The sequence below is a fragment of the Cyanobium gracile UHCC 0139 genome (assembly GCF_034931325.1).
Lineage (GTDB): Bacteria > Cyanobacteriota > Cyanobacteriia > PCC-6307 > Cyanobiaceae > Cyanobium > Cyanobium gracile_B.
The window spans coordinates 1-54847 of sequence record NZ_JAYGHX010000011.1; the positions used below are offsets into that span (position 1 = coordinate 1).

The following is a 54847-nucleotide window of genomic DNA, read 5'->3' on the forward strand; positions in this document are numbered from 1 at the left end:
AGGAAAGTTGTGCCGTCGGGCGGGAGCGCGGCTGCGCCGGCCGTGGGCGTAAGGAAGGGCGACGGATCGCCTCATAGCAATGTAACAGACCATTGCGGCTTGTGAGGCGGCGTTCATGAAGAAAAGATGAGGGTCCCGCCTGGCCTGCCCCCCTTGCCGCTGCTAGGAGGTGAGGTGCTCCGGTCATCCCGCCCTGCCGCCGATGGTCTCGCGTTCGTCGCTTCCTCCCCAGCCACCGCGCAGCGCCGGTCGGCGCCTGAGCGGACCCTTGCCCGCCCTGTTGCTGCTCCCCCTGCTGGCGGCCGGTTGCCAGGGCCTGCCGAACGCAGAGAGCCGCCGCATCGACCAGCTCGAACTCAAGATCCAGCAGCTTGAGCAGCGGCTCAACAAGGCCAACCTTCGCCCTGACACCGCCGATCCGGCCGGCAAGCCCCCCGCCGGTGTGGTCAAGTCGCTGACCCTGCGCACCGACACCGAGGACGACCGGCTGCGCATCTACTGGGCCGACGGCAGCAAGACCGACCTCCCCTGCACCAAGGAACAGACCACCCTCGTCTGCGGATGACCATGACCTCCCCATCCCTGCGGCCCCTGCTGGGCTGCCTGGCCCTGCTGCTGGCCGTCCCCTTGGCAGGCGCCGATCCAGCCCGCGCCCAGATGACCCAGGAGCAGGCCTTCCAGCGGGGCCGCGCCGCGAACCTGGCCCGGATGCGGGCTGAGGTGATCAACGGCGGCCTCGGGGTCTACCGGCCGGCCCTCTGCATGTATGAACGCAGCGGCGGCAACTGCCTGGTGCGCGCCGATGCCGAGGGCTTCCTGTTCCGCTTCTACGGCGGCGTGCCCGGCTGGGCCCAGCTCGGCCTGCCGCCGACCGTGGAGAGCGAGATCCTCGTCGCCCCGGATGGTCGCAGCGTGGTGAGCGTCGTCTACAACGGCGCGCCCCGCTCCCAGCCCGCCCCCGCCGGCCAGAGCGAGGCTCAGCCCGGGCTCTGAAGCTCCCGGGCCAGGTCGGCCAGGGCCTGGCCCCAGCTCGGCTCCACCGGCCAGGACTCCCGGCGGGTGAGGCTCAGGGCGATGCCCTTCTCGCCGTAGGCCGCCTCGTTGATGAACACGGCCCAGACGGGGCCGATCTCCTGGTCTTCCCGCGGGTGGTACGGAATCGTGGCGCCCTCGGCCGTCAGGAACAGGGGATCACCGGCGGCGACCGGCTGCCAGTCGCGGTTCTGGCGCTGGGGGTGGACCACCGCCGCCGGGCTGCCGTCGCCATGGCGGGGCAGATCGAGGCTGCCCAGGTGCCGGTGCACCACCAGCCGCTGCGGCAGGCGCAGAGCGCCGGAGCGGGCCTGGGCCAGCACCTCCAGGGCCGCCTCCAGGGCCAGCTGGCTCTGCCGGCAGATCGGTTCCTGGATCACCCCCTGGGGCACCGGGCCCACCTCCACCACCAGCCCGCAGGGCCAGCGCTCCACCAGGTAGCCGGTCTGGGCCCGGTCCTGCTCGTGCAGGTAGATCGGCAGGCCCAGGCGCTGCTGCACCCCCGCCGCCAGGGCCAGGTCGGCGGACCGCCGGCCATAGACCACCAGGCTGTTGCCCATGGCGGCGGTGGTGCTGTGCAGGTCTAGGGCCACCAGGCAGGGGTGACTGCCGCCGGGCCCGTGGAGGGCCAGCAGCTCCCGGGCCCGCTCCAGCTCCCGATCCCCCGGCCCGGGGGCGTCCAGGAGCGCCGGGACGAAGCTGCGGTTGAGGTCGCGATCGAGGTAGCGCACCCCGGCGGCGTGGGCGGCGGAGTTGCCCAGCACCAGCTCCAGGGCGAGGTCGCTGCGGCGCAGCAGCGCCGGGTGCCGTCGCCAGGCCTCCAGCAGCCAGGGCGCATTGCGCTCGTTGCCGTGGGTGCCCCCCACCACCATCACCCGGCCCGCCACCATCGCCTGCTCGCTCACAGGGCCCCAGCCTGGCGCAGAGTCAGGGCAGGACACCGTGATTGCCCATGGCCCCGCCCGCCACCCTGGTGCGCTCCGCCCGGCAGCTCTGGCAGTGCCAGTGGCGCCTGCTGATGGGCGGCCTCGGCCCCGCCGACAGCCAGGGCCGCTACCGCCGGCCGGCCGGGGCCTTCACCGCCCTGCCGCCGCTGCCGGTGGACGCCGCCGCGGCCGGCGGCCACGTGCTGATCGTGGGCCGCAGCTGCCCCTGGGCCCACCGGGCCTGGCTCACCTGGAGCCTGCGGGGCCTGGCCCCGATGATCGACACGGTGGTGGTGGTTCCCGATCCGGACGCCGGCCGCTGGCGGTTCGGCGAGCCCTTCGAGGGCTGCGTCACCCTGCTCGACCTCTACCGCCGCAGCGGTGCCGATCCCCGCGCCCGGGCCACCGTGCCGGCCCTCTATTCCCGGCGGACCGGGACGATCCTGGTGAACGAGAGCGCCCGCCTGATCGAGCTGCTCAACGCCTGGCCCGCCGCGCCCGGGGCTCCGGACCTGGCCCCGCCGGCCGACCTCCCGGCGATCAGCGCCTGGCGGGAGCGCCTGCAGGGCGATGTCAACGACGGGGTGTACCGCTGTGGCTTCGCCCGCAACCAGGCGGCCTACGACGAAGCCGAAGCGGCCCTGTTCGCCGCACTGGCGGCGGTCGAGGCCGCCCTCGCCTCCCAGGGGGATAGCGGCGGCTGGCTCTGCGGCGGTGCCCACCCCAGCCTGGCGGACGTGGTGCTGTTCCCCACCCTGATCCGCATGGAGCTGGTCTACGCGCCCCTGTTCGGCTGCAGCCGCAAGCCCCTCTGGCAGCTGCCCCGTCTGTGGGACTGGCGGCGCCGCTTCCACGCCCTCGAGGGGGTCGCCGCCACCTGCTTCCCGGACGCCTGGCGCCGCGATTACTTCGGGGCCCTGTTCCCCCTGCACCCCTCCGGCATCGTCCCGGCGGGACCGGACCTGGCCACACTGGTAGGCAGCCCGCCCCCGGCCGCCCCCGGCGCCCCCACCCGATGAGCAGCACCCTGGCCACCCCGGACGGCGCCGACCCCGTCTTCGAGGGGGTGTACGGCCCCTTCACGATCACCGCCACCGACCGCCGCGAGGTGCTCGGCTACCGGCTGGCCCTCACCGCCGTCGCCCTGGGCCAGCTGGCCCTGCTGGCCCAGTGGCGCCAGCTGGGCCCCGAGCTGCTCTGGCCCTGGCTGCTGGTGATGGCGGCCGGACTGGGCCTGGCCCTGCGCTGGATCCACATCTATCTGCGTCCCCTGCACCGGGCCCTGCAACTGTTCTGGCTGGCGGGTTGCCTGGGCGGGGTGCTGCTGGCCCTGCGGGCCGGACCGGGTCAGATGCTCCCCGCCCTGGCGCAGCAACCCCTGTGGATCCTGGCGGTGGGCCCCTTCTTCGCCGCCCTGGCCGGCATCGGCTTCAAGGAGTTCTTCTGCTTCCAGCGCCCCGAGGCGATCGGCGTCACCCTGCTGCTGCCCCTGGCCCTGCTCGGCCGCCTGGCCGGCGTGCTCAGCCCGGCCACCACCGCCAGCCTGCTGGCCGCCGAAGCCCTGCTGCTGCTGGTGCTGTGTCTGCGCAAGTTCCCCATGCCGGCGGCGGCGGACGTGGGCGACAAGAGTGTCTTCGCCCACCTGGAGCAGCAGCGCCGGGGGCTGAGCCAGCCCGTCGAAGCCCCATGAGCCTGATCAGCCTGGTGGGGGCCGCCAAGGACTTCGGCCTGCGCAGCCTGTTCACCGACCTCGATCTGCACGTGGGGGAGCGGGACCGGCTGGGGCTGATCGGCCCCAACGGCGCCGGCAAGAGCACCCTGCTGCGGGTGCTGGCGGGCCTCGAACCGCTGGATCGCGGCGAGCGCCGCTGCCATGCCCGCACCCGGGTGGTGCTGCTCGACCAGGAGCCCCGCCTGGATCCGGCCCTGACCGTGCTGGAGCAGGTGTTCGCCGGGGACGGCGAGGCCATGGCCCTGCTGCGCGAGCACGCCGGGGTGAGCCACCAGCTGGCGAGCGGGGCGGAGGAGGGCCCGTTGCTGGCCCGCCTCAGCGCCCTGCAGCACCGCATGGACAGCTGCCAGGCCTGGGATCTGGAGCGCCGCTGCCGCGAGGTGCTGGAGCGCCTGGGCATCGACGCCGCCCACCAGGAGCGGACGATCGGCGAGCTCTCCGGCGGCAACCGGCGCCGGGTCGCCCTGGCGGCGGCCCTGGTGGCCGAACCGGAGGTGCTGCTGCTGGACGAACCCACCAACCACCTCGATGCCGAGGGGGTCGAGTGGCTGCAGAGCTACCTGGATCGCTTCGCCGGCGCCCTGGTGCTCGTCACCCACGACCGCTACCTGCTCGATCGGGTCACCAAGAGGATCGTGGCGGTGGAGCGGGGCGAGGCCCGCCCCTATGAGGGCAACTACGGCACCTACCTGGGCCTGAAGGCGGCCGAGGAGGAGGCGGAAGCCTCCACCGCCGCCAAGCTCAAGGGGACCCTGCGGCGGGAACTGGCCTGGATGCGCCAGGGCCCCAAGGCCCGCAGCACCAAGCAGAAGGCCCGGCTGCAGCGCATCGATGCCCTGCTGGAGGCCCCCAGCCGTCAGGGGCGAACCAGCCTGGCGATGGCCGCCACCGCCCGGCGCATCGGCAAGCGGGCGATCACCGCCGAGGGCCTGGCGGTGGCCGTGGGGGATCGGACCCTGCTGCGGGACTTCAGCTACGACTTCAGCCCCGAGGACCGGGTGGGGATCATCGGGCCCAACGGGGCCGGCAAGTCCAGCCTGCTGGAGGTGATCGCCGGCCGCCGCCCCCCCAGTGACGGCCTGCTGGAGCTGGGGGCCACGGTGAAGCTGGCCTACTTCGACCAGCACAGCGACGTGCTGCTGGCCAGGGACGGCAAGCGCAAGGTGATCGAGGTGGTGCAGGAGGCCGCCAGCCGGGTGCAGGTGGACGGGGTGGAGCTGACGGCCTCCCAGCTGCTGGAGCGGTTCCTGTTCCCCCCCGCCCAGCAGCACCAGCCGGTGGCCAAGCTCTCCGGGGGCGAGCGCCGGCGGCTGCACCTCTGCCGGCTGCTGATCGAGGCCCCCAACGTGCTGCTGCTGGACGAGCCCACCAACGACCTCGACGTGCACACCCTCAGCGTGCTGGAGGACTTCCTCGAGGATTTCCGCGGCTGTGTGGTGGTGGTCTCCCACGACCGCTGGTTCCTGGACCGCACCGTCGACCGCCTGTTCCACTTCGAGGCGGGCCGGCTGGAGCGCTTCGAGGGCAACTACAGCAGCTGGCTGGAGCGGAGAGCCCAGGCCCCCGCCCCAGCCGCCACCCCCCGGCCGGCTTCCGGTCCTGCCGCCTCCCCTGAGGCCGCCGCGGAGACCGCCAGGCGATCGACGCCTGCGGCCAGGGCGGCGGCGGCGGCCGGGCCCCGGCGGCGCAGCTTCAAGGAGGCCCGGGAGCTGGAGCGCCTCGAGAGCGAACTGCCGGAGCTCGAGCAGCGCCGCCGGGAGCTGGAGCAGCAGCTGGCGGCCCCCAGCGGCCCGGACTACGCCCGGCTGGAGGCCCTGACCCACGAGCTGGCGGCCGTGGTGGAGCGGATCGCTGCCGCCGAGGAGCGCTGGCTAACGCTCAGCGAGCTGGCAGCCTGAGCGCCGGCGGCGGTGGGGGTGGGGCACCTCCAGCAGCCCCGCCCCCTCGGCGATCCGGGGGGGCAGGCCGCAGACCGGCCCGGCGGGCTCCGGCAGCAGCCACGGCTGGCGTTGGACCCGGGCGCCCCGCGCTTCGGCCTGCTGCATCGCCGTGGGCTTGTAGTCGACGACGCTGCGATGGGCCGCCATCTGGTCACCCATGCGACGCAGGTAGAGATCCTGGTACCACTGCACCGCATCGGCCTGGAAGGCCTCCAGAGCCGCCTGGACGCTGGCGAAGCGCTGGCTGACCAGACCGCTGGGAGCGCACTGTTTCCAGATCAGCACCTCCTCGAAGCCGAGGCCCCGGCGCCACTGGCGCTGCTCCGAGAGGTAGCAGTGGGTTTCGGGACCGTTGATCCAGAAGAGCCGACCGTGCTCGTCGATGAAATGCCGTTCCCGACGCTTGCTGATGCGTGTCATGGGCCAACCGGGGCACTGTCCATTCCGCTGCTAGCCACGGAGGCGGCTCCACCGCAGCCGCCGGCGCCGGGTTTGCAACGGTGAGGCGGCGATCAGGCCGCCGCCGGGGGGTGTGCGGAGACCCACAGGAGACGGCGATCCCCCGGCCCCGACCGTATGGTGTCTGCGGTGAGTTCCGACCCGTGACGGCCGGTTTTTGCATGAAGACGATCGACGATCACATCGAGAAGGACAAAGTCGAGATCGAATCGGCCAAGGCCGACGGCAATCTCGGCAAGGTGCGCCACCTCGAGGAGGAGCTCAAGGCCCTCAACGAGTACAAGGAGCACCACCCCGAGGACAACCACGACCCCACCCCCCTGGAGGTCTATTGCGACCTCAACCCTGAAGCTCCCGAGTGCCGCGTCTACGACGACTGATCGCTCGCCGCTGACGGATCAGGCGATGCCCAGCTGCGCCCACACGGCGGCCAGCAGGGCATCGAGACCCTGGGAGGCCGCTGCTGAAATCACCAGGGGAGGCCCGCCGGTGTGGTCCCCGACGGCAGCCACCAGCTCCTTGAGCTCGGCGGCATCACGCAGCTCCATCTTGTTCAGCACCACCAGGCGGGGGCGCTCGCTGAGGCCGTGGCCGTAGGCGGCCAGCTCCTCCTCCACCACCCGCAGATCCGCCAGCACATCCTCCGCGCCCGCATCGACCAGATGCAGCAGCAGCCTGGTGCGCTCGATGTGGCGCAGGAAGTCATGGCCCAGGCCGGCGCCGCGCGCCGCCCCGGCGATCAGGCCGGGGATGTCGGCGAAGACGGTGCCGTCGCCGCTGGGGCGCCGCACCACCCCCAGATTGGGCACCAGGGTGGTGAAGGGGTAGTCGGCGATCTTGGGCCGGGCTGCTGAGAGCACGGCGATCAGGGTGCTCTTGCCGGCATTGGGCAGGCCGATGATTCCCACCTCGGCCAGCAGCTTGAGCTCCAGCTGCAGCAGCCATTCCTCCCCCTCCCTGCCCTCGGTGAACTTCTCCGGCGCCCGGTTGCGGTTGCTGAGGTAGTGGGCATTGCCCAGTCCCCCCCGGCCGCCGGCCGCCACCAGCAGCTCCTCGCCGGCGTTGGTGAGATCCCCCAGCAGGATGCCGGTGCGGCAGTCGCGCACCTCCGTGCCGCAGGGCACCCGGATCGTCAGGGTGGAGGCACTGGCCCCGGTGGAGCGATTCGGGCCGCCGCGGCGGCCATCATCGGCGGCGAACAGGCGCCGGTACTTGAAATCCAGCAGGGTCTGGAGGTTGGCATCGGCGACGAGGAGCACGTCACCGCCGCGGCCGCCGTCGCCACCGGAGGGCCCGCCGGCGGGGACGTACTTCTCACGACGGAAGGCCACGATGCCGTCGCCGCCGCGGCCGGCGCGCACGGCGATGCGGGCCTGATCGATGAACTGCAAGGAAGGGGTTCGGCCGGGGCTCGGATGAGGAACAACCCTAGGATCCCCCGGTTGCACCCCTGGTTTGGCCGAGGTCCGCTTCGAGAAGGTCGGCAAGACCTACCCGCCCCGTCGCGGCGGCAGCCCGGTGGAGGTGCTGCGCCAGCTCGACCTGCACATCCAGGACGGTGAATTCCTCGTGCTGGTGGGCCCCTCGGGCTGCGGCAAGAGCACCCTGCTGCGGCTGCTGGCGGGGCTGGAGGCCACCACCGAAGGCGAGATCTACGTGGGGGACCGCCCCGTCAGCCGGCTGCGGCCGGCCCAGCGCGACGTGGCGATGGTGTTTCAGAGCTACGCGCTCTATCCCCACCTGAGCGTGGCCGACAACATCGGCTTCGGCCTGCGGCGCAGCCGCCACCGCAGCCTGCCCCAGCAGTTGCAGGACAGCCTGCACCGGGCCACCCGCCGCCTGCCGGCCCCGCTGCGGATTGACTCCGAGCGGGAGCGCCGCATCGCGGCCCGCATCGACGAGGTGGCCACCACCCTGGAGCTGGAGCCGCTGCTGGAGCGCCGGCCCAAGGAGCTCTCCGGCGGCCAGAAGCAGCGGGTGGCGCTGGGCCGGGCCATCGCCCGCCAGCCGGCGGTGTTCCTGATGGATGAGCCCCTCAGCAACCTGGACGCCAAGCTGCGCACCGGCACCCGCACCCAGATCGTGGAGCTGCAGCGGCGCCTGGGCACCACCACCCTCTACGTCACCCACGACCAGGTGGAGGCGATGACCATGGGCCACCGCATCGCCGTGCTCAACGAGGGCCGGCTGCAGCAGCTGGGCACCCCGATGCAGCTCTACCAGTGGCCGTCCAACCTGTTCGTGGCCCAGTTCATCGGCAGCCCGGCGATGAACCTGCTGCCCGTCGAAGTGGCCGGCTCGGCCCAGCTGCTGCTGGGGGGGCGGCGCTTCCCGGTGGAAGGTCCGATGGCCGACCTGCTGGGCGACTGGATCGGTCACCGGATCACCGGCGGTCTGCGGCCGGAGCACCTGCGGCTGGCCCCCGCCACCAACCGCAACCTGGCGGCGGAGGTGAGCCACTGCGAGGCCCTGGGCAACGAGCAGCTGGTCACCTGCCGGTTGCTGGACGGCAGCCACCTGGTGCTGGTCCGGGCCACTCCGGATCAGAGCGTGACCGTGGGCCAGACCGTCCATCTTGATGTCGATCCCACGGGCTGGCGCCTGTTCGACGGGCTCGGGGCGGCGCTGCTGCCGGCCGAAGCCACCATGCCGCCACCGCGGCAGGAGCCCCAGCTGCCCGCCATCAGCCACTGATCCATCAACCCCTGAGCCGCCGGAGCGGTCTCACTTCACCCAGATGACGCTGCAGCCGGGGCCCCCATCCCCCTGCTCGGCATCGCTGACCCGCTCCACCCAGGGCAGGCCGGAGAGCCACTCCCGCAGGCCCCGCTTGAGCTTGCCGGTGCCGATGCCGTGGATCACCCACACCGGCCCGTTGGCACCGCGCAGGCGCTCCTCCACCGCCGCCTCGGCCTCGTGCACCCGCAGACCGCGCACGTCCACCGTGTTGCCCTCGGTGCGCACCTCGGGCCCGCGGCTGCCCGGGGAACGGCGGCTGCGGATGCGCACCTGGGGCGGCGGCTCGGGGGGTGCCGGCTTCTCGCCGTGCAGCCCTTCAATGCCGGCGAGTTCCACCGTCAGCCGCAGCACGCCACAGCGGACGGTGAGCTCGCTGCCGTCGTCGGAGATCGTCAGGACCTCGGCGGCCTTGCCCAGGGCCAGCAGCCGGATGCGGTCGCCGACCCGGGGCCGCCAGCCGCCGTGGTCGCGCCGCTCCGGCAGGGGCCGGTGCTGCTGCTCGAGGCGCCGCAGCCGCTGGCCCGCCTGACGGGCGGTCTCCCCGGCCACCCGCCCGCCGACGCGCACCTCCTGGCCCACGGAGCGCAGCCGCCGGATCAGCCGCCGCACCTCCCCCTGCCCCTCCCGGATCGACAGCTCCAGCCGCTGGCGGCGCTGCTCCTGCAGTTCCGCCGACTGCTCCTTCTGCTGCGACCAGCGCTGCAGCAGTTCCTCGTGCAGCAGCTCGGTGCGGGCCAGCAGCGCCGCCGCCGCCTCGGCCGCCTCCTGCTGGCGCTGGCGCTCCTGCTCCAGCCCCTCGATCACCCGGTTGACGTCCCCCTCGCCGCCGGGCTCCAGCTGGGCGGCGGCCACCGCCAGCACGGCGGGGTCGAGCCCCAGACGGGAGGCGATCGCCAGGGCGTTGCTGCGGCCGGGGATGCCCCACTGCAGCCGGTAGGTGGGCGAGAGGGTCTCCACGTCGAAGGCCACCGACGCATTCTCGAAGCGGGGATCGGCGTACTTGAGCGCCTTGAGTTCGCCGAAGTGGGTGGTGGCGACGGTGAGGCGGGCCCGATCGGCGAGGTGGCGCAGCAGGGCGGCGGCCAGGGCGCTGCCCTCGGTGGGATCCGTGCCGGCCCCCACCTCATCGAGCAGCACCAGGGCCGCCGGCCCCTGGGGCAGGGCCCCCAGGATGCGGGCGATGCGGCGGATGTGGCCGCTGAAGGTGGAGAGGTTCTGCTGCAGCGACTGCTCGTCGCCGATGTCGGCCAGGACCTGGCCGCACCAGGGCAGCCGGGGGGTGCCGGCGCAGGGCAGGAACAGGCCGGCCCGGGCCATCAGGGCCGCCAGCCCCAGGCTCTTGAGGGTCACGGTCTTGCCGCCGGTGTTGGGGCCGGTGATCGCCACCACCCGCAGCTCCGGGCCCACCCGGATGGTCACGGGCACCACGGGCCGGCCGCCCTCGCGCCGCTCCTGCCAGAGCAGCAGGGGGTGGCGCAGGTCGATGAGCTCGAAGGGGGCGTCGGCCGCCTCGGCCAGCTCGGGCCGCACCGCCCCCAGCCACTGGCCGTAGCGGGCCCGGGCCAGACCCGCATCGATCCGCACCAGCACCTGCTGGAGGTGGTCGAGGGGTTCGGCCTGCGCGCCCACCAGGCCACTGAGCTCGCTGCGCACCTGGCGCTCCAGCTCCCGTTCCTGGCCCTCCGCATCGCGGATGCGGTTGCCCAGGGGGATCACCGCCTGGGGTTCCACGTACACCGTGCTGCCGGAGGCGGAACTGTCGTGCACCAGGCCGCCCACCTGGGCGGCGGCCCCGGCCTTCACCGCCAGCACCGGCCGGCCACCCCGCTCGCTCACCACCGTGTCCTGGAGCAGGGAGCCGTAGCGGCGCACCAGCTCCTGCAGCCGCTCGCGCCGCTCACCGCGCAGGGCCAGCAACTGGCGGCGCACCGTCTCCAAGGGGGCGCTGGCCCGATCCGCCACCCGGCCGCCCTCCTCCAGGCAGAAGTGGAGCCGCTGCTCCAGCTCCGGCAGGGTGCGCAGTTCGGCCACCAGGGCCGTGGTGATCGGCCGCAGCTCCGGATCCTCGATCTGGCGCCGCAGCCGCCGCGCCGTGGCCAGGGTGGCGGCCAGCGCCAGCAGCTCCTCACCGCCGGCGCAGCCGCCCTTGGCGCAGAGGGCCACGGTCGTCGCAATGTCCCCGACCCCCTGCAGGCTCAGCCCCCCCTCGCAGAGGCCGTCGAGGGCCAGCAGCTCGGTGGTCTCCAGCAGCAGACGGCGGCTTTCGGCCGGATGGTCGGGCAGGCCCAGGGCGGCGCAGTGGCGGCGGCCGGCGGCGGTGCCGGCGAAACCGGCCAGGTGCTCGGCCAGCCGGTGCCACTCCAGCAGCTCCAGGGTCTCCTGGTGGATCTCGCTCACAGGGGCTGCGCTCACCCCGCCGGTGCCAGGGAGGTGGAGGTGGGGGCGGGGGCAGGGGCAGGGATGGCGGCGGCACCCACGTTGGAGGGGATGCCGGCGGCGGGCTCGTAGAGCATCTCCAGCCAGTTGCCCTCCGGATCCTGCAGGTAGAAGGAGGCGGTGCCGTCGCGGTGGTCGTGCACCGGACCCACCCGGTGGCCCGCCGCCGCCAGCCGGTCATGCACCGCGTCCACCTCGGCGCGGTCGCTGAAGTGGAAGGCGAAGTGGGGGCCGGCGGCGGTGTAGCTGGGGCTGAGCAGGGCGATGCCATCGCCGTTGGCGGGCGACTGCATGTAGGCCCAGTCCTGGGCATCCCAGGTGAGGCGCAGCCCGAGCTGTTCGTAGAAACGCTTGGCACGCTCCATGTCCTGGACCCGCACCGCCACGTGGCCGAGACGCGTCATGGAAGGGGGCGACGACGGTTCATCGCACCATTCAAGCGGTGCGGCTTAGCCGTCGCGCAGCCACTGGGCGGCGTCGCAGGCGTGGTACGTGAGGATCAGGTCGGCGCCGGCCCGCTTGAAGCAGAGCAGGGTCTCCAGCACCACGGCCCGCTCGTCGATCCAGCCCCGCTCGGCGGCGGCCTTGACCATGGCGTACTCACCGCTGACGTTGTATGCGGCGATCGGCAGCTCGCTCTCGCCCCGCAGGCGATGGATCACGTCCAGGTAGGCCAGGCCAGGCTTCACCATCAGGATGTCGGCCCCCTCCTGCTCATCGAGCAGGGCCTCGGTGAGGGCTTCGCGGCCGTTGGCCGGATCCATCTGGTAGGTGCTCTTGTCCTTGGGGATGGGCTTGCTGCTCACGGCCCGGGGGGCGGAATCGAGCGCCTCGCGGAAGGGGCCGTAGTAGGCGGAGGCGTACTTGGCGGTGTAGCTGATGATCCCGACGTGCTCGAAGCCCTCCTCATCGAGGGCCTCGCGGATCGCCCCCACGCGGCCGTCCATCATGTCGCTGGGGCCGATCAGATCGGCTCCGGCCCGGGCCTGGGCCACCGCCTGGCGGCAGAGCAGGGTGACGGTCTCGTCGTTGAGCACCACCCCCTCAGCACTCACGATGCCGTCGTGGCCGTCGCAGGAATAGGGGTCCAGGGCCACATCGGTCATGATCGCCATGGCCGGATGTTCCTGCTTGAGGCGCCGGATCGCCCGGGGAATCAGGCCGCCCTCGTTGAAGCACTCGCTGCCGTCCTCGGTCTTGAGGCCGTCAGCCACCTTGGGGAACAGCACCACGCAGCGGATGCCCAGATCCCAGGCCCGGCCCACCTCCGCCACCAGCCCCTCCAGGCTCCAGCGCTGGGCGCCGGGCATGGCGCCGATTGGCTCGTTGGATGCGCCCTCGTGCACGAACAGCGGGTAGATGAAATCGGCGGCACTGAGCTGGTATTCCCGCACCATGGCCCTCAGGGCCGGCGTGCGACGCAGCCGGCGGGGCCGATAGGTGAGCTCCATGGGGCAGATCTGACTGGCCGGATCCTACGGAAAGCCCTTCCGGCGCTTGGACGGCGAAGGGGAGCGGGCCTCAGAGCAGGGCGGCGCTGATCCAGTCCTTGCGGGGGTCGACGCTGCGGGCCTGACGCAGCTGCTCCAGCAGATCCCGCTCCCGGGGGCTGAGGCTGTCGGGGAGCCTGAGGGTGGGGGTGAACAGCAGATCGCCCCGGCCGTCCTTCACCGGCCAGCCCTTGCCCTTGAGCCGCAGGCTGCGGCCAAGGGTCATGCCGGGGGGCACCTGGATGGTGGCTTCACCATCGGGGGTGGCCACGCGCACCTCGCCCCCCAGGGCCAGTTCGTCGAGGCTCAAGGGGAGCTCGGCCCGCAGCTGGTCGCCATCGAGGCGCCAGACGGGGTGGGGTTGCAGCTTGAGGGTGAGATAGAGATCGCCGCGGCGCCCCGTGCCGGGCTGCAGGTTGCCCTTGCCCTTCAGCCGCAGGCGGCTGCCGTCCTTGACGCCGGCGGGAATGCGCACCTGCACCCGCTCCTCGTTGACGGCGAGGGTGCGCTCACAACCGCGGAAGGCATCGGCCACCGGCAGGCTGATGGTGGCTTCCGCATCGAGCTGAACCTGGGTGGAGCGCTCGGCGCCGGTGCCACCGAAACCGGAGGCGAAGCCACCGGGGAAGCCGCTGCCGAAGCCAAAGCCGCCGGGGGCGCCGGCCGGGGCGCCGCCCCCGAAGCGTCCCAGCAGATCGTTGATGAAGTCGTCGAAATTGCCGTAGCGGCCGAAGTCGACGTCGACGCCGGGGGCGCCACCGCCACCCCCGCCCATCTGGTTCCAGTACTGGCCGAACTGCTCGTAGCGGCGACGCTTCTCGGGATCGGAGAGCACTTCATAGGCCTCGCTGATCTCCTTGAAGCGGGCCTCGGCAGACGCATCACCGGGGTTCACATCCGGGTGGTACTGGCGGGCGAGCTTGCGGAAGGCCCGCTTGATGCCATCGGCATCGGTGCCCCTTTCCACACCCAGAACCTTGAAGTAGTCGCGGTAACCGTTCACGCTCATCTCGTCACGCTCATTTCGCCAGGGCGCCCGTCACCGTCGAACCTGGAAATTGTCCCAGTCCCGCCGCTGAATTCACAGGCCCGCTCAGGGCGGAAGCCCGTACGGCAGCGGGATTCGCCCTCTGGGTACGCCAGCGGGGGCGGCCTAGATTTCCGGCCCCGATGACCCGCCGATGCTCCCCCCTTTCCCACCCCGGTCGCCCCGGCGGTCTTCGACGCCGGCGCTGCTGCTGCTGGGCGGACTGTCCGCCCTGGCGGGGGGCCTGCTGAGCTTCAGCCCACCGGCCCACGGCGGCCAGGCCGGCGGTTCGACCACTCCCACCCTCGGAGAGGCCCTGGCCCCTTCCAGCGGCGTTCAGCTGGAACTGACGGAGCACCTCAGGCGGATCGGGGCCGTGTTCTACGGCGCCTGGTGGTGCCCGGCCTGCTTCCGTCAGAAGAGCCTCTTCGGCCAGCAGGCGGGAGACCGGCTTCCCTACGTCGAGTGCGACAAGACCAGCGAGGGCCGGGAACGCTGCCAGGCGGAGGGCATCAAGGCCTACCCCACCTGGGTCCTGGGCAACAAGCGGGTGGAAGGGGTGCAGACGATCGAGGAGCTGAAGCGCTGGAGCGGCTTCATCCGCACGACGGAAACCGGTAGCCCCTGAGCAACGGAGATGTGCTGCAGAGCACACAGAAAACCACCTGTCCACTGTCACTCAGGCGGGAGGGACGAGGTAGACGGGGCGTGCGATTTTGGTAGAGTCCGTAAACCACTTCCGCAAAACACTGAAACCCGTCTGGAGCCAATCTCCTCTCCCCAGGGACATGAAGGAGTCAAGACTTCCCGTTCGAGAACCCAAGTTTTCAGCGCCCTTTTTTCAGATTCTCATTAAAGTCGAGGTGTATTTTCAGGATCATTGTTATTCCGGCCATCTCTGGGATGTGAGCCGTTCCGGCGCCTGCATCCGCAGCTTTCAGCAGGTTCCCATGGGAACCCCCGCCCAGATTCGTTTCCACGATCCCAGCGACGAGGAGATCATTGAAGCCAGGGGCGAACTGATCTGGATGAATCAACTCAGGGGTGCCCACTACTCAGGCCTCAGGTTTGAAGAGGGTTTCGACATCTCCAAGACCTTTCTCAGGCTGCTGATCAAGTCGGAGGAGCCCTGAGCCCATCCGTCGCCTTCCGGCGGCGGATGGATGTCCAGTCATGACTGGAGTGGGCGCGAGTCACATCCGGTCATCAATGGCCGCAGCGGCCACCCCGGCGAGATCCATACGATCCGGTGGTCCCCGTCGCTTGACGACAAGCAGCCATGAACCTGCTCCATCACACCCTCGCCGCCAGCCTCCTGCTCGGCACGGTCGCCACCCCGGTGCTGGCCGACTCCAGCGATTCCCTGGAAGGCAAGATCCAGTCGATCGATGCCGGCAGACGCTCCTTTGTCGTCCGTGGTCAGACATTCCTCACCAATGCCGCCACGGACTACGACGATGGCTTGAAGACCTTCTCCGATCTCAAGACGGGGATGAAGGTCAAAGTGGATCACTCCCGGCGTGGTGGTACCCGTTACGCCAAGGAGATCGAGCTGGACGACTGAGGCCTCCCGGCCTGACCCGCCCGCCCCGTCAGCGCCGGTACACCCCGGCGCCGGGAGCCCCGTAGCCCAGCCCGGGGCGAACCCCGGCCCCGGAGGCCGGCCCGCCGAGGCCACCGGGATTCCCCTCCGGCCCCCGCTCCAGGCCAGCTCCGGCCTCACCGAATCCAGCCCCCGGCAACACCCCAGCGCCCGAAGCCGGCCCGCCCACACCGCCGCCACCGACGCCAGGTTCCCGATCCAGGCCCGCACCGGCCGCTCCGAAGCCGGCGCCGGGGGCCACCCCCGCGCCGGAGGCCGGCCCGCCGAGCCCACCGGGATTGGGTCGGGCTTCACCGACGCCCGTGAGGGCCAGGGCGACGGCCACCGCAGCGATGGCCGGAACGATGAGGAGCTGGCAGCGTTTCATCGCCGGTCATGCGCAGGAGACCCTCGTCCTAGCAAGGTCGGCGCCCCAGCCCCGTGACAGCACCGGTGGGGTGGATGGCGGCTCCTAGAGTCGTCCTTTGGGCCCCGGGTCCGTGACCGGCACAGCTGATCGGCGCCGCCGTCCCCCGGGCCTCGCCCCGCGCAGCCCATGAACCCGGCCCGGCAGGCCTTGAACGGCGCCCTGCGGGTCCTGCTGCTGACCCTGCCGCTCAGCCTGCTGTCGGGCTGCGGCCTCGCTCCGGAGGAGCTCAGGGGAACGGCCTATCTCGCCATCAGCGTCGAAGGTGACCAGCCGCTGACCAAGGCGATCCTGCAGGAGAAGGTCCTGCAAGCGCAGGCGATCGTGGCGGCCTTTCGCCAGCTGCACCCCCACGTGGCGATCGAAACCAACCTCTTCCGTGAGAGTGACTTCGTCGAGGAGGTGCATCGCCGGCGGGCCGCAGGCCTCGGCCCCGATCTGATGCTGGTGGCGGGCTCCACCGCCCACGCCCTGGTGGAGGCCGATCTGGCCCGCAGCTTCCAGCTGCCCCAGGCCACACGCCGCCAGGTGGACCCCGATTCCCTGTCCCGGCTGGAGATCCCGCCCAGGGGGCTGGCGGGCCTGCCGATCCTGAGGCGACCGCAGCTCGCCTGCTACAACCGCACCCGGCTGGCCAGCAGCCCCGCCAACACCGACGACCTGCTGACCCAGGCCCGCGGGGGTCTGCGGGTGGGGCTGGCGGTGGAATCGCGAACCCTCTTCTGGAGCACGGGTCCCCTGGGGGCGGATCGGGCGATCATCGCCGCCGCCGCCGGGCGCCCCCTGGCGGCCCGCGAACGGGAGGGGTTGCGACGCTGGCTGGCTTGGCTCTCGGCCGCCAACTTCAACCAGAAGGTCTTCATCGAGCCCGACCAGGAAGCGCTGGTGCAGGGTCTGCTGGAGCGGCGCCTGGACTGGATCCCCTGCAACAGCGGCAACCTCAGCCGGCTGCGCGACACCCTGGGGACCTCCCTCGGGGTGAGCGACCTGCCCGCCGGACCCTACGGGCCGCCCACACCGATCACGAGGCTGCGGGTGCTGGCCTTCGGCACGGATTCCACCACCCGTCAGCGGCGCGTGGCGGAGGCCCTGGCCGTGTTTGCGCTGAACCCCTGGATCCAGAGCACCCTGACCACCGACAACGAGGACATGCTGCCCACCAATCGCTTCGTCCCGCCCTCGGCGCTGCACACCCCCGGGCTCAAGGCGATGCAGCGATCCGTGCGGCAGGCCGACGCCAGCGACGCCATCTCCCGGCTGCTGCCCGCCGGTGATCCGCGCGACCGGGCCCTCAGTCGCCTGGTGACAGCGGTGGCCTTCGGCGAAATCCCGGCTACGGAAGCCTCCGGGGCCGTGGTCAGGGCCCTGGCTCCCCATCCATGAACGATCTGCTCGGCCAGGTGCTCGGCTGGCTGCCGATGCTGGGCCGGGCCCAGGTCCTGCTTCAGCTCGCCCTGGTGGCCCTGGCCGTGGCGGGCAGCCGCCTGGTGGGCCACCGCTTCGGGCCGCCCGGCCGGTCCGGGTGGTTCGAACTCGGCACCACCGCGGCGGTGGCCGCCCTCGGCTGGGGGCTGCTGAGCATCGCCCGCCAGCCGACGGCCCTGGCCGGACTGCTGATCGCCGCCGTGGCCGGCCTGCAGGTGTCGGAGCTGGTGCTGCGTCGGGTTGAGCGCTGGCTCCCCGAGGATCAGATCCAGCCGCTTCGCCATCTGCTGATCCGCCCGTTCCTGTTCGGCGGGTTGCTGTGGACGCTGATCGAGCAGCTGGACACCCGCGCCGAACTGGCCCTGATCCCCCTGGGTCGCTGGATGGGCGCGAATGTGAATGTGGGCGACATGACACGGCTGCTGGTGGTGCTCTACCTGCTGCTGGTCGCCTCGGGACCGCCCTCGCTGGGGCTGGCCTGGCTGCTGAAGCGGTTCTTCGCCCTGGAGCGGGTGAGCGTGCGCGCCATCGGCCTGATGGTGCGCTACGCGGTGATCAGCCTCGGAACCGTGGCGCTGCTGGAAACGATCGGCTTCAACAGCACCGCCCTGCTGGCGATCGCCGGGGGGCTGTCGGTAGGCCTCGGCTTCGGCGTCAAGGAGGTGTTCGGCAACTTCGTCAGCGGCCTGTGGCTGCTGTTCGAAGGCTCCCTGCGGCCGGGCGACATCATCGCCCTCGATGGCGACTTCTGCGAGGTGCGCCGTCTCGGCCTGCGGGCCACCAGGCTCTGGCGCGACCGGGACAACGCCGAACTGGTGATTCCCAACCAGACCTTCTTCAACTCCAGCACGGTGGAGTTCAGCGTCGGCCGCACCCGCTTTCTCACCCAGATCGCCATCAGCGTTGATGCCGGCCAGCCCGCCGGCACGATCCTGGCCCTGCTGGAGGAGATCGCCACCGCCGTGCCCGGCGTGGAAAGCCATCCGCCCCCGAAGGCCTACGTGCAGGGGGTGGGGGACCGCGGCGGCGATTACGTGGTGAAGTTCTGGATCCACAGTCCCTTCGCCAACCGGAGAATCTGCAGCGCCGTGATGGCGGCGGCCATCGAGCGGTTCCGGGAGCTGGGCATCGAGCTGCCGTTCCCCCGCCTGATCGTGGAGCACGCCAGGACCGAGCCGCCGGGGTGAGGCTCCGGATGTTGGGAAGGCCCCTTCCAGGGCCCATGGGTCATTTGGGTGACAAGGCTGACCTCACCCCGTCTCCGTTAAGAGTGTCAGGCAGCCACAGGGGCGGCTTGACGGGAGAAACGAACGATGTTGTTCGCTGTTACGGGTTCGCTCTGACCGAGCAGGCTTCAGTCACCCTCCTCATGCCCCGTCGAAACCATTGCAGCCCCGGGATGACGCACCGCCGGCGGGGCGGTGGGTCGGGGGAATGGAGCTGAGCGGAATCGAACCGCTGTCCGAGACACTGGTGTGGACCACCTAGTTCGTCCGAAGACGAGCCTGTTCATCCTGCCACCTCCCCGCCAGCGCAGCCGCGGCCACAGGCGGTGGGCATCCCCGTACAGGGGGACCGCCAGCCAGCAGCATGGGGCGATGGCCAGCTCCTCAACCTTCGACGTCATTGCCGTGGTGCCCCCGGGGCTGGAGGAGCCGGCGGCGGCGGAGGCGGCCGCCCTCGGGGCCACCGAGGTGCGTCCCCTGCGGCGCGCCGTGGGCCTGCGGGCCGATGCGGCCACCTTCTACCGGCTGCATCTGCAGGCCCGGCTGCCGTTCCGCTTCCTGCGCCAGCTGGCCCGCTTCCCCTGCCGCGGCCGCGAGGAGCTCTACGACGGCGTGCAGCACGCCGCCGACTGGGAGCGCTGGCTGCCGCCCCAGCTCAGCTTCCGGGTGGAGGCCAGCGGCAGCGTGCCCGGCCTCACCCACAGCCACTACAGCGCCCTGCAGGTCAAGAACGCCCTGGTCGATCGCCAGCGCCAGGTGTGGGGGTCGCGCTCCTCGGTGGATCTGGACGATCCCGACCTTGTCTTGCACCTGCACCTCAGCCCCGGCCGCCCCGGCGGCAGTGGCCCCGAGGCGGTGCTGAGCCTCGATGGCGGCGGCGCCAGCCTGCACCGGCGCGGCTACCGGGCCGCCATGGGCCTGGCCCCCCTCAAGGAGAACCTGGCCGCCGGCCTGATCGCCCACACCGGCTGGAACGGGACCGTGCCCCTGGCCGATCCCTTCTGCGGCTCCGGCACCCTGCTGATCGAGGCCGCCTGCCACGCCCTCGGCCGTGCCCCCGGCCTGGAGCGCAGCTTCAGCCTGGAGCGCTGGCCCGATTTCGATGCCGCCCTCTGGCAGCGGGAGCGGCAGGCCGCCCAGGACCTGGCCCGCACCAGCCTCCCGGGCGGTGAGCCCCTGGCGGCCGTGGTGGGCATGGAGCGGGATCCGGCCGTGCTGGCCATGGCCCGCAGCAACGCGGCGGCGGCCGGTGTGGCCGACTGGGTCGAGCTGCAGGAAGGGGACTGCCGCGATTTCCGCCCCCCGGAAACCCCCGGAGTGCTGGTGTGCAACCCCCCCTACGGCGACCGGCTCGGTGCGGACGACGACCTGGAGGCGCTCTACGGCGACCTGGGTCGGATGGTGAAGGAGCGCTGCGGCGGCTGGAGCCTGTGGCTGCTGAGCGGCAACCCCGCCCTCACGGGGGCCCTGCGGATGAAGGCCAGCCGCCGGGTGCCGGTGAGCAACGGCGGCATCGACTGCCGCTGGCTCCGCTACGACATCCGCTGAGGTCCGCTACAGCAGCTCCCCTTGCGCGCTGCTAGCGGTGGGTCCTGCCCCCGCCGCCGCAAGAGCCATGGCCTCACTGTTCGAAGCGCTCAAGCAGGAGGCCCTGGCCGTGGAGAGGGATCCGTCCCTCGACACCGGAGCGGCCACGATGGCCCTGCTGCGGGAGTGGCTGGCCAGCCACGAAGCTGAGATCAGCGCCCGCAAGCTGGCGGCACCGACGGAGTTCAACGGCACGCTGATGCAGTGGTTCCACTGGTACAGCGACGGCGACGGCGGCCACTGGCGGCGGCTGCGCCAGGAGGCACCGGCCCTGGCCCGGGCGGGCATCACCGCCCTGTGGCTGCCGCCGGCGGGCAAGGGGGGGAGTGTGTGGGACGTGGGCTACGGCACCTACGACCTGTTTGACCTGGGCGAATTCGACCAGAAAGGCACGGTGCGCACCAAGTACGGCACCAAACAGGAGTATCTGGAGGCGATCGAGGCCTGCCACGCCGCCGGGATGCAGGTGTATGCCGATGTGGTGTTCAACCACAAGATGAACGCCGACGAGCAGGAGCAGTACCGGGCCACGCCCTGCGATCCCGCCGACCGCAACCGGCCCCTGGGGGAGGAACGCACGATCAGCGCCTGGACCCGCTTCCGCTTCGACGGTCGCGGCGACCGCTATTCCTCGATGCAGTGGCACTGGACTCACTTCGACGCGGTCGATCACAACACGCTCGATCCGGGATTCCGGGCCGTGTGGCGCACCCAGGGGGCCCGCTTCGAGGGCAACGTCGATCTGGAGAAGGGCAATTACGACTACCTGATGGGCAGCGACCTCAACGTGAACCACCCCGAGGTGCGCGGTGAGCTCAAGCACTGGGGCCGCTGGAGCCTCGACCACGTGGGGGCCGACGGCTTCCGCCTCGATGCGATCAAGCACATCGCCAGTGATTTCTTCCTCGACTGGATCAGCGACCTTGAGACCCATGCCCAGCGCGATCTGTTCGTGGTGGGCGAGTACTGGACCTACAACATCGCGAGCCTCCACTGGTATGCGGCCAACACCGGGGGCCACATGAGCCTGTTCGATGCGCCGCTGCACATGAACTTCCACCAGGCCAGCCGCAGCGGGGGCCACTACGACATGCGCCGGCTGCTCGACGGCACCCTGATGCAGCAGCTGCCGCTGCTGGCGGTGACCCTGGTGGACAACCACGACACCCAGCCGCTGCAAGCCCTGGAATCGGTGGTGGAGGCCTGGTTCAAGCCCCTTGCCTACGCCGTGATCCTGCTGCGCGACCAGGGCTATCCCTGCATCTTCCATGCCGATTACTACGGCGCCGACTACAGCGACAGCAAGAACGGCCAGGAGTACAGGATCGTGCTTCCCAGCCACCGCTTCCTGATCGACCGCTTTCTGCTGGCCCGCGGCCACTGCGCCTACGGGCCCCAGTACGACTACCTCGACCACGACAACACCATCGGCTGGACGCGCCTGGGCACCCCGGGCCACCCCAGGGCCCTGGCGGTGCTGATGAGCGACGGACCCGCCGGCCACAAGTGGATGGAGGTGGGCAAGCGCCACACCACGTTCCGCGACCTGACCGGCCACATCCAGACGCCGATCACCACCAACGGCGACGGCTGGGCGGAATGGCACTGCCCGGGGGGCTCGGTGTCGGTGTGGGTGGAGGCGGACGCCCTGGCGGAGCTGGGGGTGACCCTCTGACGCCAGGGCGGGCTGGGGAGCGCCGGCGGCTACCGCTGGCCCCGCGCCATCAGCAATTGGGGCTCGACGTTCGCGACCCCCTCCAGCTCCCGCAGTCGTGCCACACACCCCAGGGCCTCGGCCAGGCCGCCACAGCGAGCCCGCAGCCAGGCGGCCTCGGGGGCATGGTCGGGTCGAGCGGCGATGCGGCAGCCCGCCTGCTCCAGGGCGGCGCGGTGGGCCAGCGCCGACTCTCCCGGCAGGAAGCGGATGAAGAGCTGGCCGGTGGGAACCGCCAGGGCATCGCTGCCGGGCTGGGCATAGACCGGGCTGAGCGACTGGCCCTTGGCCAGGGGGGCGATAGGAGCTCCGGGAAGCACGGCGATGGCCTCGGGCTCGAACCGCAGCACCCCGTCGGCCGTGGGCAGGGGCTCCCCGTGCAGGGCGTACCAGCCGGGCCTCTGCTCGAAGACCACGGGCTGCTCCGCGCCGACGAGGATCCGCCGGGGGAAAGCGTCGAAGGACGTCGCGGGCCCCATGGTCGCCAGGCTCCTGCTCCCCTTCGTTTCCACGCTATCCAGCCGGCCATCAGCCCAGAGGGCCCCGCCTCTGAAGAAGGGTGAAGATTCCCCAGACCTGTGACGGCAGATCACGTCCTGTTCCGCTGGCTTGAATTCACCCGCTGAGGCGCGGAGAGTGGTCGCCGCAGCGATGACACCGCGATGGTTCAGGTTCGCTACGGCGGCAAAGATGCGGCCCCCTACGCCCTGGATGTCAGCGCCAATCACCTCGTCGTCCGCACTCTCAATCGCCAGGCGGTGATGCCGGAGCGGCCCTTCGAAGTGTCGCCGGTCAGCGCCGAGGCGCACCGGATCCTTGCCCAGTTCCAGAGCCTCACGCGCTTCCGCGAAGCGGGAGTCGAGCTGCTGAGCACCCGGAACCACCAGGCCGATGGGGTCCTGCGGGATGCCGCCCGAAGCCTGCTCAAGGCGGAGCCCGGCATCGACTTCGCCGGCCGCGTCCTGGTGGATACCCAGGGCCGGCCCGTGGTCTACACGGAGAATCTGTTCGTCAAGTTCGAGGATGATGCGGAGCCTGAGGCCTGTGAGGGCCTGCTGCAACGCATGGGCCTCGCCATCAAGCGCGGCCTCAGCTATGCCCGCCACGCCTATTTCGTGGCGGCTCCAGGCAACAGCGGGCTGGCGGTGTTCGCGATCGCCGAAGCCCTGCTGGGCGAGGAGGGCGTCACCCTGTGCCATCCGGAACTGGTGAGCCCCAGCCGCCGGCGCCGCCAGGCCTTCCCGCCCGAGTGGCATCTCAAAGCCACCGCCGTCAACGGCCGGCTCGTCGACGCCCATGCCGAGGTGGAGGCGGCCTGGTCCCTCAGCGACGGCACCGGGACGATCATCGCGGTGGTGGACGACGGCTTCGACCTCGACCATGAGGAATTCCGCTCCTCCGGCAAGGTCGTCGCCCCGCGGGATGTGACCCGCCAGAGCGGCGACCCCCGCCCCGGCCGCGGCGACGACCACGGCACCGCCTGCGCCGGGGTGGCCTGCGCCAACGGCCAGTTCGGCGCCACCGGGGTCGCCCCCGGCGCCCGGCTGATCCCGATCCGGCTGGCCTCCGGCCTGGGGTCCCAGGCGGAGGCGGAGGCGTTCGTGTGGGCGGCCCGCAACGGCGCCGATGTGATCTCCTGCAGCTGGGGCCCGCCGGACGGGGCCTGGTGGGACCCGAACGACCCGGCCCACCGCCAGGTGGTGCCCCTGCCGGATTCCACCCGGCTGGCGATCGACTTCGCCACCGCCCAGGGCCGCGGCGGCAAGGGCTGCGTGGTCCTGTTCGCGGCGGGCAACGGCAACGAGAGCGTCGACAACGACGGCTATGCCAGCTACGGCAAGGTGATCGCCGTGGCGGCCTGCAACGACCAGTCGAAACGCAGCGCCTACAGCGACTTCGGCCAGGCCGTGTGGTGCAGCTTCCCCAGCAGCGACGGCCGCCCCTCCCTGACCCCCGGCATCTGGACCACCGACCGCTCCGGGGTGGCGGGCTACAACCAGGGCAGCCCCCAGAAGGGGGATCCGGCGGGCCACTACACCAATTCCTTCGGCGGCACCTCCAGCGCCTGCCCAGGCGTGGCCGGGGTGGCGGCCCTGGTGCTGGCCCGCAATCCGGCCCTGCGCTGGGACCAGGTGCGGGAGATCCTGCGGCAGGCCTGCGTCCGGATCGACCCCACCGGCGGCAACTACGACGCCGGCGGCCGCAGCCCCTTCTACGGCTACGGGCGGGTGAGCGCCCGCCGGGCGGTGGAGCTGGCCCGTCCGCCCCAGCCGGCGGCGGCCCTGGTGTTCCAGGCGGTGCAGGACGTGCCGATCAACGACTTCCAGACCGCCACCCTGGCCCTGCCGGTGGCCGCCCCGGGCCCGCTGCAGTCGATCCGGGTGACGGTGGATCTTGATCACACCTACATCGGCGATCTGGTGGTGCGGCTGCTGCCGCCCTCCGCCCTCGGGGCCGTCCCCGTGCTGCTGCACGACCGCTCCGGCGGCGGCACCGACAACCTCAAGGTCACCTACGACGCGGTGAATGCCCCGGCCCTGGCGGCTTTGAAGGGCAAGGACCCCACCGGCACCTGGACCCTGGAGGTGTCCGACACGGCCCGGGCCGACCGGGGCACCCTGCGCAGCCTGCGGCTGGAGATGGGCTTCTGATGACAGGGGCCGTCCCTGACGCCCCGGGCCGCCACGCCAGCGCGCGAGGCGATCGGTGGAGAGACGGGAAGGGCTGTTGGCGTCCCGACAGGAGAATGCTGGGACATTGACTGGAGAATCGGTCTACCCCGTGAATGGAGCGGTTCCCATGGAGCCTGCGGTCTCCGTGATCATCGTCTCGGATTTCGAGCTCACCGATCAGAAGACCTGGCGTGACGAAATCGCCGTGCTGAAGGCCTTCGCCGCCCAGGACTTCGGCGAGCCGTTCGAGTTGATCGTGGTGGAGAACAGCCGGTTCGCCGATGCGGTGCCCGACAACCTCATCAGGATCGCCCCGCACACACGGGTGGTGTTCACTGACCAGACCCAGTCGGCCAGGCTGAAGGACGACGGCGTCCGCCAGTGCCGCGGCGATCTGGTCGCCGTGATCGAGGCCGACTGCCTACCGAATCCCGCCTGGCTGCGAACCCTGGTGGGTGTGCTGCGCGAACGGCCTGAGGTGGATGTGGTCAGTGGGCGGACCTGGTACGGCGACCAGACCCCCTACCACCGCTGCCTCAATCTGATGCACCGCGCCTTCGACGACTACGGCCAACCGTCCGCCTCCATCCACATTTCCAACAACGGCGCCCTGTATCGCCGACCCGTCCTGGAGGCCTTTCCCTACCCGGAGGCGATCACCCCCTTTCTCTCCTCACGCCTGCGGAATCGCCGCCTGCTTGAGGCCGGCCACAGCTTCTTCTTCCATCCCGGGGCACGCATGCTGCACGCCATCGGCGGGCTGCCGTTCCTGTTCGATGTGCACCGGAACGTCGGCTACTCCGACTTGATGCAGGCCCCCCATGGCCCGAGGGTCGGCGCGATCCTGCGGGTGCTGCTGCAGCGGACGACACGCGAATGCCGCGACCTACGCCGGCTTGGCGACAGCTATCTGAAAGGGTTCGACCGGATGCTGCTGCCGCTGTTCCAGTTCGTCGGTCGCTGCTTCGAAACGGTCGGCATGGTGGACGCCCTGCTGCGGCGGCGGTCGATCCCGCACTCCGCCTATCGCTAAGGCCCGCCAGCGACGGCTTGGGCCTCAGAACTTGCCGGTGATGGCCCGGGTGGTGCGCATCAGGCCGGCGGTGGTCTCGGGGAGGTAGGGGCCCTTGAGCATCTGGCCGCCGATGCGCAGGCTGATCCCGGCCAGCACCAGGTCGATGGCGGCCACGGCCGCCGCGGCATGGAGCCAGCTGAGGCTGAACGCGTCGCGGATCCAGAGCAGCAGCACCAGTTCAGCCGCCACCAGGGCCAGGGTCATCAGGGTGAGGCCCAGGCCGAGCATCACCCCGCCACCCACCAGGCGCCGTTTCTCCCTGTCGGCCTCCTGCAGGGCGATGCGGACGTGCAGGTCCATCACCGAACTGATCAGGGCCGTGACCCGGCTGAAGTTCGGACCGGTCATGCCGAACGCCGACCCGACGACAGCAGCAGGCCCACCAGCAGCCCCACGCCGGCGGCGATGCCCAGGGCCATCAGGGGCCGTTCCCGCACCGGCTTCTCGATCCGGGGCCGCAGGGTGGTGTTGAGCTCGTCGAGCAGGTGCTCCAGCTGCTCCTCCAGGGGCCGCAGCGAATCCACCACATGGCCCGCCTGCTCCCCGGTGACGTTGACCAGATCCAGCAGTTGCTGCTTGACGCCGGCGCTGGTGAGCCCGCTCTGGCGGCTGATCACCTCCACCACGTGGTCGAAACTGCCCCGGGTGGCCTCCAGGGTGTGGCGGGCCACCTCCGGCCACTCCTTCTGGATGCTGGGCAGCAGGCTCTCGAAGCGTTCCCGGAACTGGTTCTGCACCTGCTGGGCCTCGCCGCTGCCGGCGGGCGCCGGGGCCGGGGCGGGGGCCGCCGGGGACTCGACAGGGGTGGTGTCCGTTTCCATGGGGAGCTCCGTGCGATGGCGGCACGGCATCACCGTAGGAAGAAGGGCTTGTGATCGTCAGCAACTCGGTTAAATTCGGCCTGCTCGGCGCACGGGCCTGTTGGTTCACATCAATCAGGTCGAGCTCACCCACTTCAAGTCCTTCGGCGGGTCGATGACCATCCCGCTGGAGGAGGGTTTCACGGTGGTGACGGGCCCGAACGGCTCCGGCAAGAGCAACATCCTCGATGCGGTGCTCTTCTGCCTCGGCCTGGCCACCAGCCGCGGCATGCGGGCCGAGCGGCTGCCTGATCTGATCAACAGCGCCGTGCTGCGGGAGGGGAAGGCGGCCGAGACCAGCGTCACCGTGCGCTTCGACCTGGGCGACTGGCAGCCGGATGCGGCCGAGGAGGGACTGGACGTCCCCGAACAGGGCCCCTGGCTGCAGCGGGGCCAGCGGGAATGGAGCGTCACCCGGCGGCTGCGGGTGGCCCCCGGCGGCACCTACAGCAGCAGCTTCAGCGCCGATGGGGTGCCGTGCAACCTCCAGCAGCTGCAGACCCAGTTGCGGCGCCTGCGGGTCGATCCGGAGGGCAGCAACGTCGTCATGCAGGGCGATGTGACCCGCATCGTCTCGATGAGCGCCCGCGACCGGCGCGGCATCATCGATGAGCTGGCTGGCGTCGCCCTGTTCGACTCCCGCATCGAGCAGAGCCGGGGCAAGCTCGACGAGGTGGTCGAACGGCAGGAGCGCTGCCGCATCGTCGAACAGGAACTGCTGGCGGCGCGCCAGAAGCTCGAACGCGACTGCGCCAAGGCCCGCACCTACCAGGAGCTGCGGGAGCGCCTGCACCAGGGGCGCCTGCAGGAACAGGTGCTGGCCTGGGAGGAGGCCCGCGCCCACGGCCTGGCCCTGGCCGGTCGCCTCGAGCGCCTGGACCAGCAGCAGGAGCAGGAGCGGCAGGCGATCGTCGCCGGCGAAGCCGAGGTGGTCGCCGCCGTCGCCGCCCTCGAGCAGCTGCAGGCGGAGGTGAAGACCCTGGGTGAAGACCAGCTGCTGGCGGTGCAGGCCGAACTGGCCGGCCTCGACACCAGCGGCCGTGAGCTGGCCCGCCAGGCGGAGCTGCACGGCCAGCAGGCCGAGGAGCTGCAGCGTCGCCGCCAGCAGCTGCAGCAGAACCAGGCGGAGCTGCGCCGGCAGCAGCAGGCCCTCGGCGAGCGGGCCGACGACGGCGCCATCGACCGCGCCGAGGCCCTCTGCCGTGACGCCGAAGCGGCGGTGGAGCTCTCCCGGCGCCGCCTCGGGGAGGTGGCCGGACGTTCCGGCAGCTGGCTGGAGGAGCAGCAGGAGCGCAGCCGCCGGCGCCAGGAGCTGCAGGAACGGCTCGCCCCCCTGCTGGCCGAACGCCAGCAGCTGGAGGAGCGGCTGCGGCAGGCGGGCGAGCGGCTCGAGGAGCTGGGCGGTGAGGAGCTCCAGGAGGACGCGGCCCATGGGGAGGCCGCCGCCGCCCTGGCGACCCTGGCGGAGCAGGAGCGCAGCCTGCGGGCCGCCCTGGAGGAACGCCAGGAGCAGGCCCGGGAGCTGGCTGAGGCCTTGGCGCTGCAGCAGCGCACCCGCGTGCGGCTGGAGCAGGAGCAGACCAGCCTGGAGCGGGACATCGCCCGCCTCGACAGCCGCCGCGAGACCCTGCAGGAGAGCCGCGGCACCGGCGCCCTGCGCCTGCTGCTGGAGGCGGGGCTGGAGGGGATCCACGGCTCGGTGGCCCAGCTGGGTGAGGTGGAGGAGCGACTGCGGGTGGCCCTGGAGGTGGCGGCGGGGGGGCGCCTGGCCCAGGTGGTGGTGGAGGACGACCGCATCGCCGCCCGGGCGATCGAACTGCTCAAGAGCCGCCGCGCCGGCCGCCTCACCTTCCTGCCCCTCAACCGCATCCGGGGCGGCAGTGGCGGCTCGGGGGGGGCGGCCCTGCAGCGGGGCAACGCCGGCGGCAGTGGCGGAGCCGGAGGCCTGGTGGGGCGGGCGGTGGATCTGATCCGCCACGAGCCCGTCTACGCCGATGTCTTCCGCTACGTCTTCGGCGACACGCTGGTGTTCGCCACCCTCGCCGACGCCCGCCGGGAACTGGGCCGCTGCCGGGCCGTGACGCTCGAAGGGGAACTGCTGGAGAAGAGCGGTGCCATGACCGGCGGCAGCCTGCAGCAGCGCTCGGGCCAGCTGGGCTTCGGCCGCAGCGGCGACGGTGATGAGGCCGAGCCACTGCGGCAGCGGCTGCTGGAGCTGGGTGAGAGCCTGCTGGCCTGCCGCCGCCGCGAAGCCGAGCTGGGCCGGGGCTTGGAGGAGGCCCGGCCGGCCCTGCTGGCGCTGCAACAGCGCCAGGCCGCCCTCCAGGCCGAGCGCAGCGCCGCCGAGCGCACCCTGGCCCCGCGGCAGCAGCGCCGCGACCAGGTGGCCGGCCGGCGGCGGCAGCTGCAGGAGGCCCACCAGGTCGACCGCGGCCGGATGGAGCTGCTCGAGCAGACCCTGCCGCCCCTGCGCCAGGCCCTGGCGGAACTGGAGCAGGCCGAGCGCGCCGCCAGCGGCAACGACGACAGTGCCCGCTGGCAGGGGCTCCAGGGTGAGCTGGAGCGAGCCGACCGGGCCTTGGTGGAGGCCCGGCGCCAGCGGGACGACCTGGAGGCGGAACGGCGTGACCGGGCCCTGGGGGCGGAGCGGCTGGGCAGCCAGCTGGAGGCCCTCGCCGGGGAGGAACGCCGGCTGGTGGAGGCGGTGCAGGCCTTGGTGGCCGAACGCCAGCTCTGGAAGGAACGCCAGCAGGCGGAGCAGGAGCGCCGCACCCTGCTGGAACGCCAGCAGAGCGAGCTGCAGACCCGCTTCGGCGAGCGGCGCCGCGCCCGCGACGGGGCCGAAGCCCACCTGGCCGGCCGGCGCCAGGCCCTGCAGCAGCGCCAGTGGGAGCTGCAGCGGCGCCAGGAGGAGCGGCTGGCCCTGGCCGAGGAGCAGCGCAGCCACGGCCTGCGGCTGGACCAGATGGAACGGGAGCTGCCCGACCCCCGCCCCGAACTGAGCGCTGAGGTGCGCGAGGCCGGCCTGGAGGCGCTGCAGCAGAGCCTGCGCAGCCTGCAGCAGCGCATGGAGGCGCTCGAGCCGGTCAACATGCTCGCCCTCGAGGAGCTGGAGCAGCTGGAGCAGCGGCTGGCCGACCTGGACGACCGGCTGGAGGTGCTCAGCAAGGAGCGGGAGGAACTGCTGCTGCGGATCGAGACCGTGGCCACCCTGCGCCAGGAGGCCTTCATGGAGGCGTTCCGGGCCGTCGACGGCCATTTCCAGACGATCTTCGCCGGCCTCTCCGACGGCGAGGGCCACCTGCAGCTGGAGAACCCCGAGCAGCCCCTCGAGGGTGGCCTGACCCTGGTGGCCCACCCCAAGGGCAAGGCGGTGCGGCGGCTGGCCTCGATGTCGGGCGGTGAGAAATCCCTGACCGCCCTCAGCTTCCTGTTCGCCCTGCAGCGCTTTCGCCCCTCGCCCTTCTATGCCCTCGACGAAGTCGACAGCTTCCTGGACGGGGTGAACGTCGAGCGGCTGGCGGCCCTGATCGCCGCCCAGGCGCACCAGGCCCAGTTCATGGTCGTCAGTCACCGCCGGCCGATGATCGCCGCGGCCACCCGCACCATCGGCGTCACCCAGGCCCGCGGTGCCCATACCCAGGTGGTCGGTTTGCCGCCGGCGGCCTGAGCCGACCGCGTGGGCCACAATGGGCCGACCAGGCTGTTCCAGGCCGTGAAGTCGCTCCCGTTCCCCCTGCCGTCCAGCCCCGATCTCCGGATTTGACCTCCCCGATTCCCCCCTCCACCGAGCCCGCCGCCCCCAGCGACCGCCTCTGGCTGCGCTCCGAACTGATGGGCACCCAGGTCATCACCCGGGACACCGGCCGGCGCCTGGGCGTCGTCGGCGAGGTGGTGGTCGACATCGACCGGCGCGAAGTGATCGCCCTCGGCCTGCGGGACAACCCCCTCACCCGTTTCCTGCCGGGTCTGCCCCGCTGGATGCCGCTCGATCGCATCCGCCAGGTGGGTGACGTGATCCTGGTGGATTCGGCCGACTCCCTGGCCGAGGGGTTCAACCCCGAGCGCTACAGCAAGGTCATCAACTGCCAGGTGATCACCGAGTCCGGTGAACAGCTCGGCCGCGTGCTCGGCTTCAGCTTCGACATCGAGACCGGCGAACTCACCACCCTGGTGATCGGCGCCCTCGGCGTTCCCCTGCTGGGGGAAGGGGTGCTCAGCACCTGGGAGATGCCTGTGGGTGAGGTGGTCAGCAGCGGCCCGGACCGGATCATCGTCTACGAGGGGGCCGAGGAGAAGCTCAAGCAGCTCGGCACCGGCCTGCTGGAAAAGCTGGGCATCGGCGGTGCCAGCTGGGAGCAGGAGGAGCGGGACCGGTTCCGCACCGGAGCCGTTCCCGCCGAGAACCAACTGCCGGCAGGCCAGCCCACGGTCCAGGAGCAGCGCCGGATCCAGCCCGCCGCCAGCCGCAGCTTCCAGCCCGCCGAGGAGCTGGAATACGTGGAGCTGGAGGAACGGCGCGAGCGGGAGCCCCTGCGCCAGCGCCGCTACCTCGATGACGACCTGCCGGAACCGCGCCAGCGCCCCGAGGGCCGCCCGGCCGAGGCCTATGGCCGCGAACCCGAGCGGCGGGAGTGGGTGGCGCCGGACCGCTACGACGACCGCAGTCCCGAACGCGCATCCGATCGCAATCCGCCCCAGCGCTACAGCGAGGAGCGTCCCGCCGGTGGGCGCTACGGCGACGACCGTTATCCCGAAGATCGCTACAGCGACGATCGCAACGCCAATGACCGTTACCCCGAGGAGCGCTACCGGCCCGACCGCGCCTACGAGCCGGAGCGGGATCGCCCCGAGCCGGCCCGGGGCCGGGAGCCCCAGCGGGATCCCTACGCTTCCCCTGCCGAGGCTCCGCCCCGGGAGGCCCCCCGCGCCAAGGAGCCGGTGGATGTGGAGCCCGAGATCCTCGACGATCCCTGGTGAGAGGGCGGCCGCCCGGCCTCAGCCCTCGGCGAACTGCAGCGAGGCCGAGTTGACGCAGTAGCGCAGACCGGTGGGGTTGGGCCCGTCGTTGAAGACATGGCCGAGGTGGGCCTCGCAGGTGGCGCAGCGGATCTCGGTGCGCTCCATGCCATGGGAGCGGTCGGTGTGGGTGGTGATCGCTCCCTCGCTCACCCCCTGCCAGAAGCTGGGCCAGCCGGTGCCGGAATCGAACTTGCTGGCGGAGCTGAACAGGGGACTGCCGCAGCAGACGCAGTGATACATCCCGGTGGCCTTGTTGTTCCAGTACGCCCCGGTGAAGGCCCGCTCGGTGCCCCCCTCGCGGGCCACCCGGTACTGCTCGGGCGTCAGCTTCGAGCGCCAGTCGGCATCAGCGGCGACGGTGCTGGATGGGGTGGTGGAATCGCTCGGCTGCATGGTGGCGAACCCGGATGGGGCCATGGTGGAGTGAATCCTATCCAGATCGCACCGGCACCCCGGAACGCTCCGGCGGCGGCAGCAGGCCCCGCACCATGGCCGCCACCGCCGCCACGGCGCCCGGCTGGCCCCGCAGGCTGCGCAGGTCGTCGGCCATGGCCGCCAGGCGCTCGGGATGGTCCAGCCAGTCGGCGGCTTCGGCGGCGATCTGGGCCGGTTCGATCGGCCCCACCCGCTCCGGCACCACGGCACGGCCGGCGGAGATGTTGGGCCAGGCCAGAAAGCCGCGGTGGCGCATCCGCCAGGCGGTGAGGGCCACCCCCACCAGACGCCGCAGCAGGGGCAGGCGGGCCAGCAACCCCATCCAGCCGTCCCAGGCCTGCATCACGGCCAGGTGCTGGGTGGGCACCAGCACGATCATCGGCACCGCCAGGGCCCCCAACTCGGCGGTGTTGGCCCCCACCGTGGTGAGCGCCAGGGCGCACTGACTCAGGGCGGCATGGGCGGGATGGCGCTCCAGCAGCAGGATGCGGGTGCCGGCCGCCGTGACGATCTCGTCGCCCCGGAGCTGGGGTTCGCCGGCCCCCTGCAGGCGGTTCAGGGGGTTGGAGGGCCCGCCGTAGGCCAGCAGTTCCGGCACCGAGGTGGTGGGGGCCACCGGCAGCAGGAAGCGGCAGCCGGGCCGCAGGGTCGCCAACCGGTCGGCGGTCTCCAGCAGGAAGGGCACCCCCACCAGCAGCTTGGCCCGCTTCGAGCCGGGCAGCAGGGCCACCCAGTCCCCGGGCGGGAGGGGATCGTCCTGGCGGGCCAGGGTCGAGAGATCCGCCATCAGGTCACCCACCACCGTGGCCCGCTTCCGCCAGCGGGGGGCCAGGCGGCCGGCGGCGGCGGGCCCCATCACGGCGATGCGGTCGTTCCAGCGGGGCCAGCGGGCCACCCACTCGGCGTAGGTGAGGTGGCGATAGCCCAGACGGGCGGAGAGCAGCACGGTCCAGAACTGGTCACCGCCCAGGAACACCACCACGCCCCGCTCGGGCCAGGGGCCGTGGCGGCGGGGCCGCAGCAGCAGCCACCAGAACCGGGAGGCCGGCAGCACCCGCTCGAACAGCCCCCAGTCCCGGGCCACCCGGTGCTCCGCGCCGGTGGCGTTGGGGCAGGGGACCAGCACCAGCCGCAGGCTGCAGGGGGCGGCGGGATCCCGGGGCCGCAGGGGCTGCAGCCGATGGAGCTGCTCGGCCAGCGGGCGCACCCAGGTGCTCAGCTCCCCGGGGCCGTTGCTGACCAGCACGATCGCGCTGCCTGCGTTTGGAGCGGAGACCGGCGACGGCTGGGTCAAGAGAACCGCAGGTTCCGGGGGACGGGGCGGGAAAAGAAAAATGCGGATGGCGAGACTTGAACTCGCAAGGCCGAAGCCACACGCCCCTCAAACGTGCGTGTCTACCAATTCCACCACATCCGCGTGGTCGGAGCGGGCCGGGGCCCTCACCGACTGAGCAATATACGCACAGGCTTCCCCACCCCTCCCGACCCTGAGGCAGGGGCGACGCCGGTGAGCACTGATACAGTCCGCCCCGGCACGGCCGCACCCCCGCCAGCCCCATCGCCCGGACCTGCACGGATGCCCATCGGCAAACTGCTGATCGCCAACCGCGGCGAAATCGCCCTCCGCATCCTGCGCAGCTGCCGGGAGCTCGGCATCGCCACGGTGGCCGTCTACAGCACCGTGGACAAGAACGCCCTGCACGTGCAGCTGGCCGATGAGGCGGTCTGCGTGGGCGAGGCCCCCAGCAGCCGCAGCTACCTCAACGTTCCCAACATTCTGGCCGCCGCCACCTCCCGAGGGGCCGATGCCATCCACCCCGGCTACGGCTTCCTGGCAGAGAACGCCGACTTCGCCGAGAAGTGCCTCGACCACGGCCTCATCTTCGTGGGCCCCTCGCCGGCCTCGATCCTGGCCATGGGCGACAAGTCGACGGCCAAAATCACCATGCAGCGGGTGGGAGTCCCCACGATCCCGGGCAGCGAGGGGCTGCTGGAGGATCCCGCCGAAGCGGCCACCCTCGCCGCGACCATGGGCTACCCGGTGATGATCAAGGCCACCGCCGGTGGCGGCGGCCGGGGCATGCGCCTGGTGCCGGAGGCCGACCAGCTCGAGACCCTGTTCCGGGCCGCCCAGGGGGAGGCGGAAGCCGCCTTCGGCAACCCGGGCCTTTACATGGAGAAATTCATCGACCGGCCCCGGCACGTGGAAGTGCAGGTGCTGGCCGACCGCCACGGCAACGTGGTGCACCTGGGGGAGCGCGACTGCTCGATCCAGCGCCGCCACCAGAAGCTCCTGGAGGAGGCCCCCAGCCCAGGCCTCGATCCCGAACTGCGCCGTCGCATGGGCGAGGCGGCGGTGGCGGCGGCCCGCAGCATCGACTACGAGGGCGCCGGCACGGTCGAATTCCTGGTCGACCGCAGCGGCGCCTTCTACTTCATGGAGATGAACACCCGCATCCAGGTGGAGCATCCCGTCACGGAGATGGTGACGGGCATCGACCTGATCGCCGAGCAGCTGCGGATCGCCGGCGGCGAGCCGATCTCCGTCCGCCAGGACCAGATCCACATCACCGGCCACGCCATCGAGTGCCGCATCAACGCCGAGGATCCGCGCCACAACTTCCGCCCGGCCCCGGGCAAGATCACCGGCTGGCTGCCCCCCGGCGGACCGGGGGTGCGCATCGACAGCCACGTCTACACGGGCTACGAGATCCCGCCGTTCTACGACTCCCTGATCGGCAAGCTGATCGTCTGGGGCGTCGACCGAGACCATGCGATCCGGCGCATGCGCCGGGCCCTGTCGGAATGTGCCGTGACGGGCATCCCCACCACCATCGAGTTCCACCTCGCCCTGCTGGATCGCCAGGAGTTCCAGCGTGGTGAGGTCTGGACCAAGTTCGTCGAGGAGGAGATGTTGAACCGCTGAGCGGGCCCCAGCTCAGCCGACGGCCTGGCTGCGCAGCAGGGCCAGGGTGACCAGCCCCTGCTGACCCACCAGCAGCTCCCGCAGCAGGCTGACCAGCCCCACCCAGACCACCGGGGTCACGTCGACGCCGCCGATGGGCTGGATCAGGCGGCGGGTGAGGGCCAGAACGGGCTCGGTGGGCGCACCCACCACCCGCATCACCCCCTTGGTGAGGTCGACGCCGGGGTACCAGGTGAGGACGATGCGGAACAGGAACAGCAGGGTCCAGCCCGCCAGGACCAGCCCCAGGGTCAGGTGCAGCAGGGGCAGGGGGGCCAGTGCGGAAAGGGCCGGGGCCGTCACAAAGCTCTAAGCGTCGGAAGCCTGATCGTAGGAAGCCACCCTCCCTGCCTAGGATCCGCCGAGCTGTCCGGAGCGAACCCCTGCCATGACCCCTTCCCTCGCCAACTTCCTCAGCAGCCTCGCCTGGGGCGCGGTCATCGTGGTCATCCCCATCTCCATCGCCCTGGTGCTGATCAGCCAGAACGACCAGCTCGACCGGCGCCTCTGAGCCGACGGCCCCCCGGCGCCTGCCGATGACACGGCGGGCGCGGTCCTTAGAGTGGGGCCCGTCGCCCGGGTGAACCGCCGTGGTCAACGCCAGCCTCAACTGGGCCAGCATCGTCGGCATCGTCCTGGCGGTCGGTGGAGCCTTCCTCTATTTCATGAGGAGCTTCAAGCCGGCCCTGGCCCGGGACTACGACGTGTTTTTCGCCGCCATCGGCCTGCTCTGCGGCGGCATCCTCTTCTTCCAGGGCTGGCGCCTGGATCCGATCCTGCAGTTCGGCCAGTTCCTGCTGGCCGGCACCACGGTCTTCTTCGCCTACGAGAGCGTGCGGCTGCGGGGGGTGACCACCGAGCAGGCCCGTCGCTCCTCCTACTTCGACGACGAGGAACCTGCCGCCCCCTTCCGGCCCCGCGGTGGCCTCGGCGGCGGCCGCAGCTGGGACGAGGAACCCGACCGGTTTGATGAGCCGGAGCCCCTGCGGCGCCGCATCCCCTCCCGCGAAGAACCCGAGGACGACTTCTACCGGCCGCGCCGGCCCAGCCGGGCCGCCATCCCCGAGCGGGCCGCCAGCCGCCGCGACGAGCCCGACGGCTGGGACAACCCCAGGGTCGAGCGCCCCTCCGGCCGCCCGGAACGCCCTCCCCTCGACGATCGCCCCGACGGGATCGCCGGCCGCTACACCGCCGGGGGCCAGGGCCGCTCCGCCAGCAGTGATTTCGGCGCCCGTCGCCGTGACCGCGACAGCGCCCCGGAACCCCGCCGAGGTTCCCGCCCGGTGGCGGGGGCCGACACGGTGCCCCGCTCCACCCGCCGGGGCACCGCCCCGACGGGCCGTGAGCCCGGCCCCGCGGCCGCCGGTCCTCCGGGCACACCCATGGGCACCCCGATCCGCCCCAGCTCCCGCAGCGGCGCCGCCGATGACGTCAGTGATGCCGACTTCTCGCCGATGGCCAGCGGCCGGCCCCGGCCTGCGGCCCCGGAGAACCGCCCGCCGGCGACCGAGCCCCCCGCCCGCCCCCCTGCGGCTAGGGACAACAGCTCCCGTTTCGACGACTGAGCCACGGCCCCGCCGGCTGCGGCGCCCGGCTGGTTCCGGTGTGCAGCTGCTGGCGGTGGCGCTGCTGGCCCTGCTCCTTTCCGGCTGCGGCAGCTGGGGCTGGGGGCGCCGCAGCGCCGGGCCGGTGGGCTGGGGCAGTGCCGACCGCCAGGATCCGGCCCTCAGTGGCAACGGCCGCGTCCTGGCCAGCGTGGTGCGCCGCGATGGCCGCGACACCGTGCTGCTCCAGGAGCAACCCTCCGGCACGGTGCTGCCCCTGCGTCACCTGCAACGGCAGCAGCCCCATCGCTCCCCGTCCCTGAGCTGGAACGGCCGCTACCTGGCCCTGCTGGTTCAGGAGGGCCCGGATCGACGGGTGGTCATCGAGGATCGGGCCACCGGGCGGCTGCATCGCCTGCCGCTGCCGGGCGGCCTGGTGCCCAATAGCCTCAGCCTGGCACCTGATGGCCGGCGGCTCGCCATCGCCTCCGAGGGGGAGGGCCGCTCCCGCGTTCAGCTGTACGACCTCACCGCCCTGCTGGAGCCGGACCTGCCCGCCGGTCTGCCCGTACGGGGCACGCCTGGTGCCCCCCCTTGACGGCGGGGGCCCGCAGGCCGATGCAGGGGGCGGCGGTGGCGGTCACGGCGGTCCTGCCGGTGCTGCTGGCGGGCTGTCTGGGTCCCCTCCCCCAGCCGCTGGTGGGGCTCAACCAGCGCCTCGAGGCCGCCGGCCCCGCCCGGGGCCCCTCGCTGGCGGGCGACTGGCTGGCCCTGATCGTCAGCCAGGGCGGCCGTGACCGGGTGCAGCTGGTGGACCTGCAGCGCCAGCAGCCGGTGCCCCTGCCGGGCCTGGAGCGGCCCGACGCCCAGCCCCTGAGCGTGGCGGTGGATGGCCGCGGTGAGCGGCTGGCCCTGGTGCGCCAGCTGGAGGGGCGCACGGAGCTGGTGCTCTACCGCCGCAACCTGATGGCCCTGCAGCCGGTGCCGCTTCAGCCCCCCGGCGTGCCCCGGCGGGTGGCCCTGAGGGCCGACGGCCGCGAGCTGGCGGTGGAGGTGAGCCGCCAGGGCCAGTGGCAGGTGGACCTGATCGCCGTGCCCTGATCAGGGAACCAGGCCGGCCCAGTGCAGGAAGGTGTCGTGGCTGAGGGCCTCGATCAGCAGCACGGCGGCGAAGCCGAGCATGGCGAACCGGCCGTTGACCCGCTCGGCGTAGCCGCTCCAGCCGAAGGCGGGCACCTCGGAGGTGGTGGCGCTGGTGGCGGGCGGGATCGGAGCGGCCGGTGGGGCGTCGGCTGATGGAGTGGCGGAAGGGTCGCTCATCGGATCAGTCCTCGCGGCCAAAGGTATAGCCGGCCGCCGGAAGCAGGCGCCAGCCGGCGTTGCCGTCGAGCTCGAGCACCGTGTCGTGGTAGGCGGTGAGGGTGGGCCTGTGGCCGACGCTCACAAAGGCCATCTCCCGCTGCACCAGCAGTTCGTAGAGCGCCTTCTCCGTGGCCACGTCGAGGGCGCTGGTGGCCTCGTCGAGCACCACGAACCGGGGTGAGTTGAGCAGCAGCCGGGCGAAGGCCAGGCGCTGCTGCTCGCCCAAGGAAAGCAGGCGGGGCCAGTCCTGCTTGATGTCGAGGTCGGGATAGCGGTGCACCAGTTCGGGCAGACGCACCTCCTCAAGCACATGGCGCAGCTGCTCGTCGCTGAAGCGGTCGGTGGGCTGGGGGTAGCAGAGCTGCTCCCGCAGGCTGCCCAGCAGCATGTAGGGCTTCTGGGGGATGAACATCAGCTCACCCACCGGCGGCCGCTGCACGCGGCCGGCGGAAGGGGGCCAGAGGCCGCTCACCAGCCGCAGGAAGGAGGTCTTACCGCAGCCCGAGGGGCCCACCACCAGCAGCCGCTGGTTGGCGGTCACCTCCAGACTGAGGTCGCGCAGCAACAGGCGGTTGGTGCGGGGCGGCACCAGATCCACATGGCTCACCAGGATCGATTCGGGACGCACGGCACCGGCGCCCGCCCCCATGGCCCCACCGGCGGAGGCCTGCTCGGCAGCGACGAACTCCGCCATCTCGGCACTGATGGACTCCACCTTGCCCTGGAAGCCCTCGAGACGACTGATGGAAGCGGAGAAGGCGGCCAGCCGGTCGATGTTGTTGACGATGTAGCTGACCGAGAACAGCACCTGGGAGAAGGCGATGCTGGCCTGCCCGAAGACACCGAAATCCACCTCCTTGGCGAAGTAGATCGGCGCGATCACCAGCCAGGGCAGGAAACGGGAGAAGTAGTCGTAGGAGCGCTGGATGACGCTGATCAGCGCCTCCCAGATGATCAGGCGGTTGTAGTTGACGATCACCCCATCAAGTCGCCGTTCCCCCTCCTTCTGCTCCTGGCGCTCGCCCCGATAAAACGCGATCGATTCGGCGTTGTCGCGGATGTGGACCAGGCCGTAGCGGAAGTCGGCCTCCAGCTTCAGCTGCTGATAGTTGAGGTTCACCAGCTTGCGGCTGGCGAACACGATCAGGGCGGTGCCGCCCACCGAATAGCCGAGCAGCCATAAGGCCAGAGTCTGGTTGATGCTCCAGAGAACGATGATGAAGCTGAAGAAGGTGAGCAGGGCGGAGATGATCTCCACCGTCACACTCAGGCTGGTGGCGGTGAAGCTGGCCGCATCCTGGGAGATCCGCTGGTCGGGGTTGTCGATCTCCTCAACACTTTCATCGTTGGGATTGAGAACGTAGTAGGCCCGGTTGGTGAGATAGCGGCCCAGCATGCGGCCGCTGAGCCACTCGCGCCAAAGCAGACCCAGCTTGGGAATCAGGTAGCTCTGGATGGCGCGGATCGGCAGGGCCAGCACCAGGCAGAAGGCGTAGATCGCGACGATCTTCCAGAACTCCTCCGCCTTGTACGCCACCAGGGCGTTCTCGATGTTCCGGGCAATGAAGCTGATGCCGACGTTGATGCCGTTGATCACCAGGATCAGCAGGGCGATGATGCCCAGCAGCAGCCAGGGCAGCCAGCGCCCCTGGCGCAGCTTGGCCCGCAGGCTGACGAAGGCGCCCACGCCGGCGGCGAACAGCACCATGATCACGAGGCCGATCGGCCCGCTCCAGACCGCGGCCACCTTCTCGGGCACCCCGGGCAGGAAGCGGCTGCGCAGCTCGGGGATCCAGGCCCCGGCCGCTGCCACCACGCCGGTGAGCAGCAGCAGGGTGAAGCCCACCACCACCGCCAGCAGGGCCACCACCAGGAGCAGGAACTGGCCGCTGCCTCCGCCGCCTTCGTCGAGGGGCAGGAAGTAGGGCTGGGCCAGGCGCTGCAGCTTGCCCAGCTGCTCGCGAAGGGCCTTCAGGGGGGACATGGGCGTGGGCGGATCGCGCCATTCTCACCGCCGGCCCCACCCGGCCGCGGCCGCGGTGTGCAGCCGGTGATCAGCCCGGCGGCCAGGCCAGCGGGCGGCCGCCGATCACGTGCAGGTGCAGGTGGAACACGGTCTGGCCGGCTTCGGCGCCGCTGTTGATCACCGTCCGCCAGCTCTCGAGCCCCTCCAGCCGGGCCACCTTGGCCGCCACCAGCAGCAGGTGGCCCAGCAGGGCCTGGTGCGCGTCGGTGGCCTCGCCCAGCTGGGCGATCGGCTCGCGGGGGATCACCAGCACGTGCACCGGCGCCTGGGGGTTCACATCCCGGAAGGCGAGGCAGAGGTCGTCGGCATAGACCTCCTGGCAGGGAATCTCGCCGCGCAGGATGCGGCCGAAGATGGTGTCGCTGCTGGCCATGGGACGCCGGGGGGTGGTCGGGAGGTGGCACTGAACGGGCAGTGGGCTCCAAGGGGATGTTGGCACGGTGCAGCAGTGGGGCCCTGCGGGGCTTCGAGGCCCTGCCGGTGACGGTGGAGGTGGACATGGCGCCGGGGCTGCCGGGGCTGCGGGTGGTGGGTCTGGCGGATGCGGCGGCCCAGGAATCGCGGGAGCGGGTGCGGGGGGCCCTGCGCAACGGCGGCCTGCGGGTGCCCCTCACCCGGGTGGTGGTGAACCTGGCCCCCGCCGACCTGCCCAAGGCGGGCCCCGGCTTCGATCTGCCCATCGCCCTGGGGCTGCTGGTGGCCAGCCAGCAGCTGGCTGCCGCCCAGGTGGAGGGGATCTGGAGCGCGGGGGAGCTGGGCCTCGATGGCCGGCTGCGGCCGATCCGGGGCGTCCTGGCCCTGGCCCTGGCGGCGCGGCGGCACGGGGCCCGGGCCCTGGTGGTGCCGGCGGCCAACGCCACCGAGGCCGCCCTGGTGGAGGGGCTGCCCGTCTGGGGGGCCGAGCATCTGGGGGAGGTGGTGACCCTGCTGCGGGATCCTGGCTCCGCCGCGGCGCCCGCAGCGGCGCTCGCGCCGGAGCCGGCGGTGGCCGCTCCCGACCTGGTCGAGGTGCGGGGCCAGGCCCATGGCCGGCGGGCCCTGGAGATCGCCGCGGCCGGCGGCCACCACCTGCTGCTGGTGGGGGCGCCCGGCAGCGGCAAGACGATGCTGGCCCGGCGGCTGCCGGCGCTGCTGCCCCCCCTGGTGCACCAGGAGGCCCTGGAGGTCACCCAGCTCCACTCCCTGGCCGGGCTGCTGGGGGAAGGGGCCGGCCTGCGACGCCAGCGCCCTTTCCGCAGCCCCCACCACGGCTGCTCCGCCGCCGCCCTGATCGGTGGCGGCGCCCTTCCCCGGCCCGGAGAGCTGAGCCTGGCCCACCACGGCGTCCTGTTCCTCGATGAGCTGGCGGAGTTCCGCCGTGAGGTGCTCGACCAGCTGCGCCAGCCCCTGGAGGAGGGGGAACTGTGGATCAGCCGGGCCCGGCAGCGCTGCCGCTTCCCCAGCCGCGTGCTGCTGGTGGCGGCCACCAACCCCTGTCCCTGCGGCTGGTATGGCGACCCCAGCCAGAGCTGCCGCTGCGGTGAAGCCCAGCGGCGCCGTCACTGGGGGCGTCTCTCCGGGCCCTTGCTCGACCGGATCGACCTGCAGGTGGTGATGCGCCGCCCGGAGGCCCGGGAGCTGGGCGGAGCCTACCGGGAGGCCCCGCAGCAGGGAGCCCCGGGCGGCGAAACCAGTGCGGTGGTGGCCCAACGGGTGGCGGCGGCACGCCGACGGATGGGCAAGCGCAACCCGCAGGGGGCCGCCAACGGCCAGCTGGATGGACCGTCCCTGGCCGCGGTGGTGGATCCGGCGCCCGAGGCCCTGGCGCTGTGGGAGCGGGCCATCAACCAGCGGCGCCTCTCCGCCAGGGGGGCGGAGCGGGTGCTGCGGGTGGCCCGCACGATCGCCGATCTGGCCGAAGAGGAGCGAGTGGCCAGCGGCGCCATCGCCGAGGCCCTCAGCTACCGCTCCTTCGACCGGATCGACTGAGGGACCGGATCGACGCGATCGTCAGCGGCGCCGGCGGCGCTGGGGGCTGTCGCTGTAGGGCTGCACACCGATCAGGGGTGGTCGATGCTGGGCTTCCTCACCTGGATTGCCCCAGGCGTGGTTGATGGTCTCGGCCAACCAGTGGCCGAAACGCTCAAGTGCTGAGGCAGACCGTGCATGGCCTGTGATGGAGGCGACCGGATGGCCCATGGACCCTGCTGCGATGGCCCCTCCAGCCTGGAGGCGGGCGGAGGTCAGGGCAACAGGTAGAAGCACCTGAAGCGGTGCCGCCGAAACGAGGCTCAGCGGCGACGGCGGCGCTGCTGGGCCTTGCGCTTGTACTTCTCGGTGGGGGTTTCGTGGTGGCGCAGCCGCTTCAGATCGGCAAAGATGCCCGCTTTGGACACCTGGCGCTTGAAACGGCGCAGGGCCGATTCGATGCCTTCGTTTTCGCCGACGGTGACCTGGGTCATGAAGTACTGCTGAGACGTTCGCAGCGTTGCACCCTAGCAAGCGGAGCTTCGGGCCCCCGCCTCAGAGCTTGGTGGCGGGAATGGCCGGCGGCGCCACGGGCTGCTGGGCGGCGGCGGGAGCCGATTCCCTGGCCGGTTCCACGGCCGTGGGCTGGGCCGGTGCATCCGTGGCGGCAGCGGGCTGGGCCGGCTGGGCGGGATCGATCGGGGCCGGCTGGGCGGCGGTGGCCGCCGTCCCCGGCCAGCTGTCGGCGTAGACATAGAGGTGGCCGAGGTTGCGGCCGCCGAACTGACGCCGCATCAGCCGCCAGCCGGGCTCCAGGTGGAGCTTGAGGAAGCCGGGGGCACTGCCCCGGGTGCGGGCCACCACCATCTCAGGGCCGGCCCCGGCCCTGGTGGGGAAGGCCAGCAGCAACATGTCGCCACCGCTGCGGGTGACCATCAGCCGGTAGGAGGTGGCCAGGTCCTGGCCGCCCACCCGCACCGAGTAGCCGTTGGCGTCGATGTAACGGCTGCAGATGCCGGTGAAATCGAAGGTGGCCAGCAGGGGGTTCACCGGGGACGGCAGACCCTCGCCCACCTCGAAACAGGGGCGCACCGGCTTGAGCTGCTCGTAGATGTTGAGCTGGGCCTTCTCGCCCCGGGTGCCGATGGGGGCCGCCACCATCAGGAAGTTCTGCTGGTCCACCTCGGCGGCGGCGAACAGGGCGGAGGCGCGAACCGGGGCGGGGGAGGCGGTGGCCAGGGAGGTCGCCAGCACCGTCAGGGCCGCCAGGCCTGCGCGGGGAAGCACGGGGAGGGTCACGGCGTTCATCGAAGCGGCCTGAATCGTATGAACGGCAACCACCGGAAACCAGCCCGTGTGTCCCAATCGGCCGGCCGGTTGTCGGGCCGGCCGAGGGGGAGCAAGGGCTCCGAGGCGATCTCCGCGGGGTCCGGAGCGGTCGCCGTGTTCAGGCGGGCTTGTTGATCCGGATCGCCACCAGCAGGGCCAGCACCGTGCCCGGCAGACTGCCGGCCAGGATCCAGCGGGTGGCCTGGACGCCCAGATCAGGGTCGCCGTAGGAGAGCTCGAAGATCGATCCGGTGGCGGCGATGCCAAGCAGGCAGGCCAGGCCGAGGAAGAGGCCGGCCAGGGGTTTCATCGGCATGGCAATCAGCGGATCGACTGGACGTCGGAGCGGCGGAAGCCCTGCTGCTGCAGGCCCTCGTTGAGGCTGAGCTCGTCGGTGACCCGATCGACGAACAGCACACCATGGAGATGGTCCATCTCGTGCTGGATGCAGCGGGCCAGCAGGCCGTCGGCCTTGAGGCGGCGGGGGCGGCCCGTCTCGTCGCGGAAGCTCACCTCCACCACCGACGGTCGCACCACATCGAGGTAGACCCCGGGGATGCTCAGGCAGCCCTCCTCGTAGGTGTTGAAGGAGGCCCCGGCGGCGGTGATCTCCGGGTTGATCAGCACCAGCGGGGGGGTGGCAGCTTCCTCCAGATCCAGATCGATCACCAGCAGCTGGCGATGCACGCCCACCTGGGGGGCCGCCAGGCCGATCCCCTTGGCGGTGTACATGCTGCGCAGCATGTCGCGGGCTAGATCGCGGATCGAGGCATCCACCTTGCTGATCCGGCGGGCCGGGGCCCGCAGCTCCTTCGAGCCCAGCTTGTGGATCTCCAGGGGCGGCCGCTCCACCGGCACCTTCGGCACCAGCACGGAGTTACCGCCCTGTTCGGCCGACCGTGCCATCTGGGCGAAGCTGCGGGCCAAGTCGTCACCTGAAACGATGGTCGGATTCTAGAAGCAGCCTGCGGAGGACTCGGGTGGGGGCGCAGCCATGGCGGGACACGGAGCCCTTGCCCGCCGAGCTGGCGGTGGGCCGGGCAGCCGGCGTCGCCGAACCGCGGCTGGACGGGGGGCGGCTGTTCTGGCTGCAGCAGCGACCCGACGAGCGGGGACGCACCAACTTGATGGGGCGGGGTGAGGCCGGCGCACTCGCCGTGGACCTGACCCCGGGGCCCTGGAACCTGCGCACCCGCGTGCACGACTACGGCGGGGCCGCCTATGCGGTGGCGGGCGATCTGGTGGTGTTCGTCGACGACGGCGACCGCTGCCTGTGGCGGCTCGACCTGACCGGTCCCAACGCATCCAGCGCAGACCAGACACCCACCCCTGCCGGCGCGCCCCGGCGGCTCACCGCCCCGCCCGAGCCGGAGCGGCCACGGGCCTTCGCCGATGGCCTGATCGACCGGCGGCGGCGGCGCTGGATCGGGGTGATGGAGCAGGACGGCCTCGACCGGCTGGTGGCCGTGCCCCTGGCGGGGGGTGAGCCGGAGCTGCTGCACCAGCCGGCCGACTTCTGCGGCTACGCCGTGCTGGCGCCGGACGGCGGCCACCTGGCCTGGGTGAGCTGGGAGCAGCCGTTCATGCCCTGGGAGCGCAGCCAGCTCTGGCTGGCCGCCATCGACGCCGCGGGGCAGCTGCACCAGGTCCGGCCCATCGCCGGCTCGGCGGCCGGGGATCCCCAGGGGATCTCGGTGTTCCAGCCCCTCTGGCTCGACGACGGCTCCCTGGTGGTGGCCAACGACCGCAGCGGCTGGTGGAACCTGGAACGGCTGGCGGACGCGGCCGCCCTGGAGGCGGACACCCCGCCCCGCTGGCAGCCGCTGTGTCCCATGGAGGCGGAGTTCGGCACGCCGCAGTGGGTGTACGGCCTGCGCACCCTGGCCTGGGACGGCTCGCGGCTGCTGGCGGCGGTCTGCCGCCAGGGGCGCTGGCAGCTGGGCCGGCTGGGCCTCGACGGCGGCCCCTGGGAGCCGATCCCCCTGCCCTTCAGCGACCTGGCGGCCCTGAGCGCCGAAGCCGGCCGGCTGGTGGCGGTGGCCGCCGCCCCCGCCATCGGCCCGGGGCTGCTGGAGCTGGACGCGGCCAGCGGCACCTGGCGGCACACGCCGGCCGCGCCGGCGCCGCTGGCGGCCGGGGCGATCAGCCACCCGGAGCCCCTCTGGTTCGACGGCCATGGGGGGGCGCCCACCCAGGCCTGGTACTACCCGCCCCGGGACGGCAGCCGCGCCGACGCCCCCCTGCTGGTGAAGGGCCACAGCGGCCCCACCGCGATGGCCGGCACCGGGCTCAACCTGGCCATCCAGTTCTGGACCAGCCGCGGCTGGGGCGTGGTGGACGTCAACTACGGCGGCTCCACCGGCTTCGGGCGGGCCTACCGGCAGCGGCTCGACGGCCAGTGGGGCGTGGTGGATGTGGCCGACTGCGCCGCCGCCGCCCGGGCCCTGGTGGCGGCGGGCAAGGCCGACCCGGCCCGGGTGGCCTTCGAGGGCGGCAGTGCCGGGGGCTTCACCGTGCTGGCCGCCCTGTGCTTCACCGACGTGTTCAAGGCCGGCGCCGTCCGCTACCCGGTGACCGATCCGGAGGCCCTGCTCGGGGTGGATCACCGCTTCGAGGCCCGCTACACCGAGACCCTGATCGGCCCCTGGCCCGGGGCCCGGGCCCGCTACGAGGAACGCTCGCCCCTGCGGCATGCGGACCGGATCACGGTGCCGGTGCTGTTCTTCCATGGCCTCGACGACCGGGTGGTGCCGGCGAGTCAGAGTGAGCGGATGGTGGAGGCGCTCAGGCGACGCGGATTGGAGACGGAGCTGCACCTGATCCCCGGGGAGGGCCACGGCTTCCGTGACAGCGGGGTGCGCACCGCGGTGCTCGAGGCCACCGAAGCCTTCTTCCGCCGCCACTTCCGCCTGTGATCGCTTCGCTGGTGCCGGGGGTGGTGGATCGGGTGGAGTGGCTGGCCCTGGCCCTGGCCGCCCTCACGGCGCTGCTGCTGGTCGGCGCCGGCCTCGGCGGCCTGCTGGGCATGAAGCGCTGGGGGCTGCCGGAGGCCCTGCTGGCCGGAGGGCTGGGGCTGGTGGTGGCCCCGGCCGGGCTGCTGCCCCTGCTGCCCCAGCGGGTGATCGACCTCTGGGACCAGCTGCCCCTGCCCCTGCTCACCCTGGTGTTCGCCACCCTGCTACTGGGCAAGCCGCTGCCGAAGCTGGGGGGCCTGTGGCGCCCGCTCTCGGCCCAGGTGCTGCTGGCCCTCACCCTGGCCTTCGGCCAGTTCCTGGTGGCGGGGCTGGCGGTGCTGCTGGTGCTGCAGCCCTGGCTGGGGGTGAGCCCGGTGATGGCCTGCCTGATCGAGGTGGCCTACGAGGGGGGCCATGGCTCGGCCGCCGCCATGGGGCCCACCTACGAGCGGCTGGGGCTGGAGGGGGCCCAGGCCCTGGGGCTGGCCATGGCCACCGTCGGGCTGCTGGTGTCCACGGTGGTGGGCGGCCTGCTGGTGGTGCTGGCCCGGGCCCGGGGCTGGCTGATGTTCCCCGAAGCGCTGCCGATCGAGGAAGCGCTGGCGATCGTCGAAGAGGAGACCCAGCCGCTGCAGGAGGTGCCGATGGACCTCCCCCTGGAGGCCGGCACGGTGGAGGTGCCGGCGCTCTGGCGCCAGCTCGCCGACTGGGCCGTCAACCTGGCCCTGGCGGGAGTGGCGGTGCTGTTCGGCTGCGGGGCGCTGGCGGCCCTGCGGCTCGTCGCCGACGCCAGCGGCGGGGTCTTCGCCCTGGTGATCGACGCCCTGCCGGTGTTCCCCCTGGCCCTGGTGGGCTCGCTGCTGGTGCGGCTGATCCTGGAGAAAAGTGGCCAGACCCAGTGGGTCTCGACCGCCATCCAGGGCCAGACCGGCACGATCTCCGCCGATCTGCTGATCACCGCCGCCACCGCCTGCCTGGACCTGAGCCTGCTGGCCCACGACTGGATCCCCCTGACGGTGCTGGCCCTGGTGGGTCTGCTGTGGAACCTGGGGGTGATCCTGCTGCTGGCGCCGCGGATCCTGCCGCCCGACTGGTTCGAGCGGGCGATCATCGAGTTCGGCCAGGCCACGGGGGTGGCCGCCAGCGGCCTGCTGCTGCTGCGCATGGCCGACCCGGGCGACCGCAGCCAGGCGGTGACGGCCTTCTCGATCAAACAGCTGCTGCTCCAGCCGCTGCTGGCCGGGGGCGTGATCACCGTGGTGGCGCCCCTGGTGGTGGACGGCTGGGGCCTGCCGGCCTGGACCGGCCTCTGCCTGGGGTTGGTGGTGCTCTGGAGCGGCCTGGGCCTATGGCTGGCGTCGCGCGCCCGGGCGGCCGCCTAACGCACCGTCGCCCCAATAGGGGCGCTTATCTGACCATCGCCGCCACGTTGCCGCCATCGACGGTGAGCACAGCACCGGTGGTGCGCTCCATGCGGGCCAGGGCCACAAAGGCGTCGGCCACATCGCTGGCGCGCACCTCGGCCCCCAGCAGGTTGCCGGCCATGTAGAGCTCCTCGCTGAGGCCGCGGGCGGCGGAGCGCTCTTTGATCATCGTGTCGTCGAGCAGGCCGGAGCGGATGCGGTCGGCGTTGATGGCGTTCACCCGCACGGCGGCCTCGCCTTCCTCGAGGGCGTACTGCCGCACCAGGGCCAGCAGGGCCGCCTTGCTGATGCCGTAGGCGCCGAAGTTGGGGCCGGGGTTGAGGGCCTGCTTGCTGACGTTGAACAGCAGCTGGCCGCCCAGCACCGGGCGGCCGCCGCCCTCGGGGCGGTCCTGGGCGCGGAACACCGCCAGGGCCGCCTGAGCCACGTTCTGGTGGGCGAAGAAGTTGAGCTCGAAGCTGGCCCGCAGGTCGGCGTCGGCCAGGGTGGCCATCGGGCCGGTCCAGGCGGCGCCGGCATTGCTCACGACGATGTCGAGGCCGCCGAAGTGGGCCGCCACCGCCGCGAGGGCGGCCTGCACCGCCGCCGGATCGGTGACATCGCAGGTGGCGGCGAGGGCCCGCTTGCCGCAGGAGGCCGCCACCGCTTCGGCCGCCTCCTGGTCGAGATCGAGCACGGCCACATCGGCCCCGGCGGCGGCGAAGGCCCGGGCGGTGGCGGCACCGATGGCGCCGGCGCCGCCGGTGACCAGCACCACCAGGCGGGCCAGGGGCTTCTCGGCCGCCTTGCCGAGCTTGGCCTGCTCCAGGCTCCAGTACTCCATGGCGAAGGTGTCGGCCTCGCCCACGGGCGCGTAGCGGCCGATGGCCTCGGCCGCCAGCAGGGTCTGGGCCCAGGCCTCGGCGATGTCGGCCACGGTGGCCGCCTCGCCGGCCGACTTGCCGATGCCGACCAGCCCCAGACCCGGGATCGCCGCCACCCGCGGCAGGGGATCGAGCGCCGTCTTGACGCCCCCGGCGGCGGCGTTCTGGCGCTGGAAGTAGGCGCGATACTCGGCCGCGTAGGCCTCCAGGGCCTGCTCCAGGGCCTGGCCCCAGGCGGACAGGGCCGGGCCGTCGCCGCCGGCCGGCAGGGGCGGCAGCACCAGGGGCCGGGCCTTGGTGCGGATGACGTGGTCGGGGGTGGCGACGCCGCGGCCGGCCCAGTCGCCCAAACGGGCGTCGTCGCTGATGGCGCGGGCCAGGGGGGTGTCGCGCAGCGCCAGGATCCAGTGGGGACGAACGCCGGCGGCGACGGCGGCCCGGCCCAGGGCGCCCCGCAGCACCGGCAGCACCGCCGCCGCAGGGGCGGGGCGCTCCGGCACGGCCACCGCATGGAGCGAGCGCTCGCCCCGGGCCAGGCGCTCCTCGGCCCGCCGCACCAGGTCGACCATCCGGTCGTAGCTCTGCTCGGCCGTGGCCCCGAAGGAGAACAGGCCGTGCTGCAGCAGCACCATGCCCTCGGGTTCGTTGCCGCCGGCCGTCGCGGCCTCATAGGCCAGGGCCGCCGCCTTGGCCAGGGCGAAACCGGGCATCACATAGGGCACCAGGGCCACCCGATCGCCGTAGACCTCCCGGCACACCTCGGCCGCATCGGGCTGGTCGGCCAGGGCCAGCAGGGCGATCGAGTGGGTGTGATCCACAAACGTGTGGGGCAGGAAGGCGTGCAGCAGCGCCTCCACCGAGGGGTTGGGGGCGGCCGGATCGATCAGGTTCTGGCGCTGGGCCGCCACCATCGCCTCATCGCTGAGGGACTCGAGGACCCGCAGGGCCTGCAGGGGCTCCAGCCGCACCGCCGGATGGCCCGGCGGTTCGATCGTGCCCAGGTCCCAGCCCGATCCCTTGACGCACAGCACCCGGATCGGCTCGCCCAGCAGCCCATGCACGGTGGTCTTCACCGAGGTGTTGCCGCCGCCGTGCAGCACCAGCTCGGGGTCGGCCCCCAGCAGCCGGGCCGAGTAGGTGCGCAGGGCCAGGTCTACGTTCACGCCCTGTTCGCCGTAGCGGGCGATGGCGTCGCGGGCGGCGGCATCCGACCAGCGATGTTGCACGGCCATGGGGCGAAACGGGGACTCTGGGGGGAGACTACGGGGAGCGATCCTCCAGGGGCTGCCCGTGTCCATCCGCTGCCGCCAGCAGGTTCTGAGGTCGTGGGCCTGCCTGGCGTGGCTACCCCTGCTGTTGGCGGTGGCGGCCCCCGCCCAAGCCCAGGCGATCCCGCCCCAGATCCCCCGCGACGGCTGGAAGGACTGTGAATACAACGACAAGCCCCTGGCCTGCGTCGATGAGCAGATCCCCGGCGGCCTCAAGATCCGCTGGAAGGACGGCCAGGGCATGACCTACCGGGAGATGTCCGGCAAGGGCAAGGACGCCAGCGGCAGCGACCTGCTGCGCGATCGGCTGGGGGGGATCTGGCGCCGGGAGCTGTTCGTGCAGGGCAACATCACCCTCACCAACGAGGCCAACGGCAACCGGATCTTCGTGCCGCTGCGCTTCCCCTGCAAACCGCCCCTGAAGGGGGAGGTGGGCTACTGCCGCTACTGAGCCCGCCGCCATGAGAGCGATCCTCGCCACCCCGGCCCTGGTGGACACGGAGCTGCCGGAGCCCGTCCCCGGCCCCCACGACCTGCTGGTGCGGATCGAGGCGGTGGCGGTGAACCCGGTCGACACCAAGCTGCGGGCCGCTGTGGGCGACGGGGATCCTCCCCGGCAGCTGGGCTGGGATGCCGCCGGGGTGGTGGCGGCGACCGGGGAGCGGGTGGGCCGCTTCCGGGTGGGGGAGGCGGTGATGTTCGCCGGCGATGCGGGACGGGCAGGCTGCAACGCCGAGGCCGTACTGGTGGACGAACGGCTGGTGGGCCGCCGGCCGGCGCGGCTCTCCTGGGCCGAGGCCGCCTCCGTACCGCTGACGGGCCTGACGGCCTGGGAGGCCCTGTTCGAGCGGCTCGGGCTCGACCCGGACGCTGGTGCGGCCGGCGGCGGGGGCGGCAAGGGTCCCAGCCTGCTGATCCTCGGCGGCGCCGGCGGGGTGGGCTCGATCGCCATCCAGTTGGCCCGCCGGGCCGGGGCCATGGTGATCGCCAGCGCCTCGCGGCCCGAGAGCGCCGCCTGGGTGCTGGAGCTGGGGGCCGACCACGTCGTCGACCACCACCAGCCCCTGGCCCCCCAGCTGGTCGCCCTGGGCTTCGAGGTGGTGGATCACATCGCCAACTTCAGCGACACCGACGCCTACTGGGAGGTGATGGCCGAGCTCATCGCCCCGCTGGGGTCGATCGTGGCGATCGTGGGCAACCGCCAGCCCCTCGACCTCAACCGGCTCAAGGCCAAGAGCGTGACCTTCGCCTGGGAGTTCATGTTCAGCCGCTCCCAGTTCCAGACCCCCGACATGGGCCGGCAGGGGGAGATCCTCGACCGGCTGGCCGCGCTGCTGGAGGCCGGCGAGCTGCGCCCCACCCTGGGCCGCACCCTCCGCCCCATCAACGCCGCCAACCTGGGGATCGCCCACGCCCAGCTCGCCACGGGGAGCACGATCGGCAAGATCGCCCTGGCGGGCTGGGGCTGAGCGCCAAGGTGGCCCGCCGCGCTCTGGGCCCTCAGCGCATGGCCACCAGCACCCGGTGGCGGGGGTCGCAGGCCTCGCGGCGCACCTCGCGGAAGCCGGCCTGCTCCAGGGCCCGGGGCAGATCGAGGCTGAAGTAGTCCGCCAGGTAGGGCTCGGTGCTCTTGAGCAGGGTGGCGATCGGCGCCGGCAGGCGGCGGATCACGGCTGAATCGGGGTCCTGATCCACCAGGGCCACCACCCCGCCGGGCCGCAGCAGGCGGGCCGCCTCCCGCAGCACCGCCCGGGTGGCCTCCATGGGCAGCTCATGGCACACGAACTGGAGGGTGATCAGATCGACGCTGGCGGCCGGCAGGCCGGTGGCTTCGGCGGCGGCGTGGTGCCAGCGGCGGATGCGCCCGCCAGAATCACGGACCCTGGCCACCGCCAGCATCTGGGGGGAGAGGTCGAGGCCGTCGACCGCAACGCCTGTGCCCTCGCGCCGCTCCAGCCAGTCCTTGAGGGCCAGGGTGCCGACGCCCACCGAGCAGCCGATGTCGAGGGCGTTGCGCACCGGGCCGGTGAGGCTGGGCTCGATCGCCGCGAAGATCGCCTCCCGCAGCCGCCGCTGGGCGTCCTGGGGCTCCAGGGTTTCCCCCGTCCACACCCGCAGGGCCATGGCATCGGTGGCCTGCTCCGCCTCGCCAGCCGCCTGCCAGCAGAGGTTGCCCTCCTGGTAGGCGTGGAACCGGGCCCGGTAGTAGGGCGGGGCCTCGGTGGCCGCGGCGGTGCTGCTGGCCAGCAGCGGCTGGGCCTGCCGCACCAGCTCCTCGCGTCGGGCCCGCCAGGCGATGCCGCGGCGCTCGGCGGTGCGGATGATCAGCTGGCGGGCCTGCAGGAACAGCAGCCGCCGCAGGGGCTCGACCGCCAGCAGCCGGTCGATCAGCCAGCCGAGGGGGTGACGCGAGGCCACCCAGTTGGGGGGCGGGGCGGCGGCGGTCAGGGCCGGAGCGGCGGGCTGGGCCTGGGCCATGGCGGCGGAGCGGCGGCGGCAAGGGACTGCATTCTCGCCGCAGCCAGCCCGGCTGAATCGGGGTAACGTCCCAGCGACCCTGCCAACAACCCATGCACTGGCGTCCCCGTCTGCTGGCCCTCTCCACCTCCCTGCTGGTGGCAGCCGGCGCCCTGGCCGGCGGGGCCGCCCTGGCCACTCCGGCGGGATCGCTGCTCAAGGGCCTGTCATTGCCACTGCCCAAGCCGGCCGCCAGCCTCTTCGCCGCCAATGCGATCGGCCAGACCAGCCTCAACACCCAGCTGCCCGGCAAGCCGGACGAGCTGCTCGCCAAGGTGAAGGCATCGCTGGCCAAGCAGGGCTACAGCGAGCGCAAGGTGAACACGGTGGTGGGCCCCTGGGGTTTCAACCTGGTGCTCGATCCCCCGGCGGGCACCAAGGTGGATGGCACCGCTGACGGCAAAGCCGCCGCCCTGGTGCTCCAGGCCACCGCCATCGGCCCCAACCAGCTCAACCTCAACGTCCGTTTCGAAGGGCTCTGAAGAACGGGGGAACGGCCCTCGTCAGCGGCGCTCAATCCTTCGGGGAGACGGCCTCTCCAGGCTCTGCCTGCTGGGAGATCTGCCGGGCCCAGCCACCCCGTTCCTCGATCATCAGGGCCTCGGTGGCCGTGACGAACTGGGGGAAGGAGGTCTGGTGCCTGTCATACGGCGGGCTGCCCGTCAGGAACAGGAACTTCTCGCGTTTGAGCGACTCACTGAGGCTGCGGTAACGCACCCAGTTCTCCTGCGTGCGGCTGAGGGCCAGCCATCCCCCCGAAAGGGCGATACCGCCGCCCGCCACAGCGATCGCCAACGGTGCCCACGCCACTCTGGCCGCATAGGGGCTGAAGATCGTGATGGAGGTACCCAGAAGGATCTCGAAGATCCGCAAACTGAGAAACACCCGCTTGTTGGTTCGGCTGGCACGGCTGAGCCAGTTGAGCTGCTCATCAACTCTGCTGGACAGATAGGTGTCCCGATCCAGTGCAGGCATGGGGAGTCTTCGGACGGTGGCCCAACTCAAGCAGAACCTGTGCGCCTCAACGTCCTGAGGCCAGTAAACGATCCAGCAGCAGATCAACCCCAGCGACCCTTGGCCTGGGTGCCTCCACCCATTGCACAGGAGGGCAGTCAGGGCGAGTCTGAAGGGCATGCTCTGCCGCGGCCCGGTCGGTCTGATCGTCCGTCAGCAGCACCACGGCGGAGAGATGGCTCGCCTGACTGATGCGACCCAGTTCGTACAGACAACCCTGGTTACGGGCCTGGAATCCCCGCAGATCCATCAGAACGGAGGAGGCTCGATCCAGCAGGGCATCGAGCGTCTGCTTCCAGCTGCTGGCATAGCAACAGAAATCCGTCACCCTGTAGCGACCGTCATGGTCGGGGCTGGCGTCGATCGCGGCCAGCTGACGGTGCAGATCCTCGGCCTCCAGGATGTAGCGATCCCGCAATCGCCCTTCAAGGAAAGACACCAGTTCGTCGGGTTCGATCGTGCGGGACGCCAGATCCGCTGCCGAAATCAGCAGCACCGGCCCGACCGCCCGCCAACGCTGCACCACATGGTCGAACAGCCAGCCCACCGGGCCCGAGCGGCGGAACACCCGCAGCACCAGCAGGGTGGGCGGCTCCGTGACCGCCGGAGCCGCAGAACGCCTCCAACCACCGGCAAAGAACAGCGGAATCCACAACCAGGCCAGCATGGGCAGCAGAGGCCGAGGATCCAGGGGATCCCCCCCACCGGCCAGGGCATTCCACCCTGGCAGCACCTGCAGGAGCAGGATCAGGAACCAGCTGGCCCCGAACAGGTAGGAAAGATCCGAGAACGCCTTGGCCCGGTACAGCCGTCCCAGCGCCGCCGTGAGGGCATGGGCCGGCAGCAGGGCGATGGCGATGGGCAGCACAGTGAACAGCAGGAGGGTTCCCCAGGCCCCGACCAACGCCAGCAGAACGCCGAGCACACCCCCTGGCCCCTGGGCCACCAAAGCCGCCAGCAGCTGCTGGCCGAGAACCGCCAGCAGCACCAGCAACACAACGGGCGGCAACAGGAACGGGGCGATGGCCCGAAGGCGGGGGATACCGAACAGGAGGCCCAGCACGATCAGCGGGCCGAGCAGCTGGGGCACGACCAGGCCAGCCTGTTCCTCTCCGGAAGCGGCCGAAGACAGCCTCACCAGCAACAGCAAGGCCAGTCCCCATCCGCCCAGTGCCAGGAGCTGCCTTGGGAAGGGCCAGCGAAGGATCTGAACCTGCAGCACCAGCCCCGGCGTGGCCATCACCAGGGACAGGATCAGCAGGCGCAGAGGCGCAAGACTGCCGAAGTGCACCAGAAGGAAGAGCGTGGCGGAGGTGAAACCAACCAGCAGACTCAACGCCCCCAAGGACAGCACCAGAGGTCGTTCTCGCCTGATCGGCGGCACCCTTGCCGGCTGACGCCGCGCCGCACAAGGAGTGTCACCGGAATCCACACCGATGGCTTCGCTGGGCAGCGGCGCCAGCCGCATCAGGCGACGCACGCCGGCGCGATAACGCCAGCCAATCCCCATCGACAGCGCCAGGGTGAGCGGCAGCGCCAACAGAAGGGTGAGCGTGATCAGGCTTGGAAGCGGCGTGGCCACCGAAGGAAGTCAGACTTCATCAGGCCGGATCTAATTCTTCCGGCCGCATCTGGCAGGAATCGTCATGAAAAGCCAGGACAATCGCCTCGTTTGAGGTATCAACCAGAAGGCAGCCGAGCCAACCCGTTCCGGAGGAGCAGCGCGGCTCAGGTTGCCGGTGCCAGAGTCGCCCCATGGACAACACGCCTGCCCCCAACTGGTGGGCCCGCAACTGGAAATGGCTGGTGCCGGCCGGCTGCCTCACGG

55 protein-coding genes and 1 tRNA gene (1 of these 56 cut by a window edge) are annotated in these 54847 nt (G+C 71.8%); 30 read left to right on the forward strand and 26 right to left on the reverse strand.

Going from position 1 to position 54847, the window contains the following annotated elements; genetic code table 11:
• The first annotated feature begins 268 nt into the window (after positions 1-268).
• Both VB738_RS14215 and VB738_RS14220 read left to right on the forward strand, forming a co-directional pair.
• A complete protein-coding gene (locus VB738_RS14215) occupies positions 269-565 on the forward strand; it encodes a hypothetical protein (protein WP_323306367.1) in 297 nt (98 codons plus the stop codon).
• Positions 566-567: 2 nt separating this feature from the next.
• A complete protein-coding gene (locus VB738_RS14220; protein ID WP_323306368.1) occupies positions 568-993 on the forward strand; it encodes a hypothetical protein in 426 nt (141 codons plus the stop codon).
• Here VB738_RS14220 and VB738_RS14225 read toward each other — a convergent pair.
• The gene (locus VB738_RS14225; RefSeq protein ID WP_323306433.1) at positions 978-1922 is read right to left on the reverse strand and encodes an aspartoacylase; all 945 of its coding nucleotides are present in this window, start codon (positions 1920-1922) and stop codon (positions 978-980) included. The two genes, VB738_RS14220 and VB738_RS14225, sit on opposite strands and share 16 nt — an antisense overlap.
• A gap of 62 nt (positions 1923-1984) precedes the next feature.
• On the opposite strand from VB738_RS14225, the gene VB738_RS14230 reads away from it, so the two are divergent.
• From VB738_RS14230 to VB738_RS14240, 3 genes are read left to right on the forward strand one after another with little or no spacing between them, the layout of a single operon-like run.
• Positions 1985-2977 (forward strand): glutathione S-transferase C-terminal domain-containing protein, encoded by a 993-nt coding sequence (locus tag VB738_RS14230; RefSeq protein WP_323306369.1) that lies wholly within the window; start codon positions 1985-1987, stop codon positions 2975-2977.
• Positions 2974-3648 (forward strand): DUF2301 domain-containing membrane protein, encoded by a 675-nt coding sequence (locus VB738_RS14235; RefSeq protein WP_323306370.1) that lies wholly within the window; start codon positions 2974-2976, stop codon positions 3646-3648. Before VB738_RS14230 ends, VB738_RS14235 begins: the two co-directional genes overlap by 4 nt.
• The gene (locus tag VB738_RS14240) at positions 3645-5588 is read left to right on the forward strand and encodes an ABC-F family ATP-binding cassette domain-containing protein (protein ID WP_323306371.1); all 1944 of its coding nucleotides are present in this window, start codon (positions 3645-3647) and stop codon (positions 5586-5588) included. The genes VB738_RS14235 and VB738_RS14240 overlap by 4 nt, the downstream gene beginning before the upstream one ends.
• Here the strand turns inward: VB738_RS14240 and VB738_RS14245 are convergent.
• Complete coding sequence (locus VB738_RS14245) at positions 5562-6050, reverse strand: hypothetical protein (protein WP_323306372.1); 489 nt, start codon at positions 6048-6050, stop codon at positions 5562-5564. The genes VB738_RS14240 and VB738_RS14245 overlap by 27 nt on opposite strands.
• Positions 6051-6250: 200 nt before the next feature.
• On the opposite strand from VB738_RS14245, the gene VB738_RS14250 reads away from it, so the two are divergent.
• Complete coding sequence (locus VB738_RS14250; protein ID WP_043325524.1) at positions 6251-6469, forward strand: Calvin cycle protein CP12; 219 nt, start codon at positions 6251-6253, stop codon at positions 6467-6469.
• Positions 6470-6487: 18 nt separating this feature from the next.
• On the opposite strand, the gene cgtA is transcribed toward VB738_RS14250, so the two are convergent.
• Positions 6488-7480, reverse strand: coding sequence for an Obg family GTPase CgtA (gene cgtA, locus VB738_RS14255; RefSeq protein ID WP_323306373.1), 993 nt, complete (start codon positions 7478-7480; stop codon positions 6488-6490).
• 64 nt (positions 7481-7544) lie between these two features.
• Here cgtA and VB738_RS14260 point away from each other — a divergent pair, with 64 nt between their 5' ends.
• Complete coding sequence (locus tag VB738_RS14260; RefSeq protein WP_323306374.1) at positions 7545-8783, forward strand: ABC transporter ATP-binding protein; 1239 nt, start codon at positions 7545-7547, stop codon at positions 8781-8783.
• A 30-nt stretch (positions 8784-8813) separates the two neighbouring features.
• Here the strand turns inward: VB738_RS14260 and VB738_RS14265 are convergent, their stop codons facing one another.
• From VB738_RS14265 to VB738_RS14280, 4 genes are all read right to left on the reverse strand, one after another.
• A complete protein-coding gene (locus tag VB738_RS14265; protein ID WP_416233187.1) occupies positions 8814-11225 on the reverse strand; it encodes an endonuclease MutS2 in 2412 nt (803 codons plus the stop codon).
• 11 nt (positions 11226-11236) lie between these two features.
• Entirely contained in the window at positions 11237-11668 is a 432-nt protein-coding gene (locus VB738_RS14270; RefSeq protein WP_323306376.1) for a VOC family protein, read from the reverse strand.
• Between the two features lie 45 nt (positions 11669-11713).
• On the reverse strand, positions 11714-12715 hold the full coding sequence (gene hemB / locus VB738_RS14275; RefSeq protein WP_323306377.1) for a porphobilinogen synthase: 1002 nt from the start codon (positions 12713-12715) through the stop codon (positions 11714-11716).
• Between the two features lie 70 nt (positions 12716-12785).
• A complete protein-coding gene (locus VB738_RS14280; protein ID WP_323306378.1) occupies positions 12786-13763 on the reverse strand; it encodes a J domain-containing protein in 978 nt (325 codons plus the stop codon).
• Between the two features lie 172 nt (positions 13764-13935).
• Between VB738_RS14280 and VB738_RS14285 the strand changes: the two genes are divergently transcribed.
• The 3 genes from VB738_RS14285 (at position 13936) to VB738_RS14295 (ending at position 15345) form a co-directional block, all read left to right on the forward strand.
• Positions 13936-14409 (forward strand): hypothetical protein, encoded by a 474-nt coding sequence (locus VB738_RS14285; protein ID WP_323306379.1) that lies wholly within the window; start codon positions 13936-13938, stop codon positions 14407-14409.
• 160 nt (positions 14410-14569) lie between these two features.
• Positions 14570-14914: a PilZ domain-containing protein gene (locus tag VB738_RS14290; RefSeq protein ID WP_323306380.1), complete on the forward strand. Its 345-nt coding sequence runs from the start codon at positions 14570-14572 to the stop codon at positions 14912-14914.
• A 146-nt stretch (positions 14915-15060) separates the two neighbouring features.
• The gene (locus tag VB738_RS14295) at positions 15061-15345 is read left to right on the forward strand and encodes a DUF5666 domain-containing protein (protein ID WP_323306381.1); all 285 of its coding nucleotides are present in this window, start codon (positions 15061-15063) and stop codon (positions 15343-15345) included.
• A 28-nt stretch (positions 15346-15373) separates the two neighbouring features.
• Here VB738_RS14295 and VB738_RS14300 read toward each other — a convergent pair whose 3' ends face one another.
• On the reverse strand, positions 15374-15751 hold the full coding sequence (locus VB738_RS14300) for a hypothetical protein (RefSeq protein ID WP_323306382.1): 378 nt from the start codon (positions 15749-15751) through the stop codon (positions 15374-15376).
• Positions 15752-15919: 168 nt separating this feature from the next.
• On the opposite strand from VB738_RS14300, the gene VB738_RS14305 reads away from it, so the two are divergent.
• The 4 genes from VB738_RS14305 to VB738_RS14320 all read left to right on the forward strand — a co-directional run bounded on the left by VB738_RS14305 (position 15920) and on the right by VB738_RS14320 (position 21703).
• Positions 15920-17173: an extracellular solute-binding protein gene (locus VB738_RS14305; protein WP_323306383.1), complete on the forward strand. Its 1254-nt coding sequence runs from the start codon at positions 15920-15922 to the stop codon at positions 17171-17173.
• On the forward strand, positions 17170-18402 hold the full coding sequence (locus tag VB738_RS14310) for a mechanosensitive ion channel family protein (RefSeq protein ID WP_323306384.1): 1233 nt from the start codon (positions 17170-17172) through the stop codon (positions 18400-18402). Before VB738_RS14305 ends, VB738_RS14310 begins: the two co-directional genes overlap by 4 nt.
• Before the next feature lie 411 nt (positions 18403-18813).
• Positions 18814-19989, forward strand: a complete 1176-nt coding sequence (locus VB738_RS14315) for a THUMP domain-containing class I SAM-dependent RNA methyltransferase (RefSeq protein ID WP_323306385.1) — start codon at positions 18814-18816, stop codon at positions 19987-19989.
• Positions 19990-20056: 67 nt separating this feature from the next.
• The gene (locus VB738_RS14320; RefSeq protein ID WP_323306386.1) at positions 20057-21703 is read left to right on the forward strand and encodes an alpha-amylase; all 1647 of its coding nucleotides are present in this window, start codon (positions 20057-20059) and stop codon (positions 21701-21703) included.
• 29 nt (positions 21704-21732) lie between these two features.
• Here VB738_RS14320 and VB738_RS14325 read toward each other — a convergent pair whose 3' ends face one another.
• Complete coding sequence (locus tag VB738_RS14325; RefSeq protein ID WP_323306387.1) at positions 21733-22221, reverse strand: hypothetical protein; 489 nt, start codon at positions 22219-22221, stop codon at positions 21733-21735.
• Between the two features lie 183 nt (positions 22222-22404).
• On the opposite strand from VB738_RS14325, the gene VB738_RS14330 reads away from it, so the two are divergent.
• Positions 22405-24393, forward strand: a complete 1989-nt coding sequence (locus VB738_RS14330) for a S8 family serine peptidase (RefSeq protein WP_323306388.1) — start codon at positions 22405-22407, stop codon at positions 24391-24393.
• 148 nt (positions 24394-24541) lie between these two features.
• Positions 24542-25447 (forward strand): glycosyltransferase family 2 protein, encoded by a 906-nt coding sequence (locus tag VB738_RS14335; RefSeq protein ID WP_323306389.1) that lies wholly within the window; start codon positions 24542-24544, stop codon positions 25445-25447.
• Positions 25448-25471: 24 nt separating this feature from the next.
• Here VB738_RS14335 and VB738_RS14340 read toward each other — a convergent pair whose 3' ends face one another.
• Positions 25472-25837, reverse strand: coding sequence for a phage holin family protein (locus VB738_RS14340; RefSeq protein WP_323306390.1), 366 nt, complete (start codon positions 25835-25837; stop codon positions 25472-25474).
• On the reverse strand, positions 25834-26310 hold the full coding sequence (locus VB738_RS14345) for a glycine zipper domain-containing protein (protein WP_323306391.1): 477 nt from the start codon (positions 26308-26310) through the stop codon (positions 25834-25836). The genes VB738_RS14340 and VB738_RS14345 overlap by 4 nt, the downstream gene beginning before the upstream one ends.
• Before the next feature lie 100 nt (positions 26311-26410).
• Here VB738_RS14345 and smc point away from each other — a divergent pair, with 100 nt between their 5' ends.
• Entirely contained in the window at positions 26411-30019 is a 3609-nt protein-coding gene (smc, locus tag VB738_RS14350) for a chromosome segregation protein SMC (RefSeq protein WP_323306392.1), read from the forward strand.
• A 92-nt stretch (positions 30020-30111) separates the two neighbouring features.
• Positions 30112-31329 (forward strand): PRC-barrel domain-containing protein, encoded by a 1218-nt coding sequence (locus VB738_RS14355; protein ID WP_416233185.1) that lies wholly within the window; start codon positions 30112-30114, stop codon positions 31327-31329.
• A gap of 18 nt (positions 31330-31347) precedes the next feature.
• Here the strand turns inward: VB738_RS14355 and msrB are convergent, their stop codons facing one another.
• The 3 genes from msrB to VB738_RS14370 form a co-directional block, all read right to left on the reverse strand.
• Positions 31348-31764 carry a peptide-methionine (R)-S-oxide reductase MsrB gene (gene msrB / locus VB738_RS14360; RefSeq protein ID WP_323306393.1) on the reverse strand — a complete coding sequence of 139 codons (417 nt, stop codon included), beginning with the start codon at positions 31762-31764 and terminating at the stop codon, positions 31348-31350.
• A 37-nt stretch (positions 31765-31801) separates the two neighbouring features.
• Entirely contained in the window at positions 31802-33100 is a 1299-nt protein-coding gene (locus tag VB738_RS14365; RefSeq protein ID WP_323306394.1) for a glycosyl transferase, read from the reverse strand.
• Positions 33101-33141: 41 nt separating this feature from the next.
• Positions 33142-33223, reverse strand: a tRNA-Leu gene (locus VB738_RS14370).
• A gap of 159 nt (positions 33224-33382) precedes the next feature.
• On the opposite strand from VB738_RS14370, the gene accC reads away from it, so the two are divergent.
• Complete coding sequence (accC, locus tag VB738_RS14375) at positions 33383-34732, forward strand: acetyl-CoA carboxylase biotin carboxylase subunit (RefSeq protein WP_323306395.1); 1350 nt, start codon at positions 33383-33385, stop codon at positions 34730-34732.
• Positions 34733-34744: 12 nt separating this feature from the next.
• On the opposite strand, the gene VB738_RS14380 is transcribed toward accC, so the two are convergent.
• Positions 34745-35074 (reverse strand): YggT family protein, encoded by a 330-nt coding sequence (locus VB738_RS14380; RefSeq protein ID WP_323306396.1) that lies wholly within the window; start codon positions 35072-35074, stop codon positions 34745-34747.
• An 85-nt stretch (positions 35075-35159) separates the two neighbouring features.
• Between VB738_RS14380 and psbX the strand changes: the two genes are divergently transcribed.
• The 4 genes from psbX (at position 35160) to VB738_RS14400 (ending at position 37416) form a co-directional block, all read left to right on the forward strand.
• Positions 35160-35282: a photosystem II reaction center X protein gene (gene psbX, locus VB738_RS14385; RefSeq protein ID WP_323306397.1), complete on the forward strand. Its 123-nt coding sequence runs from the start codon at positions 35160-35162 to the stop codon at positions 35280-35282.
• A 79-nt stretch (positions 35283-35361) separates the two neighbouring features.
• Positions 35362-36336, forward strand: a complete 975-nt coding sequence (locus tag VB738_RS14390) for a Ycf66 family protein (RefSeq protein WP_323306398.1) — start codon at positions 35362-35364, stop codon at positions 36334-36336.
• A gap of 40 nt (positions 36337-36376) precedes the next feature.
• Positions 36377-36913 carry a Tol biopolymer transporter periplasmic protein gene (locus VB738_RS14395; RefSeq protein WP_323306399.1) on the forward strand — a complete coding sequence of 179 codons (537 nt, stop codon included), beginning with the start codon at positions 36377-36379 and terminating at the stop codon, positions 36911-36913.
• A gap of 20 nt (positions 36914-36933) precedes the next feature.
• Positions 36934-37416: a hypothetical protein gene (locus VB738_RS14400; RefSeq protein WP_416233188.1), complete on the forward strand. Its 483-nt coding sequence runs from the start codon at positions 36934-36936 to the stop codon at positions 37414-37416.
• Here the strand turns inward: VB738_RS14400 and VB738_RS14405 are convergent, their stop codons facing one another.
• The 3 genes from VB738_RS14405 to VB738_RS14415 all read right to left on the reverse strand — a co-directional run bounded on the left by VB738_RS14405 (position 37417) and on the right by VB738_RS14415 (position 40076).
• Positions 37417-37635, reverse strand: a complete 219-nt coding sequence (locus VB738_RS14405) for a chlorophyll a/b-binding protein (protein WP_323306401.1) — start codon at positions 37633-37635, stop codon at positions 37417-37419.
• Positions 37636-37639: 4 nt separating this feature from the next.
• A complete protein-coding gene (locus VB738_RS14410) occupies positions 37640-39661 on the reverse strand; it encodes an ABC transporter ATP-binding protein/permease (RefSeq protein ID WP_323306402.1) in 2022 nt (673 codons plus the stop codon).
• Between the two features lie 70 nt (positions 39662-39731).
• Complete coding sequence (locus VB738_RS14415) at positions 39732-40076, reverse strand: histidine triad nucleotide-binding protein (RefSeq protein ID WP_254990207.1); 345 nt, start codon at positions 40074-40076, stop codon at positions 39732-39734.
• 56 nt (positions 40077-40132) lie between these two features.
• Here VB738_RS14415 and VB738_RS14420 point away from each other — a divergent pair, with 56 nt between their 5' ends.
• Positions 40133-41671 carry a YifB family Mg chelatase-like AAA ATPase gene (locus VB738_RS14420; RefSeq protein ID WP_323306403.1) on the forward strand — a complete coding sequence of 513 codons (1539 nt, stop codon included), beginning with the start codon at positions 40133-40135 and terminating at the stop codon, positions 41669-41671.
• Positions 41672-41973: 302 nt separating this feature from the next.
• Here the strand turns inward: VB738_RS14420 and rpsU are convergent, their stop codons facing one another.
• From rpsU to def, 4 genes are all read right to left on the reverse strand, one after another.
• Positions 41974-42144: a 30S ribosomal protein S21 gene (rpsU, locus tag VB738_RS14425; protein WP_006172073.1), complete on the reverse strand. Its 171-nt coding sequence runs from the start codon at positions 42142-42144 to the stop codon at positions 41974-41976.
• A 61-nt stretch (positions 42145-42205) separates the two neighbouring features.
• Complete coding sequence (locus VB738_RS14430) at positions 42206-42958, reverse strand: DUF3747 domain-containing protein (protein WP_416233186.1); 753 nt, start codon at positions 42956-42958, stop codon at positions 42206-42208.
• Between the two features lie 139 nt (positions 42959-43097).
• On the reverse strand, positions 43098-43295 hold the full coding sequence (locus tag VB738_RS14435; protein WP_015109112.1) for a hypothetical protein: 198 nt from the start codon (positions 43293-43295) through the stop codon (positions 43098-43100).
• Positions 43296-43300: 5 nt separating this feature from the next.
• Complete coding sequence (def, locus tag VB738_RS14440; protein WP_323306405.1) at positions 43301-43906, reverse strand: peptide deformylase; 606 nt, start codon at positions 43904-43906, stop codon at positions 43301-43303.
• 86 nt (positions 43907-43992) lie between these two features.
• Here def and VB738_RS14445 point away from each other — a divergent pair, with 86 nt between their 5' ends.
• On the forward strand, positions 43993-45894 hold the full coding sequence (locus tag VB738_RS14445; RefSeq protein WP_323306406.1) for an alpha/beta hydrolase family protein: 1902 nt from the start codon (positions 43993-43995) through the stop codon (positions 45892-45894).
• Positions 45891-47315, forward strand: coding sequence for a sodium/glutamate symporter (locus tag VB738_RS14450; protein WP_323306407.1), 1425 nt, complete (start codon positions 45891-45893; stop codon positions 47313-47315). The genes VB738_RS14445 and VB738_RS14450 overlap by 4 nt, the downstream gene beginning before the upstream one ends.
• A 25-nt stretch (positions 47316-47340) precedes the next feature.
• On the opposite strand, the gene VB738_RS14455 is transcribed toward VB738_RS14450, so the two are convergent.
• The gene (locus tag VB738_RS14455; protein ID WP_323306408.1) at positions 47341-49452 is read right to left on the reverse strand and encodes a bifunctional aldolase/short-chain dehydrogenase; all 2112 of its coding nucleotides are present in this window, start codon (positions 49450-49452) and stop codon (positions 47341-47343) included.
• Positions 49453-49510: 58 nt separating this feature from the next.
• On the opposite strand from VB738_RS14455, the gene VB738_RS14460 reads away from it, so the two are divergent.
• Entirely contained in the window at positions 49511-49939 is a 429-nt protein-coding gene (locus VB738_RS14460) for a hypothetical protein (RefSeq protein WP_323306409.1), read from the forward strand.
• 10 nt (positions 49940-49949) lie between these two features.
• Positions 49950-50957, forward strand: coding sequence for a zinc-binding alcohol dehydrogenase family protein (locus VB738_RS14465; RefSeq protein WP_323306410.1), 1008 nt, complete (start codon positions 49950-49952; stop codon positions 50955-50957).
• A 31-nt stretch (positions 50958-50988) separates the two neighbouring features.
• On the opposite strand, the gene VB738_RS14470 is transcribed toward VB738_RS14465, so the two are convergent.
• Positions 50989-51966, reverse strand: coding sequence for a class I SAM-dependent methyltransferase (locus VB738_RS14470; RefSeq protein WP_323306411.1), 978 nt, complete (start codon positions 51964-51966; stop codon positions 50989-50991).
• Positions 51967-52058: 92 nt separating this feature from the next.
• On the opposite strand from VB738_RS14470, the gene VB738_RS14475 reads away from it, so the two are divergent.
• A complete protein-coding gene (locus VB738_RS14475; protein WP_323306412.1) occupies positions 52059-52487 on the forward strand; it encodes a hypothetical protein in 429 nt (142 codons plus the stop codon).
• A gap of 31 nt (positions 52488-52518) precedes the next feature.
• On the opposite strand, the gene VB738_RS14480 is transcribed toward VB738_RS14475, so the two are convergent.
• Complete coding sequence (locus tag VB738_RS14480) at positions 52519-52980, reverse strand: DUF4231 domain-containing protein (RefSeq protein ID WP_323306413.1); 462 nt, start codon at positions 52978-52980, stop codon at positions 52519-52521.
• 46 nt (positions 52981-53026) lie between these two features.
• Positions 53027-54601 (reverse strand): hypothetical protein, encoded by a 1575-nt coding sequence (locus VB738_RS14485; RefSeq protein ID WP_323306414.1) that lies wholly within the window; start codon positions 54599-54601, stop codon positions 53027-53029.
• A 173-nt stretch (positions 54602-54774) separates the two neighbouring features.
• Between VB738_RS14485 and VB738_RS14490 the strand changes: the two genes are divergently transcribed.
• On the forward strand, positions 54775-54847 hold the start of the coding sequence (locus tag VB738_RS14490) for a cytochrome c oxidase assembly factor Coa1 family protein (protein WP_323306415.1). The gene runs 347 nt beyond the window's last position; the window shows 73 of its 420 coding nt (coding positions 1-73); the start codon lies at positions 54775-54777; the stop codon falls past the right edge of the window.

Bases quoted from the DNA above. Each gene is read 5' to 3' on its own strand.
- VB738_RS14220 (WP_323306368.1), top strand. From the start codon at position 568: ATGACCTCCCCATCCCTGCGGCCCCTGCTGGGCTGCCTGGCCCTGCTG.
- VB738_RS14225 (WP_323306433.1), bottom strand. From the start codon at position 1,922: ATGGTGGCGGGCCGGGTGATGGTGGTGGGGGGCACCCACGGCAACGAG.
- VB738_RS14230 (WP_323306369.1), top strand. From the start codon at position 1,985: ATGGCCCCGCCCGCCACCCTGGTGCGCTCCGCCCGGCAGCTCTGGCAG.
- VB738_RS14235 (WP_323306370.1), top strand. From the start codon at position 2,974: ATGAGCAGCACCCTGGCCACCCCGGACGGCGCCGACCCCGTCTTCGAG.
- VB738_RS14240 (WP_323306371.1), top strand. From the start codon at position 3,645: ATGAGCCTGATCAGCCTGGTGGGGGCCGCCAAGGACTTCGGCCTGCGC.
- VB738_RS14245 (WP_323306372.1), bottom strand. From the start codon at position 6,050: ATGACACGCATCAGCAAGCGTCGGGAACGGCATTTCATCGACGAGCAC.
- VB738_RS14250 (WP_043325524.1), top strand. From the start codon at position 6,251: ATGAAGACGATCGACGATCACATCGAGAAGGACAAAGTCGAGATCGAA.
- VB738_RS14270 (WP_323306376.1), bottom strand. From the start codon at position 11,668: ATGACGCGTCTCGGCCACGTGGCGGTGCGGGTCCAGGACATGGAGCGT.
- hemB (WP_323306377.1), bottom strand. From the start codon at position 12,715: ATGGAGCTCACCTATCGGCCCCGCCGGCTGCGTCGCACGCCGGCCCTG.
- VB738_RS14280 (WP_323306378.1), bottom strand. From the start codon at position 13,763: ATGAGCGTGAACGGTTACCGCGACTACTTCAAGGTTCTGGGTGTGGAA.
- VB738_RS14285 (WP_323306379.1), top strand. From the start codon at position 13,936: ATGCTCCCCCCTTTCCCACCCCGGTCGCCCCGGCGGTCTTCGACGCCG.
- VB738_RS14290 (WP_323306380.1), top strand. From the start codon at position 14,570: ATGAAGGAGTCAAGACTTCCCGTTCGAGAACCCAAGTTTTCAGCGCCC.
- VB738_RS14295 (WP_323306381.1), top strand. From the start codon at position 15,061: ATGAACCTGCTCCATCACACCCTCGCCGCCAGCCTCCTGCTCGGCACG.
- VB738_RS14300 (WP_323306382.1), bottom strand. From the start codon at position 15,751: ATGAAACGCTGCCAGCTCCTCATCGTTCCGGCCATCGCTGCGGTGGCC.
- VB738_RS14305 (WP_323306383.1), top strand. From the start codon at position 15,920: ATGAACCCGGCCCGGCAGGCCTTGAACGGCGCCCTGCGGGTCCTGCTG.
- VB738_RS14310 (WP_323306384.1), top strand. From the start codon at position 17,170: ATGAACGATCTGCTCGGCCAGGTGCTCGGCTGGCTGCCGATGCTGGGC.
- VB738_RS14315 (WP_323306385.1), top strand. From the start codon at position 18,814: ATGGCCAGCTCCTCAACCTTCGACGTCATTGCCGTGGTGCCCCCGGGG.
- VB738_RS14320 (WP_323306386.1), top strand. From the start codon at position 20,057: ATGGCCTCACTGTTCGAAGCGCTCAAGCAGGAGGCCCTGGCCGTGGAG.
- VB738_RS14325 (WP_323306387.1), bottom strand. From the start codon at position 22,221: ATGGGGCCCGCGACGTCCTTCGACGCTTTCCCCCGGCGGATCCTCGTC.
- VB738_RS14330 (WP_323306388.1), top strand. From the start codon at position 22,405: ATGGTTCAGGTTCGCTACGGCGGCAAAGATGCGGCCCCCTACGCCCTG.
- VB738_RS14335 (WP_323306389.1), top strand. From the start codon at position 24,542: ATGGAGCCTGCGGTCTCCGTGATCATCGTCTCGGATTTCGAGCTCACC.
- VB738_RS14340 (WP_323306390.1), bottom strand. From the start codon at position 25,837: ATGACCGGTCCGAACTTCAGCCGGGTCACGGCCCTGATCAGTTCGGTG.
- VB738_RS14345 (WP_323306391.1), bottom strand. From the start codon at position 26,310: ATGGAAACGGACACCACCCCTGTCGAGTCCCCGGCGGCCCCCGCCCCG.
- msrB (WP_323306393.1), bottom strand. From the start codon at position 31,764: ATGCAGCCGAGCGATTCCACCACCCCATCCAGCACCGTCGCCGCTGAT.
- accC (WP_323306395.1), top strand. From the start codon at position 33,383: ATGCCCATCGGCAAACTGCTGATCGCCAACCGCGGCGAAATCGCCCTC.
- psbX (WP_323306397.1), top strand. From the start codon at position 35,160: ATGACCCCTTCCCTCGCCAACTTCCTCAGCAGCCTCGCCTGGGGCGCG.
- VB738_RS14400 (WP_416233188.1), top strand. From the start codon at position 36,934: ATGCAGGGGGCGGCGGTGGCGGTCACGGCGGTCCTGCCGGTGCTGCTG.
- VB738_RS14405 (WP_323306401.1), bottom strand. From the start codon at position 37,635: ATGAGCGACCCTTCCGCCACTCCATCAGCCGACGCCCCACCGGCCGCT.
- VB738_RS14410 (WP_323306402.1), bottom strand. From the start codon at position 39,661: ATGTCCCCCCTGAAGGCCCTTCGCGAGCAGCTGGGCAAGCTGCAGCGC.
- VB738_RS14415 (WP_254990207.1), bottom strand. From the start codon at position 40,076: ATGGCCAGCAGCGACACCATCTTCGGCCGCATCCTGCGCGGCGAGATT.
- VB738_RS14420 (WP_323306403.1), top strand. From the start codon at position 40,133: ATGTTGGCACGGTGCAGCAGTGGGGCCCTGCGGGGCTTCGAGGCCCTG.
- rpsU (WP_006172073.1), bottom strand. From the start codon at position 42,144: ATGACCCAGGTCACCGTCGGCGAAAACGAAGGCATCGAATCGGCCCTG.
- VB738_RS14430 (WP_416233186.1), bottom strand. From the start codon at position 42,958: ATGAACGCCGTGACCCTCCCCGTGCTTCCCCGCGCAGGCCTGGCGGCC.
- VB738_RS14435 (WP_015109112.1), bottom strand. From the start codon at position 43,295: ATGCCGATGAAACCCCTGGCCGGCCTCTTCCTCGGCCTGGCCTGCCTG.
- VB738_RS14455 (WP_323306408.1), bottom strand. From the start codon at position 49,452: ATGGCCGTGCAACATCGCTGGTCGGATGCCGCCGCCCGCGACGCCATC.
- VB738_RS14465 (WP_323306410.1), top strand. From the start codon at position 49,950: ATGAGAGCGATCCTCGCCACCCCGGCCCTGGTGGACACGGAGCTGCCG.
- VB738_RS14470 (WP_323306411.1), bottom strand. From the start codon at position 51,966: ATGGCCCAGGCCCAGCCCGCCGCTCCGGCCCTGACCGCCGCCGCCCCG.
- VB738_RS14475 (WP_323306412.1), top strand. From the start codon at position 52,059: ATGCACTGGCGTCCCCGTCTGCTGGCCCTCTCCACCTCCCTGCTGGTG.
- VB738_RS14480 (WP_323306413.1), bottom strand. From the start codon at position 52,980: ATGCCTGCACTGGATCGGGACACCTATCTGTCCAGCAGAGTTGATGAG.